Origin of the sequence: Aquabacterium sp., assembly GCF_016234775.1 — a bacterium.
Classification (GTDB): domain Bacteria; phylum Pseudomonadota; class Gammaproteobacteria; order Burkholderiales; family Burkholderiaceae_C; genus Aquabacterium.
Map to the genome: position 1 here is coordinate 114222 of NZ_JACRAH010000049.1, position 56586 is coordinate 170807.

The following is a 56586-nucleotide window of genomic DNA, read 5'->3' on the forward strand; positions in this document are numbered from 1 at the left end:
AGAGCTTGTCCAGCGGCGTCGACCGCGACCAGATCTGTCTGGCCATGGCCAAAGCCATCGAACGCTATGACCCGCGTCTGCGCAATGTCATGGTCAGGCTGCGGAATACGCAGTCTGAAGTGCATCGCCTGGCTTTTGATATCCACGCCATGTTGCGCGTGACGGGTTTTCAGGATGCCGTCAGTTTTGGCGCGCAGTTTGATTCTGCAGGCATGTATTACCAGGTGAGCCACTGACATGCGCGCCTTGCTGCCCTATTTCGAAAACGAGCTGACCTTCCTGCGACGTAGGGGGCAGTCGTTTGCACAGGCTTATCCGCGTATCGCCGGGCAATTGCAGCTGGGTTCGGACGAAGCGAAGGATCCGCACGTCGAGCGCATGATCGAGTCATTCGCCTTGCTGACGGCACGCGTCAACAAGCGGCTCGATGACGATTTCCCGCTGTTCACCGAGTCGCTGCTGGAGGTGCTGTATCCGCACTATCTGAGGCCATTTCCCAGCGCGTCGATCGCGCAGTTCGACCTGGGGGCGGCAGCTGGCCAGATGAGCAAGCCGGCAACGATCGAGCGCGGCACGATGATGTCCACGCGGCCTGTCAAAGGCGTGCCTTGCAAGTTCAGAACCACGCAGGCGGTGCATTTGCTGCCGCTGCGCGTGTCCGATGTGGGTTATCGCAATGCGGTGTCTGCGCCGGAGGGCACACGCCTGCCTGCAGGCGTGACGTCGGTCATCTCGGTCACGCTGGACCTGCTGTCGCCGCAAGCCAGTTGGGCCATGGTGGCCGATCAGCCTTTGCGCTTTTACCTGGATGGCGAGCCCTCACAGGTGAGTGCATTGCGCGAGGCCTTGTGCCACAAGGTACAGGGCATCATGGTGCAGACCCATGCGCATCAGCCCTGGCATGCGCCTGCCGCGTCCTTGTCTGGCGAGTTACCCAGGCCCACCTTGGCCGGCTTCGCGGACGATGAGGCGATGATCGATTTTGATGCGCGGTCTCATCCTGCCTATCGCCTGTTGACCGAGTACTTTGCCTTCCCGGAAAAATTCAATTTCGTGGATGTACCCGTGCCCGTTCCACTTGCCTTGCGCACGGGAGGCAGCGCGATGGGACAGGACCAGGAGAACGCAGGCGCCATGCGCCGCAGCTTGACAGTCCATCTGCTCTTGTCTGGCGTGCGGGCTGATTCCGATGAATCTCGCTTGCTGGAGTCCATGAATGTGCGCAACCTGCTGTTGGGGTGCGCGCCGGTCGTGAACCTGTTCAAGCAGCCAGCTGATCCCATTCGCGTCACGCATGCGGCCAGTTCGTATCCTGTGGTGGTGGACGGGCGTCGTGCCTACGGCTATGAGGTCTACTCGATCGACAGGGTATTTCGCGTCAGGCAGACGGCGCAAGGTGAATCGGTTCAGGAGTTCAAGCCCTTTTTCTCCTTGCAACACGATGATCTGCTGGGGGCTGAACTGGATGACGACGAGATCGACGCGGCTCCTACGATGGCGGCGCAACGATTGATCCGATCTGCTCAGGAACGAGGTGATGCAGCAAGGGCAGGGGGGCGCTACTGGTCCGCCCAGCGCGATGAGGATGTCGCCTCAGACAGCCCCGGCTATGAGCTGTCCATGTCCATCGTGGATGTGGATTTCAACCCCGCCTTGCCCCAGACCGAAACGCTGTCCCTGACGGTGACCGCGACCAACCGTGATCTCCCCACCTTGTTGCCCTTTGGTGTGGCGGGTGGCGATCTGTTCATGGAGGGCGGTGGTCTGGCCAAGGAGGTTCGCCTGCTGCGCAAACCGACGCCCAGCATGCGGTTCGAGCGTGGTCGTGGCGCGCTGTGGCGTTTGATCTCGCATCTGTCCTTGAACCACCTGTCGCTGTCGGGTGGCGGCATCGATGCACTCAAGGAGATGCTGCGCCTGTATGACCTGCCTCGCAGTGCATCGAACCGCCGGCAGATCGATGGCGTGCTACGCGTCGAGTTCAAGCCAGCCACGGCCTGGTTGCCAGGCGAGCCTTATGCCACCTTCGTGCGCGGCACGGAAGTGCGTCTGACGGTGGACGAAGACAGTTTTGTCGGTGCTGGGCTGGGGCTGTTCGCCTCCGTGCTGGACCGTTTCTTTGGGTTGTACGTTCATGCCAACAGCTTCACGCGATTGACGCTGGTGTCGGCCCGAACGCAGGAAGAGGTGCTCTCATGCCCCCCTCGCAACGGCGACATGACATTGGTGTGATCGATCAACTGCTGCAAGCTCCGCAGCAGTTTGATTTTTTCCAGGCCGTCCGCTTGCTGGACCGCTGGATGGGGCTGGCTTCGCCGGATGGCAAGGGGCTGTCGCGCCTGAACTTCCGCAACTCGCTGTCGCTGTCCTTTCCGCCCAGCCAGATCGAGTCCTTGAAGGTCCATCTGCGGCCCGAGGATCAGGCGAGCGAGGTGCCTGTATCGGCAGCTCTGGCCACGGTACCGCTGGCCCAACACATCGACAGCATCGACATGACCCCCGCCTTCATGGGCCTGCTGGGTGTCAATGGCACGTTGCCGTTGTTCTACACGGAGATGCTGTCCCAGCGTGAGCTGTACCAGAAGGACTATGCCGGGCGTGCCTTCATGGATATGTTCAGCCATCGGGCGGTGTCGCTGTTCTACGAGGCCTGGCGCAAGCACCGCATGCCCATCCAGTTCGAGGCAGATCGGCGCAGCCGTTTCCTGCCCCTGGCTCTGTCCCTGGCCGGGCTCGGGCAGAGGGGATTGCGCGATCGGTTGGGTGGCGAGCGGGGCGCGGTGGCTGACGAAGCGCTGGCTTATTACGCCGGCACGCTGCAGCAACGCACCTTGTCGGCCAGCCAGTTGCAGCAGGTCTTGCGCGACTACCTCAACGTGCCCGTGCGTCTGGAACAGTTCGTCGGGCGCTGGTACCAGATCCCTGCTTCGGGTCGTGCCTACCTGGGCTTGACTGGCTCAAACCGTGCGGGCGCTGCGCCACTCAACGGTGTGCTGGGCCGCTCGGCCATGCTGGGTGAGCGCGTATGGCAACGGGACCTTCGCATGCGCGTCGTATTGGGGCCTTTGCCGCACGCCAAGTTCAGGCGCTTCCTGCCTGGCGGCAAGGGGGCGCTGGCGCTCAAGGAGATGCTGACCATGTTGGGTGGCATCAGCCTGGAGTATGAAATCAACCTGCAGTTGCAACGGGACGATGTGCAGGGGTGTGCGCTGAATTCAACTCGCCCGGCCACGGCCTTCCGTCTGGGCTGGGACACTTTTCTGCAGACACGATCGGCCAACGAGGACCGGGTCGACGTGCGCTATGACATCCATGCCGCGGCCTGAGCGTCGCGCCTGATGCTGATCGGTCGGATCTATTAAACAAAAATACATTTCAAGCTGTCATCACCATGAGCCAGAACCTCAAGACCCTGATCTCCAAGCTCAACGACACCACACGTCGTGCCGCCGAGCGCGCCGCCAGTCTGTGCATGGCGCGTGGCCACTACGAGGTGGATCTGGAGCACTTCATGCTTGCCTTGCTGGAGCAACCCCAAAGCGACCTGACGGTGTTGTGCCAGCGTTTCGGCGTGTCGGCCACCGAACTGCAGCGTGATCTGGAAGCCGAATTGAGCCGCTTCAAGACCGGCAACAGCCGCACGCCGGTGTTCTCCAGCCATTTGCCAGTCCTGCTTGAACACGCCTGGCTGATCGCCTCGCTGGAATCACACACGGCGCGCATTCGTGGCGCTCACATCGTGCTGGCCCTGCTGACCGAGCCAACGCTGAGCCAACTGGCCTTGCGTTCGTCCAGCTTGTTTGCGCGCTTCAAGCTCGATGAGCTCAAGCTCAAGATGGCCGACGTGACGCGTGGTTCGCAAGAGGCCACGCAAGCGCTTCGTGACGCCGGTGCGCCTGCCGAAGGTGACGAGACGCAGGCCGATGAAGCCCGTGCCAGCGACAGTCTGAGCGGCAAGACGCCCGCACTGGACCAGTTCACCACCAACCTGACGCAGCGTGCGCTGGACGGCAAGGTGGACCCTGTGATTGGCCGTGACACCGAGATTCGCCAGGCCATCGACATCCTGATGCGTCGCCGCCAGAACAACCCCATCCTCACGGGCGAGGCCGGCGTGGGCAAGACTGCCGTGGTGGAGGGCCTGGCTCTGCGCGTGGCACAGGGCGATGTGCCCACGCCCTTGCAAGGTGTGGCCATTCACGTGCTGGACATGGGCTTGTTGCAAGCTGGCGCTTCGGTCAAGGGTGAGTTCGAAAACCGCCTGAAGAACGTGATCGATGAGGTCAAGAAGAGCCCGCATCCCATCATCCTGTTCATCGACGAGGCGCACACCATGATCGGTGCGGGCGGCCAGGCGGGTCAGAATGACGCGGCCAATCTGCTCAAGCCTGCGCTGGCGCGTGGCGAGCTGCGCACGATCGCGGCCACCACTTGGGGCGAGTACAAGAAATACTTCGAAAAGGATGCCGCGCTGGCTCGCCGCTTCCAGGTGATCAAGGTGGAGGAGCCTTCCGAAGAGCTGGCCTGCGCGATGCTGCGGGGCATGGCGCCCTTGATGGAAAAGCACTTCGGTGTGCGCCTGTTTGACGAAGCCATCGCCGAGGCGGTGCGCCTGTCTGCCCGCTACATCAGCGGCCGCCAGTTGCCTGACAAGGCCATCAGTGTGCTGGACACCGCTTGTGCCAAGGTCGCGTTGGGCCAGAGCGCCACGCCCGCGCGCATTGAAGACGCGCGCAAGCGCCTGGAGCGGCTGGATGCGGAAAGCGCGGCCTTGACACGCGAGGCGGCAGCCGGTGCGCGCCATGGTGATCGCCTGGATGCGCTGAAGGCAGAACGTGACGGCATCGTGGCCACCTTGAAGGCAGACGAAGAACGCTGGATTTTCGAACAGCAACTGGTCCAGGACATCCGCGAACTGCGCACGAAGTTGGAGCATCAGGCCGGCGGCCTGTCGAGCGCCGAAGCCGGTGTCGACCAGGCTGCAGGCGCTGGCGCCGACACCAAGTCGGGCACCAGCGCGGCCAGCAGCAAGGCCAAGGGCAAGAAGGCCACGATTACCCACGCCAGCCCCGATCACGAGTTGCTGGCCATGAAGCAGGCCGAACTGGCCGCATTGCAAGGTGAAGCGCCACTGGTGCCCATGCAGGTCGATGGCCATGTGGTGGCCGAGATCGTGGCCGCCTGGACGGGCATTCCGCTGGGCAAGATGGTCAAGGACGAGATCAAGACTGTGCGCAACCTGCAGGCCACGTTGCAGGAACGCGTGATCGGGCAGGACCACGCCCTGGCTGCCATCGCCCAACGTGTGCGCACGGCGCGTGCAGGCCTGGAAGATCCCAACAAGCCCAAGGGTGTGTTCCTGTTCGTAGGCCCCTCCGGCGTGGGCAAGACCGAGACGGCCCTGGCCCTGGCTGACATTCTTTATGGTGGCGAGCGCAACCTGATCACCATCAACATGAGCGAGTACCAGGAGGCGCACAGCGTGAGTGGCCTCAAAGGCTCGCCCCCCGGTTATGTGGGCTATGGGGAAGGTGGCGTGTTGACCGAGGCCGTTCGCCGCAAGCCTTACAGCGTGGTCTTGCTCGACGAGGTCGAAAAGGCCCACCCGGATGTGCTGGAGATGTTCTTCCAAGTGTTCGACAAGGGCCTGATGGACGACGCCGAAGGCCGCGAGATCGATTTCCGCAACACGGTCATCATCCTGACCTCGAACGCGGGCTCGCAAGGCATCATGCAGGCCTGCTTCAAGCACGATGAAGAAGCGGGTGGCACGGTGATGAAGGCTGCCGACGAACTGCCGGCCGCTGACGAGCTGGCCGAGGCCCTGCGCCCCACGCTGTACAAGACCTTCAAGCCGGCCTTCATTGGCCGCACGAAAGTGGTGCCTTACTACCCTCTGAGCGACGATGTGCTGGCCAGCGTGATCACGCTCAAGCTCGATCGCATCGCGGCGCGCGTGATGGCCAACCACCAGGCGGTGCTGGAGTACGACGACGCCCTGATCGACACGGTGCTGGCCCGTTGCACCGAGGTGGACACCGGCGCCCGCGCCGTGGACCACATCCTCAACGGCAGCCTGTTGCCCGAGGTGGCCGACAGCGTGCTGGCGCGCATGGCCGAAGGTCAGCCGATCAGCAAGATCAAGGTCAGCGCAGGCAAGAACGGCGAGTTCAAGTTCAAAGTGAGTTGATCGCCCCGGGGTGGGCAGGTGCCGTGCCGGATCCTCAATCGCCGAGGATCAGCAGCGCCTCGTCCCGCCAGTAGGTGGCTGCGGCGTAAAAACCCTCCCACACGCACCCGTTGCAGCCTCTGCCGCAGCAGGTGGTGGGCTCATCCGGGGGCTGCCGCAGGCTGATCCCTCGTGCGCTGGCCTGGCTTTGCAGGCTGTCGAACATCGCACGGACGGCGTTGAGATCGGTCAAAGGAAAGTCCATCTTGGGGCTGGCCGGGGGCGGAAAAGGCCTGTCGCGTCTTGAAAACCCTGCATCTTAGCGATGCTGGCCGTGGCATAGTCCCCGTGTGACACAAGCTGCACCTGATTCTCTTTTGCCTGAAGCGCCCTTGTCCGGCCCGATGCTGGCCATCTACGGCCGCACCGTGACCTGGAAGCACCTGATCCTCACGGCCGGCCTGTTGCTGATCCTGATGGGGGCGGCGGCGGCTGCGGCGGCCTGGTGGGCCTGGCACAACCTGGCCGCTCAGGTGGTGCTCAAGGAGCAGCAGGCCGATATCCTGTTGCCTCATGAGCTGGCTGTGAAAGCTGCCGTCACGCAGAAGGTCAAGATCAGCCTGGACAACCAGTCGCTGCCTGTGCGCGTGCCCATTCACCAGGATCTGAGCATTCCGCTCAATGAGGCCATTCCGATCAAGGTCAGCCTGGACACGGTGGTGCCTGTCAACATCGATGTGCCCATCAAGCATGTGCTCAAGGTGGACCAGGTGGTGGAGCTCGACACCCAGGTCAAGACGCGCATCCTGGGCATTCCACTGACCCTGCCCATTCAGGGCAAGATCCCGGTCAAGGCTGACGTGCCGGTGGACATGGTGATCCCGATTCACAAAGACCTGCCGCTGGTGCTCGTCACCCCCGTGACGGTGCGCTTCAGCGAGCCGCTGCACACCACGCTGGACACGGTGATCGAGACGCGCTTGCCGCTGCATGGCGCGATGTCGCTGCCCTTGACGGCACCAGTCAGTGCCAGCTTGACGTTTCCGCAGCAGAAGGTCAGGGCAGGTCTGTCCTTGCTGGACTTGACCGTGCCCTTCGAGGACGTGACGCTGGCGCCCAGGCGCAAAGCGCCTGCACCTTGAGCCAACAGGGCGCCGCATCGCCATGACCCGTCACCCGAGCCTGACCGCTGCTCAGCCCATCCCATGGGGCTGGAACCGTCCTATCAAGCCGGTGGCCTTGATCGTGGTCGGGGGCACCGTCCTGCTGATCTGGCTGGTGCTGATGAGTGTGTCGGTCTGGTATTTCTACGAAAATTGGGAAGCTCGCCTGACCCTGCTCAAGCAGCCGGTTCTCTTGCGTTTGCCCGAAGGCATGGTGGCCATGGCCGAGGTCAGCTCCCCGCTGCAGACGCGCATCGACATGCGCCCCCTGGTGCGGATTCCGATCAAGCAGACCATGTCGGTGCAGATGCCGGATCACCTCAAAGCCATGGCGCACATCAAGACGACCTTGCCGGTGGACACGTCGGTCACGGTGGAGCATGTGGTGCCCGTGAATACCACGTTGAACATGCAGGTGGCCCTGCGATCCTGGCTGCCCAGCATGCCCGTGTCGGTGCCGGTCACGCTCAATGTGCCCTTGAAGATGACCGTGCCCGTCAAGGTTGACGTGCCGGTGGACATGGATGTGGCCATCAGCGGCGAGTTGCCACCTACGCTCAACATCCCCATCGACACGGTGTTCTCGGTGCGGCCACACGTCAAAGGGGTGGTGACGGCCCACATGAGCAGTCAGACCGCGTTCCGCCTGCTGTCACCGATCGAGCCGTTCCCGCTCACCATTGATCGCGCCAGCCTGAGCGTGCCATTCAATCTGACCTTCCTCAAGCAGCGCGCGCCCTGATCGGCCAGCGCCTCAGGTCTTGCCGCAACAAGGCTTGCTTGGGCTGCAGTCTGCCGGGGTGAGCACCGGCCAGCCATAAGGCGGCGCCACCTGGGTGTTGATGCGCACCACGATCACCTGTGGGCGATGGTGCTGATCTGCATCGGCCAGCGCGTGCTTCAGGGCCTCACGCAATGCCTGCGTGCCTTGGTCGCGGGCAATGGTCACGGCATGCGCACCCAGTCCTTGCGCAAACTTCGCCAGATCAGGTCGCCCCAGCTGGTAGTAGTCATCCCATTGCGCGGCCGGGGGCAGCAGTTGCGCCATGCCCTGGCTGACCATGGCCAGGTCGTTGTCGTCCAGCACGATCCAGATGGCACCCACGCGGTGCTGCGCGGCCGTGGAGATCTCGGCGCCGTGCATCATGAAGGCGCCGTCGCCGACGATGGCCACATTGGGCAGATCAGGGGCCGCCATCTTGCCACCCACCACGGCGCCCACGGCAAAACCCATGGGGCCCATGGACAGGGCGCTGTGATAGCGCACCGGCGGGTTGATCACCAGGTTGTTGAGTGACCAGCCCACGCAGTTGCCTGCGTCAATGAAGATGTGGCCCTTGTGCACGAGTTCGTCGACCACACGCATCATCGCTGCGGGGTGAACAGGCGCGGCTTCACTGTCGCGGCCGGCCGGGTCGGCCCAGGGGGCATGGTCCAGCTTGATCTGTTTGATCACCGCCTTGCGTGCATCGACCTTGGCCTGGTCTGGCTGCAGGTGGCGTGCCTTGTCGAGCATCAGATCCAGGCTGGTCGCGATCTCGGCCACGACGCCGCGTGTGATGGGGAAGTCGCGACCGATGACGGCGGCGCTCAGGTCCACCTGGATGAAGTGCCGTGTGGGTTCGAGCGCCGGGCTGTAGAGCGCCGACGCAGTGACGGATGTGGACAGCTCGCCCAGACTGGAGCCCAGTACCAGCAAGGTGTCGAACTGATCGGCCTTGTTGGAAGGGTGCATGTACAGGCTGGGCCAGGCGCAACCGCAGATGCCGTAGTTGCGCAATGACAAGGCATGCGTTTCCGGGAAGATCCCCTTGGCATCCGGCGTGGTCATCACGGCGATGCCGAAACGGTCCACGAACTCGGTGAAGGCTTTGAGGCGCTCGGGGCAGGCCAGGGCGTCGCGGCTGCCGTTGCCCAGGAAGATCAACGGGCGCGTGGCGTGGACCAGCTCATGCAGGGTGTCGGTCACGGCCTTGGGGTCCGTGCAGGCCGTGACGGGCCGGTAGGTGGACGGCCTGATGTTGGCTGGATAGTTGGGTGCACATTCGCCCGCGATGTCATTGGGCAGGCTGATGTGAACGGCCTGCTTGGGCAGTGACAGGGCGTTGCGCAGGGCCTGCTGGAACAAGGTCTGGAAGTTCAGCGGGCTGGAGATGATGGCACTCGATGCCAGGGCGTTCTGGAAGATGTTGTGCACGTCCAGCTTGGCGTCCGTGCCTTCTTGCAGATAGCCCTTGCCGTAATAGGCCTCGGGCACTTCGCCGGTGATCACCAGCACGGGTGAATTGCTGGCCTGCGCGTTCATGGCACCTGTCAGGGCGTTGGTGGCACCAGGGCCCGAGGTGGTCAGCACCACGCCCAAGCCACCCTTGACGCGCGCGTAGCCATCGGCGATGTAGGCCGCACCTGTTTCGTGCCGGCAGATCACATAGTCGATGGGTTGTGATTGTTTCTTTAACTCGTTCATCAACCACACGGCTGCCCCACCGGGGATGCCGAAGATCTTGTCGACCCCTTCTGCGCTCAAGTAGTCAAGAAGCAGTTGGGCCACAGTGCCGCAGGGGACGGTGGAGGGCGCGGGGGCATTGGACGACATGTTCGACGAACTCCTGGATTGGGCTTGGGTTGGTGCCGGGCAAATAGGCCAGACATGGCGGGTACATCGCCCGATCGAGACGGGCGGCGGCTGTCAAAAATGTGCCCTCCACCACCACAGGGCTAAACAGTGAAAACAGATGCTTTGAACCCGGTTCTTGATGTCGCCATCGTCGGCGCGGGCGTGTCAGGGCTTTACAGCGGCTGGCGGTGGCTGACCAGCTCGCAAGGCAAGGGCTCTCGTGTCGAGGCCTTCGAGTTGAGTCACCGCGTCGGCGGGCGATTGATGTCGGCGCAGCCTCCGGGCATGCCCGAGGGACGTATCGAGCTGGGGGGTATGCGCTATACCAGTGCGCAGACCATGGTGTCGTCGCTGGTGTCCTATCTGAAGCTGGAGACCGTGCCCTTTGTGGTGGCACAGGATCCGAACATGGCCTATCTGCGTGGGCGCCATCTGCGCACCAGGGATTTGTCGGATCCGGCCAAAGTGCCTTACGACATCCCGAAGTCGGACTACGAGGGCTTCACCAAAGGCTTCACGGCCCTGGCCGCCGAGCGCTACCTGGAAGAAGTGCTCCACCGCAAGCACGTGGACCTCAAGACCGTGGATTGGGACAAGGTGGCCGAAACCGGCCGCTACGAGGGCCACAGCGTGCGTGATCTGACCATGCGCTATATCTACAACCGGTCGGTCAGCCACGAGTCCTTCCAGTTTGCCGAAGACACCAGCGGCTATGACTCCATCTTCTTCACCTGGAATGCGGCAGATGGCTTCCCCTGGAACATTGGCGACTATGGCGCCAGCATCCAGTACAGCCGTCTGAAAGAGGGCTATGAGATGTTGCCCAAGACCCTGCACCAGCGCTTCGAGTCGGTGGGGGGCAAAGTGCACTTCGAGCATCGCCTGCAGCGCTTTGACACCGTCCAGCTGGACGATGGCAGCGAAGGGGCGGAGCTGCATCTGGTGCACGCCGGGCATCACAAGGTGGTACGTGCACGCAAGCTGATTCTGGCCATGCCGCGTCGTTCGCTGGAGTTGCTGGATCAGACCGGGGCGGTGCTGGGCAAGGAACATCATGAGGTGCACAAGCTGATCCAGTCCGTGGTGCCGATTCCGCTGTTCAAGCTGGCCCTTTGCTACCGCACGCGTTGGTGGGAGGAGCTGGGCATCACGCAAGGCCAGTCCGTTACCGATCTGCCGATCCGCCAGTGCTACTACTGGCCCGTGGGCGATGACACCAAGGCGGGCGCCATCCTGATCTACAACGATGGGCTGGACCTGGCGTACTGGGCCGGCCTGCGCAACGACCCGGAAGGCTTCCCCAACGAGGATGGGACCGACAGCAACGACCCCGCCGTGGAGTGGAAGGAAAACCCCGCGCCCAAGCTCATGGTGCAGGAGGCACACCGCCAGTTGCTGGAGATGCATGGCCTTGAAGACACGCCGGAGCGCCGTCCCTATGCGGCGGCCTATCGCGATTGGGGTGATGACCCCTTCGGTGGCGGTGCCAACTTCTGGCCTCAGTATGTGGACAGCCAGCACGTGAGCAAGCGCATCGTGCAGCCTGTGAAGGGCAAGCCGGTCTACATCTGCGGCGAGGCTTATTCACATGCGCAAGGCTGGGTGGAAGGTGCGCTGGCCACGGCCGAAGACATGCTGCAAAACCACCTGGGTCTGCAGCCTCCGCCCTACATGGGTTGAAACGCGCGATGGCAACCGAGGCGCGCCATGGCGGGTGCCTCAGTTGCCAGCCCGGCCAGGCTAGCTGCGTTCCAGCAGCAAGGCCGTGGCGTGCATTTCCATGCCGATGCCCAGCAGGACCAGGTGCCTGGTGTGGATCTCGGCATGGCATTTGGCCAGGTTGACGGGCACGGATGAGGACACCATGTCGCCGAACTCTTCCAGCGTGCTGATGTAGTGCCGGGGCTGGATGGCCGCCTGCCAGGCATCCTGGACCATCTTCGATGTCTGGTGGGCGATCAGGGTGATGTCCTGACCGGTCAGGCCATGACGACTCAGCAGGCGTTGCACCAGCGGCCCGGGCACCTTCAGGCCGAATTGCTTGAAGGCCTCCTGGCCGGTTTTGTCGTCCAGCTTCATCAGGGGCGTGGTGAAGCGGTCCTTGTCGGGCGTGGGGCGCGCTGCCATGCGAAAGGCACCGTACCAGCGGCTCTGCGTTTCGTTTTCCCAATCGATCAGGCGGAAGTGGCGCGGGTTGCTGCTGTAGCCCAGCACCACGGCACCAGCGCCATCCGAGGCGGCCAGCGAGACGGGCTCGTGGTAATCCACATGGTGCGTCCAGTTGTTGCCGCAGACCACCAGGGCGTGACGCAGGGTGTTGCTGCGGACCAGGTCGGTGCCCAGGCGCACGCCATCTTGAAACGTGGAGTAATCGCTGTTGAGCGGCATCACGCGGCAGTGAGCGGACAGGCCCAACTGGTGGTGCACCACGGCGAGGTCGTTGGGGGCGATGTAGTCGCTCACCGAACCGGCTCCCAGGATCATGTCCACGTCCTCGGCCTTGATCCGGGCGCGGTCCATGGCCTGCTTGCAGGCCTCAGTCATGATGTCGATGACGCCGTCGGCCGTCGGCAGCACCCGCCGGTACTTGAGGCCGTTGAACAGGTCCGTGCCGGACGGCGAATGCTTTTTCAGCCAGTCGAAAATGGGATCGTCGTTGCCCCGGACGATGTCGGGTACGGCGTAGCCTTGGCCAAGGATGGCCACGTGATGATCTGCGCCCATGGGCCGCCTCCAGTGAAGTGCATTGATCTGGAGGTGGTTTTCGGCTGTTTCGGGCGCAGACTGAAGGATCGGCCTTTCGTCAGTTCGGGGTGGCTACGCGCCGCCAGGCGGCCCGACCGATCATGCGCAGCTTGTTGCCCATGTCCATGCGCATCAGGTTGGTGCGCAGGATGCCCTTGGTGAAGCGCGTCTGCTTGCTGTAGTCGATCAGCACATCCACGATCACCGGTACGCCTTGCGCAGACAAGGCCTGTGCCTGGTCGATCACGGCGGCGATGTCCGCATCGCCGGCCATGCGCAGGTAGTGGGCCCCCACCGCGTCGGCGATGCCCTTGAAGCGGACCTCCGGCAGCACGGTGCAGGCCTTGCGGTTGTAGGGCAGCTTCTGCGCTTGCGAGATCTGCGAGAGCTCGCCATCGTTGAACACATAGCAGACCACGCCCAGCTTGTTCTCGGTGGCTGTGAGCAGCTCCAGCCCGGTCATGAGGAAGGCACCATCGCCCACGATGCCCACCACCTGCTTGTCAGGATGGGTGAGCTTGATGCCGACGGCGGCGGGCACGCAGTAGCCCATGCAGTTGAAGTCGGTGGGTGTGATGAGGTGTCGGCTACCGCGAGTCTCGAACAGCTCGGCCACCAGGAAGGTGTGGTTGCCGTCATCGGTGACCAGGTAGCCGTCATCGGGTAGTTTGCTGCGCAGGGCCTGGAAGAAGCGCCCTGGGTTGACGCGCTGGCCACTGTCGTGGCGGAGCCATTCTTCCATGTAGGCGCGCTTGTCTTTGGCAATTTGCTGGCGCACGGCTTGCCCGCGAGACTGGATCTGCATCTCGTTGCCTGGACTCAGCTTGAGCTCCTCGATCAACGCGCTCACCACGGCCTTGGCATCGCCTTCAATACAGAGGCGTGCGTCGTAGTTCGCGTTGAAAACGGCAGGGTTGATGTCAACGTGAATGAGGTCCCAGGTGGGTTTGATACCGAAGCTGCCCGTGGCGATCTCGCCAAAGCGTGTGCCAATGGCCAGCAACACGTCACAGTCGGCGAAGGCGTTTTCGGCGGCAGGCACGGCGGCTGGCCCCATGCTCATGCCGGCGTGCAGCGGATGTTGTGCTGGAAAGGCGCTCAACCCTTGCAGGGTGGTACTGACGGGCGCTTGCAGCAGTTCAGCCAGCTCCTGGGTCAACATGCTGCCGTGTACGCCGCCCCAGCCCAGGAACAGGCCCGGTTTGCGGGCGTGCTTCAACAGCTGAGCGGCTTCCTTCACCTTGACTTTGGTGGCCTCGTCGAGCGCAGACGAATGGGGCTCGGGGCGCACGAAAACTGGCAGCTCGTCAATCTCGCCAGGAAACAGCTGCAGATTGACCGGGATTTCGATGAAGACGGGACCGGGCTCGCCGGAGTTGGCCAGGCGCCATGCTTCGTAGAAAGTGGGCACGATCTGCCGGTGCTCGGTGATGCGCCAGGCTCCCTTGGTAAAGGGTTTGACCAGTTCCAGTTGGTCCAGTTCGTGCAGTTGGTAGGTGTAGCCGGTGTCGGTGCGTGTGCCACCGGAAATGACCAGCATGGGGACCCCGTCCAGATAGGCCTCGCCGATGCCGGCCATGGCCAGCGCCGTACCTGCTGCGGGCACGATGAGCAAGGCACCATTGAAGTCGTTGGTGCGGCTGACCGCGTCGGCCATGAAGGCACCGCATCCTTCGTGGTTCACGCGGATCGGGGTGACCACCTCGGAGCTGGCCAACTGGTCGTAGATCTCCGTGTTGTGTACGCCGGGGATGCCGAAGGTGTGGCGGATGCCGAGTTGCTCGAGGGCATGGCGAACAAGTTCTGCGCCGGTCTTCTTCATGGTCGTCTCCGTTATCGGTATGGATGTCAGGCTGCGCTGTGGATGTGGCGGGCAGCGGCGTGGGCTGTCAGGATGCAACCCGACAGGAAGGTGCCTTCGAGGGACTTGCGGCCGTTGGCGCCGCCGCCACCAAAGCCGGCCGCTTCACCCACGGCATACAAGCCAGGGATGGGCTGGCCTTGTTGATCCAGCACGCGGCTTTGCAGATTGGTCTGGATGCCGCCTGTGGACTTGCGTGTCAGCAACTGGCAGCGGATGGCGATCAGCGGCCCGGCCGATGGATCCAGGATGGCCTGGTAGCGGCAGGTGCGGAAGCGGTCACCTGGCCAGCGGCGCAGCTGCTCGATGCGGCGCAATTGATCATCGTTGTGCAGGCGAGGGCCTCGTTGGATCTGGTCGTCGTAGGGCCGAATTTGCTCGTGCAGCGTGGCCGCGCTGATGCGGCCATCTCCGGCCACCATGTTCATGCGGCGGGCCAGGTCGGTCAGGTTGTCTGCCATGACAAAATCGGGGCATTGCTCAAGCAGTTCGTCCACCAGTTCGCGATTGCCGTTGAGCATCTGCATCAACAGGGCCACAGGCCTGCGATCCCGGATGTGCTGGTTGTGCTCGGCGCCTGAAGCCGCCAGTTCCTTGTCGGCAATGCGGCGGTTGAGCACTTGCCAGGTCCAGGGCCATTGCGAGCGGGCGATCTGGGCGACCATGTCGTAGGTATCGAAGCCCGTCACGAAGGGCACAGGACCGATGCGCTGGCCATCCGGATCCAGCCATAGGGCCGACTTGGCCGGTATCAGGCTGAGCCCGTGACCAGGGAAGTGTGGCCGCGGATGGCGCACGCCGGCTGCGTAGTTCCACATTTGATCCAGATGCGTGACCGCGCCGCCCATGTGGCCTATGGCGTCGTGCATGCGGCCATCAGCATGGGGATGCGAGCCGTTGAGCAAGGTGGCCGGGGCCTGCCCCCAGCCTCGTGGCCAGTGTTGCCGAACCCGTGCCAGATCGCCCGTGATGCCGCCCGTGGCCACCACCACCGCATCGGCGTGAAGTTCGAAGGGGCGTTCGTGCCGTTCGTCCATGCCGTGGCAGCCGTTGATGCCATTGCGGTTGCCGAGGAGGCCGTCCACACGGTGCCTGGGCAGAATCGTCAACAGGCTCAGCCTGGGATGCTGCTTCAGGGCTTCGATCAGCGTCAGCAGCATGTGGCGTGACGTGCCCCACAGCACGTGATAGCGGGGCAGGGTGTTGCCACGGGTCATCCAGCCTCGCTCCACCCATTGAACGGCGGGGATGAAGCGGATGCCGAAGCGGCGCAGCCATTCATAGACCTCGGGTACGCAGTGCTGCACATAGTGCTCGGCCCACCTTCTGGGCCAGACATCGCCGGGCTCGAATTCGGCAAAGGCCAGCCAGTCGGCCAGGGCGATCTCGGCGCTGTCGTGGATGCGGTTGAAGCGCTGCAAAGGCGTGTCCACCAGTGCCATGCCACCGAAGGCGTGTAGACCGAGGCCGCCCAGGCGATCTGCCTCGTCGCGATCCAGCAGGGTGACGCGGTGCCCGTGATCGAGCAGGTCCAACGTGGTGGTCAGGCCAGCGAGGCCTGCGCCGATCACGATGGTGTGGGATGGGGCGGAGGGGGAGCGCACGAAGTGGGTAAACGGGTCGAACTGATCAGGGAGTGTGCCGATCCGTTGAGGCGCTGTCTGTCTGCGACCCGACACGCTGGCCTAACCCGATTTGACGTGACGCAAGTTCAGGGAAATGACCTGACGCTGATGTCTTCGGTGTCTGCGTGAAAACCCGATCTGGCCAGTTTGGTGACCCCGCAGATGGGGTGGTAGCAGGCCGTGCATTTGCTGCATTTGGCTGGGACAGCGTGGCGCATGGACGCGTAAGTCCTGTGTCCAGACGTATCGCCAGATCGGCAGAATTCACTTACCGCATAACCCGCGATGGTTGCCCAAACGTGATCGATCGTGGAGCGAGCAGGAGTGGCAATTGGCAGGCGAATCGTCCAGCGCATCGGCAAGCACCGCAAGCGTCCCGCTGACGGATGCCCACGACGTGGCATCCGCTCAGGCCGCGCTGGTCAGCAAGACACTGGCCGATGGCTTTCCCTTGCTCACCTTCCCACGCGAACTGGAAGACCGCTTCCTGACAGAGGGCGAAGCCAATCGCTTCCACATGATGGTGGTGGCCGGCTTGGCAGCGGTTCTGTTGTTTGGCGCCATGATCGTTGGCGACTACCTTTTGAGCCCTGGTGTGGTGCCTTTTGCCGCCGTGCTCAGGGAGGGCATCTTTCCACCTGCCGTCATCATCGGCTTGCTTGTGTTGAGACACTTGCGCATGCCGTCGGTCAATGAGTGGATGATCGCATTGGCTGGCGTGCTGGCAGCCGTGCTGGAAGTCGCGATCGTGCTCAAGGGCCAGTCTGACTGGGCCGTTGCGCGTGTGGTCCAGTTGAACATCATCATGGTATTTACCTGCGTGATCGCACGGTTCTGGCCAGCCGTCTTGATGGCTGCGGCTGTGGCTGGCCTGCATGGCTATGTGGTGGCCATCATGCCGGATGTCACTGGCATGATGAGTTTCAACACCAGCTTGCTACTGGGTACGTCCATCGCGTTTGTTCTCTATGGCAACTACAAGCAAGAGCACGACGGGCGCATGAGTTTTTTGCTTGATGCGCGCGAGCAGGCACTTCACGCCAGCCTGACCGAAGCTCACGAGCGTCTGACCCGCCTGGCGACCACCGATGCGTTGACCCAGGTGGCCAATCGCCGCTATGTCGAGACCTACCTGAGCGAGTGCTGGCAACGTGCGCGGCAGGAGGGGCATTGCGTGTCGCTGATCCTGCTGGACGTGGATTACTTCAAGCCCTTTAACGATCGCTATGGTCACCAGGCGGGTGACCGTTGTCTGGCGGCCGTGGCCGAGGCTTTGAAGTCAGGCATACGCCGCCCTGGCGATCTGGTGGCGAGGTGGGGTGGCGAAGAGTTCGTCGTCGTGCTGCTGGACGCCGATGCAGAGGCGACCAAGGCTGCTTCGGAGCGTTTGCGTCTGGCGGTGTCGGCCTTGCGGATGTCTCATGAGGGATCCATGTGCGGGCACCATGTGACGGTCAGCGGAGGCTGGGCCTCGGCGATACCTGGTGCGCAGGATGAATGGCCGCAACTCGTTCAACTGGCAGACGATGCACTGTACGAGGCCAAGCGGGCCGGCCGTGATCGCATGCATGCGGCTCACGGCGTGACGGCTCACCTGGCGGCGGTTGGTGAGGTGTGGCGATGCTGAACCAGCAAGCTCTGGCTCTTGAGTTCGACTTGCGCCGATGGATGCGATGGCGCCCGCCTTCTTTGCGGATGAATGCGATCGACGAGGCGCGTTTTGAGGACGCCTGTGGGCCAGCACGCGTTCACCATTTTGTGGCGAGCGGCTTGCTGGCCTTGCTGGTCTACAACCTGTTCCTGCTGGTGGATGCACGGATGATCCCTGACGTGTATCCGCAGGCATTGACCATGCGGTTGTTCATTTTTTCGCCGGTGGCCTTGCTCATGTTGTTGATCGGCGTTCGCTTCAACGGGTTCATTGCGCGATTGCCTCGCCCCATACTGGAAGGCACCTTGATGATGACCGGGGTGGTGGCTGCCTTGCACATGGGGTGGCTGCTCCTGCATTCCAACAGCCCCTATGCCGGCATGTACACGGCAGGCCTGGTACCCATCACGATCTATGGCAACCTGGTGCAACGGTTTCGCTTTCGGTATGCACTGTTCTTTTCGACGGTGGTGATGGCCACCTGCCTGACCTGTGTGTGGGCGCGCGCGGATCGCGTCAATCCTTATGATGTTTTCGACGTCCCGCTGGCCTTGCTGGTGGGGATCATTGCTGTCTACACCCTGGCCATGAACTACCGGTTCGAGCTGGAGGAGCGCAGGAGGTTCGTGTGGCAACTGCGTGCGCAGGCGTTGCACCAGGAGTTGTCTGCCTCACAGGCCCGGTTGGATGACCTGTCTCGCCGTGATCCGCTGACGGGTGTGCCCAATCGCCGTCACGTCGACGCGTACTTGCGCCAGCAGTGGGGGCGCTTGGGAGCCGCCGATGAGCACCTGGCACTGCTGCTGATGGATGTGGATCATTTCAAAGCCTACAACGATCGTTATGGGCATCCTGCAGGTGATCAGTGTTTGAAGCACGTGGCGCAGGTTCTGCAGCAAAGCGTGCCTGAAGAACAGGGTTGTGTAGCCCGATGGGGTGGCGAGGAGTTCATCGTGGTCTTGCCTGGCGCTCGGTTGCCTGCTGCGATGAAAACGGCGCAGAGCTTGTGTGCTGCCGTGCGTGAACTGGGGCTGCGTCACGAAGGCTCGCCCACTTGCGGCAGTGTTTCGATCAGCGTGGGCGTGGCGGTGATTCGCCCGGCGCTGGCGTCGTCTTCTGATTCGATCGACAGCTTGATCGCGCAGGCCGATGCGGCGCTGTACCGTGCCAAGGCCGGTGGACGCAATCGTGCGGAGGCAGCGCTCAGTCCAGTGTCTTGCTGATGACCTGATGGCGGCCAGCCTGTTTGGCCTGGTAGAGCAGGGCGTCTGCTGCGCTGTAGAGTTCGGATGCGGCGCGTGGTGCACCTTGTGCTTTGAGGATCACCAGCCCCATGCTCACGCTGACGAAGCCAAACGGGCTGCCTTCATGCACGATGCTCAGACTTTGTACCGAGGTGAGCATCTGCGTGATGAAGCGCTCCACCTTGTCGGGCGGCTCATTGATGTCCAACAGGATGGCGAACTCTTCACCGCCCACTCGGTAGACGTGATCACTGGCGCGCTGCAACTGTTGGCGCAATGCCGTGGCGATCTGGCGCAGCACCTCATCACCTGCCGGGTGGCCATAGCGGTCGTTGTAGGCCTTGAAGTGGTCCACGTCCAGCAGGCAAAGGGCAGCAGGCGTTTGATGCCGAGTGTGCAGGGCCGCTGCGGCTGCCAGATCCTTGTTGAACTGGCGTCGGTTGTAAGCGCCGGTGAGCTCATCGGTGATGGCCAGGTTGGCGAGTCGTTCGTTGGCCATCTCCAGCTCGGCTGTTCTGCTGGACACGAGTGATTCCAGTTGCGTGTTCAAGGCGGTTTGCGCAGCCAGCGCCTGCCGCTCGGCGTGCAGCTTTTCGGTCTTGAGCGTGTTCATCTGGTCGGCCAGACCAAAGGCCAGCAAGAGGGCTTCTGCGGCAGAGCCGATCTGCAGCAGGTTGTCTGTCAGGGCGTTGGCAGGCACGAAGCCCAGTACACGCAGGTAGTAGAGCAGCGCGGCGACCGACAGCGTGGTAAAGGCACCTGCAGCGTATCGCCCGGCTTTCGACTTCTTCTTGACGACCAGCACGGTGATGATGGCGGTCAGCCCCATGATTTCCAGGCTGCCGATTGCGCTGTTGATGATGAAGGTGGCGGCATACAGGTTCAGGAAGGCCGGCAGGATGCACAGGCCCTGAGCCGCCGTGCTGATGGCCGCGAACCGATGCATCCTGCGAGACACCGAGTGCGCGGTGTCCAGGTACTTCATCAGGAAGAGCCCCAGCGACATGTAGAGCGCGCTCACGATGACGGCCAGGGCCTGGTTGTTGAAGTCCGGGGAGTCGGGCCACCAGTACTGGAAGGCATAGCCGCGGAACACCAGGCCCCACAGCAGGAAGCACCCGACATAGGCTGCGTAGATGCCGAAGATGGTCTGCCGCGTGGAGGCGTACAGGAACAGGTTGTAGAGCAGGACGGTGGCCAGCAGCCCGTAGTAAATGCCGAACGCCAGCGTTTCGAGCTGCACATGCGCCGTGAAGGCTTCGGGGGCGTACAGCCTGGGGGTGATGATTTCGTTGAGGCCGTCGTGCGACTGGAGTCGCATCAACACGGTGACCTGTTGCCCGGCCGGGATGTGCAGGCGCATGGCGATCGTGCGCACGTTCTCGCCGCGACTGGCAAAAGGCAGGCGATCGCCACTGCTCATGCCTTGAAGCTGTGTGCCATCCGAGCGCAGGACATGGATGTCGACGTGGTCCAGCAAGGAACTGCCCAGATCCAGGATGCGCTCCAGATCTTGGCCGGTGCCATTGCGCAAGGTCACCCGGGTCCACCACGCAGAAGTCGAGAAACCGAAGTTGATGGAGGCGTTGCGCTGGCGGTGCCAGTCCCCTGCAGGTGAGGCCCATGCCGCCATGGCGTCCAGTCGACTGCCGACATCTTCACGAGACTGCATGCTGGGGCCCAGCTGCAGCTCGGCTTGATCGTCGGTCAGTACGACCTCGATGGCCTGGCCTGGCGTGGCGGCCCGCGCGCTGAAGCCGGGCAGCAAGGCGCCGGCCAGCAACAGCACGCACATCAGTCTGATCAAACGGCCTGCAAAGGCCATTGGAAAATGCATAGGCACCAGGGTAGATCAGGCTACCCGCCGGACGCGGCTCAGCCTGCTTGTGAGGGTTGATCGGTTTCCTGCAAGACCTTCAGCGCTTCTTTGGACCAGTTCAACCAGCCCATCTCATACATGATCCCGGTCTTGAGGATCAGGTGCTGGATGCGGGCTTCGCGGGTCAATGTCTTATCGGCAGGAAAGTCGCGCGCTTCAATCAGGCGATAGGCCTCCAGCTTGACGGCGTGCTGGGCCATTCTGCGCTGGATCTCGGCTTCCAGGCCCAGCGGCCCGATCACGGCGTCGGCGCGCATGCGCACCATGAGTTCGTCACGCTGATCCTGGGGTTCGGCGGGTTCGCGCACCCAGCGCTCCAGTTCCTGGCGGCCGGCGTCCAGCACACGGTAGATGCGTTTGCGGGTGCGGCCTCCGTCTGGTGCGGCCTCGGACGTGATCCAGCCGGCCTTTTCCATGCGGGCCAGTTCACGGTAGATCTGCTGGTGGGTGGCGCGCCAGAAGAAGCCGATGGACTTGTCGAAACGGCGCGCGAGGTCGTAGCCTGACGACGACTTTTCCAGCAGGGACGTCATCAAGGCATGGGATAGAGACATGCGCCGAGTCTAAGGGTTGGCATTCAACTATGCAACCAGTTGCATAAACGAGAAAGTTCTCCTAATATCCGCTCCGTTCATGCAACTGGTTGCATAGTGGCCAGCTTGCCGATCCCATCGACTTCACCGAGAGAGACACCTATGAGCGCCTATCCCCACCTGCTGCAACCGCTGGACCTGGGCTTTACCACACTGCGCAATCGCGTCCTGATGGGCTCGATGCACGTGGGCCTGGAAGAAGCCAAGAATGGCTTCGAGCGCATGGCCGCTTTTTATGCCGAGCGTGCACGTGGTGGCGTGGCCCTGATGGTGACCGGTGGCATTGCCCCGAACGATGCCGGCCGCCCCTATCCCGGTGGCGCCCGCCTGGCCACGGAAGAAGAAGCCGCTCAGCACAAGGTCGTGACCGATGCCGTGCATGCAGCCGGCGGCAAGATCGCCATGCAGATCCTGCACTTCGGCCGCTATGCCTACCACCCCGGCCTGGTCGGCCCCAGCCCCATCAAGGCTCCGATCTCGCCCATGCCGCCGCGCGAGCTGACGACGGCCGAAGTCGAGCAGACCATTGAAGACTTCGCAAACTGCGCCGCCATGGCCCAGAAGGCCGGCTACGACGGCGTGGAAGTGATGGGCTCCGAGGGCTACCTGATCAACGAATTCATCGCCGCGCGCACCAACCAGCGTACCGACGAGTGGGGTGGTTCTTACGAGAACCGCATGCGCTTCCCCGTGGAGATCGTGCGCCGCGTGCGTGAACGCGTGGGCAGCAACTTCATCATCATCTACCGCCTGTCCATGCTGGACCTGGTGGAAGGTGGCTCCACGTTTGACGAAGTGGTGCAACTGGCCCAGGCAGTGGAAGCCGCTGGCGCCACGATCATTAACACGGGCATTGGCTGGCACGAAGCCCGCATCCCCACGATCGCCACCAGCGTGCCGCGCGGTGCCTTTGCCTGGGTGACCCAGAAGATGAAGGGCAAGGTCAAGATCCCGCTGATCACGACCAACCGCATCAACACGCCTGAAGTGGGCGAAAAGATCCTGGCCGATGGCTGCGCCGACATGGTTTCCATGGCGCGCCCCCTGCTGGCCGATCCTGACTTCGTCAACAAGGCGGCCGCGGGCAAGGCCGATCAGATCAACACCTGCATCGGCTGCAACCAGGCCTGCCTGGATCACACCTTCAGCGGCAAGATCACCTCCTGCCTGGTCAACCCCCGTGCCTGCCACGAGACCGAGCTGAAGATCGAACCCGCCACAGCCAGGAAGCGCATTGCCGTGGTGGGCGCAGGCCCTGCTGGCCTGGCTGCTGCCACCACCGCCGCACAACGTGGCCACGATGTGACCCTGTTCGAAGCGGCTGATGATGTGGGCGGCCAGTTCAACATCGCCAAGCAGATCCCTGGCAAGGAAGAGTTCTATGAAACCCTGCGCTACTTCCGCAACCAGATCAAGCTGACCGGCGTGAAGGCCCAGTTCAACACACGCGTGACCGCTGAAGACCTGGTCAAGGGCGAGTTCGACGAAGTGCTGCTGGCCACGGGCGTGACACCGCGTACTCCCGCCATCGATGGCGTGGACCACCCCAAGGTGCTGAGCTACCTCGACGTGCTGCGCGACAAGAAGCCCGTGGGCAAGAGCGTTGCCGTGATCGGTGCCGGTGGCATCGGCTTTGACGTGTCGGAGTTCCTGACGCACGAAGGCGACAGCCCCGCGCTGAACCTGGCCAAGTTCAATGCCGAATGGGGCATTGACTCGGAGTACAAGGACCGTGGTGGCATCAAGCAGCCGCACCTGGACAAGGCCCCTCGCCAGATCTACCTGCTGCAGCGCAAGACCAGCAAGGTGGGCGATGGCCTGGGCAAGACCACGGGCTGGATCCACCGCACCTCGCTGAAGAACCGCAACGTCGAGATGATCGCCGGGGCCAGCTACAACAAGATCGACGATGCCGGCCTGCACATCACGGTGGGCGGCAAGGACGTGGTGCTGCCGGTGGACAACGTGGTGTTGTGCGCTGGCCAGGAGCCTTTCCGTGCGCTGCAAGCAGGCCTGGAAGCCGCCGGCAAGAAGGTGACCCTGATTGGCGGTGCCGACGTGGCGGCCGAGCTGGATGCCAAGCGCGCCATCAAGCAAGGCACTGAAGTGGCCGCGGCCTTGTGATCTGGCGTTGATCAACCCTGGAGTGACACCATGAGTTCGACCTCTGTACTCAAGCCCGCTGCGGCGGCCTCGCTGGCTTTGTGGCACGAGATGGTGTCGCTGCAGGATCTGGGTAGGCTGCCCACCATCCTGCATGACGGCGCCGTGTTCCGCTCGCCCATGGCCTTCAAGCCGTATGTGAGCGCCGCTGCCGTCAACCTCATCCTCAATACCGTGTCGAAGGTCTTCACGCAGTTTGAATACCACCGCACGCTGGTGTCGGAGGATGGGCTCAACGTGGTGCTGGAGTTCAGTGCCAGCGTGGGCGACAAGTCGCTCAAGGGCATCGACATGATCCGCTTCGATGAAGAGGGCAAGATCGTGGACTTCGAAGTCATGGTCCGCCCCTTCAATGCGCTGCAGGCCCTGGGTGCCGAGATGGGTGCACGTCTGGCGGCCTATCTGCCCGCCTACAAGGCCAACCACAACCAATAAGAGAGACCGAGGAGACAAACCATGCAACTCGACACCGTCACCGTCAGCCTGGACAACCATGTCGCCGTGGTTCGCCTGAACCGCCCTGAGAAAGCCAATGCGATGAACGCCACCATGTGGCAGGACATCCGCAAGGCCTTCACGTGGATCGACGAAAACGTGGAAGCCCGCGTGGCCATCATCGAAGGCGAAGGCAAGCACTTCACCTCCGGCATCGACCTGCAGATGATGATGGGCCTGCTGCCCCAGATCAAGAACGACTGCGAAGGCCGCACCCGCGAGAACCTGCGCCGCGTCATCCTCGACATGCAGGACACGCTGACCAGCATGGAGCGTTGCCGCAAGCCTGTGCTGGCCGCCATCCACGGCGGTTGCGTGGGTGGTGGGGTGGACCTGGTCTGCTGCACCGACATGCGCTATTGCTCGGCCGATGCCTACTTCACGATCAAGGAAATCGACATCGGCATGACCGCAGACGTCGGCACCTTGCAGCGCCTGCCCAAGCTCATCGGCAACCAGGGCATCGTGCGTGAACTGGCCTACACCGGCCGCAAGGTGGATGCCGCCGAGGCGCTGTCGCTCGGCCTGGTCAACAAGGTGTACGACTCGCGTGAAGCCTTGCAGGCTGGTGTGCGCGAACTGGCCACGCAGATTGCCGCCAAGTCGCCGCTGTCCATCCGGGGCACCAAGGAAATGCTGAATTACAGCCGCGATCATTCCGTGGCCGATGGCCTGAACTACATCGCCACCTGGAACGCCGCCATGCTCATGTCCAATGACCTGACGGCCGCCATGATGGCCGGCATGAGCAAGCAAACGCCGTCGTTCAAGGACTGAGGCCGGCGCTGCGTGCGCTCAGCTCCGCGAGCGCGCGCTGTCTGATGTCTGTGGTCGATTCAGGACGCCACGCGCGTCCAGCGTCCATCGTCGCAGAGCCTTTCGATCACGCACTCCGAGGCGGGCACGGGGTCGATGGCGCCAAACCATTGCGCTACGTTGGCACCGCAGGCCTTGGCCTGTTTGTTCAGCTCGGCCCAGCGCGCCTTGCTGATGCGGGCTTCGCGTCGCAAGGCTTCGCCGCCCAGCAGGCTGCGGGGGCTGATGCCAAGTCGGTACACGCCGTTGCCCAACTGCTTCATCACCGCCAGGGTGGGCGGCTGCGCCACGCCATTGACGAGGATGGATTTGAGGGCGGATGGGTCGTGCTGCTGGTTCAGCGAGAACCAGGCTACGGGGCATTCCACGGCGGGCGTGTCAGGCGTGTCTTGCGGCAGGATGTAGCCGTTTTCCAGGATGCGAAGCAGGTGCACGCCCAGCGTGTAGTGCCAGGCGAGCAAGGTTTGGGAGGGCTGGTTCATGGGGTGTGAGGGTCACCGACCTGGCTTGACGAAGTCGGACGCGATCCAGGCTTCGGCGCTGCCGAGGTTCAACTTGAAATGGGGCGCCACGCGCACCTGGGCGATCTGATCGCCCGCCTGGTCCGTGGCGGACAGCAGCGCATACGGATCATCCTCATCGGGCACGATGTCCAGCGCGACGGTGATCGGCCCTGATGAGGTGCTGACCACCACGTTCTTGTGGAGCATGGCGTGCAGCTGCTGCTCGTGGCGGCGGATCACCTCGGAGGCGGTCTTGACCAGGGTGTTGAAGGCGCCCGTGTCCAGTGGCTTGGGGTTCTTCTTGTCGCGGCCCATGGTCCAGGGGCCCACCAGGGCGGGTTCGGGCTCGCCATCCCTGATCATCTCGACGGCCCAGCCGTCATCATCCTCGTTCTTGACGACCTTGGCCGTCCAGCCGTTGTCGCGCCACAGGCGTGCTTCGTACACGGGTTCGAATTCGGGGGCTTCAACCCTGAGTGTGTCGTTCAATCTCAACCTGCCAATCCGGCAAACACGTTCTGTACGTCTTCATTGGCGTCCATGGCCGCCAGGAAGGTTTCGACCTCTTCCAGCGCTTCGGCGCTGAGGCTGGCCGGGTCCACCGGGTTCTTGGGCTTGTAGCCCAGCTTGGCTGACAACACGGTGAAGCCTTGTGCGGGCAGGGCGCGGCTGACCAGATCCAGGTCGGTCGGGTCCGTCAGGAAGAGCGTGACACCCTCGTCACCAGGCTCCAGGTCTTGCGCACCGGCTTCGATGGCGGCCATCTCGGCATCGGCGTCAGCGCGAGCAGCTTCTGCCTCGATCATGCCGACGTGGTCGAAATCCCAGGATACCGAGCCGGATGTGCCTTGCTGCCCTTTGCGGAACAGCACGCGCATGTCCGAGGCCGTGCGGTTCACGTTGTCGGTCAGGCACTCGATCATGACGGGCACGCGGTGCGGCGCAAAACCCTCGTAGATCACGTGGTCAAAGTGCACCGCTTCGCCAGTCAGGCCGGCACCCTTCTTGATGGCGCGCTCCAGCGTGTCCTTGGGCATGGAGGCCTTGCGGGCCTGTTCTACCACCAGGCGCAGGCGCGCGTTGGCGGCCGGGTCGGCACCATTGCGCGCCGCGATCATGATTTCCTTGGCCAGCTTGCCGAACACCCTGCCTTTGATGTTGGCGGCCAGATCCTTGTGTTTTGCTTTCCACTGCGCGCCCATGGCGGGTGTCCTTTGAATGGCTGAAACGGGGTGACAGTTTAGTGGACGGCTCCAGGGGGCCCGTTCTGACACTGCGCGCACGGGTCAATCCATTGGTGTTTGCCGTCAATGACAGGGCGGCCAGAAGTGGCCACAGTTCGGCACATGAAGCTGTCATTTCTGCCTCACTCGCGTCAATCCGTGCCACCCGAACCCGGTGCGGCGCCTCGCGTTCGCCGCTTGCGCGATCTGCCGGGGCCACCACAGTGGCCGGTGGTGGGCAACGCCTTGCAGGTGCAATTGAACAAGGTGCACCAGAACGTCGAAGCGTGGGTCAAGCGCTATGGGCCGATGATCCATGTGCGCCTGGGGGGCTTTCCACTGCTGGTGGTGTCCGACCACGAGGTGATCGCCTCGCTGCTGCGTGACCGGCCGGAGGGTTTTCGCCGCCCCTCGCGCATGCAGGAGATCATGTCCGAGATGGGCATCCAGGACGGCGTGTTCGTGGCTGAAGGCGAGCACTGGGCCAAACAGCGCCGCATGGTCATGGCCAGCTTTGCGCCAGGGCAGGTGCGGGCCTACCTGCCGGCCTTGCTGAAGGTGGCGGCACGTTTGCGCCACCGTTTCGAGTTGGCTGCCGAACTGGGGCAGCCCATCGACCTGCAGGCCGATCTGATGCGCTTCACCGTGGATGCGATCTCGGGCCTGGCCTTTGGCATGGAGGTCAACACGATCGAGTCCAACGACGACGTCATCCAGCGGCATCTGGACCAGATCTTTCCGACCATCTGGCGCCGCTCGCACGCCATCGTGCGCTACTGGAAGTGGTTCAAGCTGCCTCGCGATCGGCGCCTGGACCGCAGCGTGAAAGCCGTGAACGTCGCCATACGTGGTTTCATGGCCGAGGCGCGGGTGCGATTGCAGGATCCATCCCGGCGGGCCGCTCCGCACAACCTGCTCGGAGCCATGATCGTGGCCGCCGACGAGCCTGGCAGTGGCATGAGCGACGACGATGTGGTGGGCAATGTGTTCACCATGCTGCTGGCGGGTGAGGACACCACGGCCACCAGCCTGTCGTGGATGATCTACCTGATGAGCCGCAACCCGCATACCCTGCAGCGTGCACGGCAGGAGGTGGACAGCTGCCTGGGCGATCTGAATGACTGGACGGCCGACGACCTGGGCAAGCTCGATTACCTCGAAGCCTGCATCCACGAAAGTATGCGCATCAAGCCGGTGGGCCCGTTCAACGTGGTGCAGGCGCTCAAGGACACGGTGGTCGGCGATGTGCAGATCCGCGCCGGCACATCCGTGGTCATGGTCATGCGGCATGACACCTTGAGCGATGGCACCTTCCCGCAGGCGAACCGCTTCATGCCGGAGCGCTGGCTGGATGAGGCCACACAGCTGGCGCCACACCATGCCAAGCGGGTCTCCATGCCATTTGGTGCCGGCCCGCGCATCTGCCCGGGGCGCTATCTGGCCCTGTTGGAGATCAAGCTGGTGGCGGCCATGCTGCTGCAACACTTTGACATCGTTGGTGTGGACACACCCGATGGCCAGGATGCTGATGAGCACATGGCGCTGACCATGGTGCCCGTCGGTTTGAAGATGCGCATCAGTCTGCGTACGGATTGATCAAGGGCTTGCCGACAGGCCTTCCACGCTGCGTAATCGGAAGTCCTCACCCTTGAGCCAGGTCTTCTTGAACGAGCCGCAATGGGGGCAGGGCTCGATGCGGTCGGGCGGTTGGAAGGTCTGGCCGCAATCCTGGCAGCGGGCCTGGGCTTCGACGGTGTGGATCTCGATATCGGCGCCTGCGGCCAGGGTGCCCGCCATGGCCGATGCCAGTGCCGTGCGCAAGGCCTGTTCGTCCACACAACTCAGGGTGCCGATGTCCAGCGTCAGTCGGGTGATGCGCTGGAGTTCAGTGGCGTGGCTTTCCAGCAGGCGAACGATCTCTACCGCAAGCGACAACTCATGCATGGTCGCGGCCTGTGATGGCTGGGACCACCTTGTTCAGCGCATCGTTCAGCCATTGGTGCAGCAGGGCGACGGCTTGAGGCAGGTGAGCGCGGGCCTGGGGTGACAAGGGCTCGCCCAGCTCGAAACTGTGGCCTTTCAGGCTCAGCAACTGGGCGGGTGGGGGGCGTTGCAGCAGCATGGCCTGATACAGGCCCAGCAATTGGGTGGGCGTGCAACTGTGGCTGTTCACCGCTTGCGCGGCTTGATCGGTGGGCAGTGCCTCCAGCCAGGTCAGCGACACGGCCTCATCACTTTGCATGGCCGCATCCACAAACAGGATCTGCTCGCGCTCTGACAGGTCCATCACATGCTCCACCATCAGTTGCTGGTCGGCAATCAGCTCGACGCAGGCTTGAACATCCTCAGACTGTGAGCCCAGCCATGACAAGAGCTGATCGGCCAGCATGGGGCCAAAGGCATCATCGCCCCGGCTCGGGTTGCCGACGGCCATGACCAGAATGGGCGCTTTGTTCATGGCCAGTTGCTCGCCTGGCCGGATGTGGGCAAAGCAGGGCGTTCGATCTGGCCGTCTTCGTGCTTGAGCAGCAGGTCCACGGCCTGGCCTTGTGCGTCCAGCAACTCCAGCCTCAAGGGCATCTTGCCCACCGCATGCGTGGCGCACGACAGGCAGGGATCGTACGCGCGGATCGCCACCTCGATGTGGTTGAGCAGGCCCTCGCTGAGTTCTCGCCCATCAAAGTACTGCGCGGCCACGCTGCGCACGGCCTCGTTCATGGCGGTGTTGTTGTGCGTGGTGGAGACGATCAGGTTGGCGTAGCTGATGAGGTCGTCGTCGATGCGGTAGTGGTGCATGAGCGTGCCGCGCGGGGCCTCGATCACGCCGATGCCTTCACGCAATGGCGTGCCCTTGGCCATGAGGTCGGTGCCGATGATGTCGGGGTCGTTCAGCAGGCGCTCGATGGTTTCGGCGCAGTGCAACATGTCGATCATGCGTGCCCAATGCTGTGCCAGCGAGGCGCTCACGGGCTTGCCGTGGTTCCAGGCCTTGAACTCCTCGCGCGCGGCTTCGGCGCGGGGTGTGTCCAGGTAGCTGGCATTGTTGATGCGCGCCAATGGGCCCACGCGGTACCAGCCCTGTTCCGGGCCGATGCTGCGCAGGAAGGGGAACTTCATATACGTCCAGGGCTTGACCTCTTCACCCAGCAGTTGCTGGTAGTCGCGCACGTCCACCTGGTCCTTCACGTGCACACCATGTTCATCGTTGATGCGCAGGGCGCCGTCGTACAGGTCGCCAGCACCATCCGGCCTCACCAGGGACATGAACATCGAGGGGAAGTTGGCGAAGGCACCTTGTTCAGGCTGACCCGCCAGAAACAGGTCGCGAGCGAGCACCAGTGCGCTGGCGCACCAGTCGGTGATCTGGCCGATGTCCTGCAGCATCAAGCTGCGGTCTGCGGCCGACAAGGCCTTGTTGAAGCCGCCGGGTACCGAGCCCGTGCCATGCACACGCTTGCCGGTGAGCAGCCGGATCACCTCCTGGCCGTACTTGCGAATGCGGATGCCTTGCAGGCCGAGTTCGCGCTGGTCCTGCAAGACGCCCACGATGTTGCGGTGCGCGACGGCATCGTCAAACCCGAACAGCAGATCGGGTGAGGCCAGGTGGAAGAAGTGCAGGGCGTTGGATTGCAGGACCTGGGCGTGGTGCAGCAGGCGGCGCAGCTTGTCGGCCGTGGGCGTGACCCGGCCGTTGCCGATGACGAAGGCGTCGCAGGCCTTGCTGGCCGCCAGCAGGTGGCTCACCGGGCAGATGCCGCACAGGCGTTGCACCAGGGTGGGCACCTCCCAATAGGGGCGGCCCTGGATGAAGCGCTCGAAGCCGCGAAATTCAACGATGTGCAGGCGGGCTTGTTTGACGCTTCGTTGTTCATCCAGCAGGAGCGTGACCTTGCCGTGGCCTTCCACGCGGCTCACGGGCTCGATCACCACGCGGCTCAGGCCGTTGGGGTCGGGGGCGGTTTCAAGAGGATGGGGCATGGTGGCTCGGCAATGCTGGGTGTGACGGCAAGGCAAGGCTCAATCGAAGCGGCGGATGTCGGCGGGCAGCACGGGCGGGCGGCCTTCCAGCATGGCCATGATGAGTTCACGAAAGGCCTCGGCGGGTGGCGGGCAACCTGCCAGGGTGTAGTCGATCGCCACCACTTCGTGCAAAGGCAGCACCTTCTTGAGCAAGGGGGGTAACTCGGGATCCTGCGGGACCTGCGGGTTGTGCAGATCGGCACCCAGATAGGCCTCGGCCACGAGTTCGCTCACGGGGATGCCATTGCGCAAGGCCGGTACACCACCATACATGGCGCAGGCGCCCACCGCCACCAATACCTTGCAGCGCTGGCGGAATTCATGCAGGGTCTCGACGTTCTCACGGTTGCACAGGCCACCTTCGATGAGGCCGATGTCCACGCCTTGTTCGCTCACGTGCTTGATGTCGGTGAGCGGGCTGCGGTCAAATTCGATGTGGTCGAGCAGATCAGCCAGGGCCTCGTCCACATCCAGAAAGGACATGTGGCAGCCAAAGCAGCCGGCCAGCGAACAGGTGGCGATGCGCAGCTTCTTGCTCGTCTCTTGCTGGTCGGCGCTCATCAGCTGTCCTCCGGCTTGCGGGCGATGTCGGCGTGGTCATACTGACGCTGGCCGATGGGGATGACAAAGCCGTGTCGCTTGGGCATCAAGGCGCCCACGGGGCAGATGGACACCGCACGGTCAGTGGCGGCGACCGCGCTGTCCTTGAGCATGCCGCTGGGGCTGTTGATCATCAGCTCGGTTTTGAGTCCGCGACCACCGATGGCGAACACATTCTTGCCATCCACCTCGCGGCTGGCGCGCACGCACAACTCGCACAGCACGCAGCGGCTGCGGTCCAGCAGCACATCGGGGTGGGATGCATCTACGGCGTGTTGCGGGTACTCGTGCACGAAGTGCGTGTCGTGCATGCCCAGGTGGTAACCGAGTGCCTGCAGGTGGCAGTTGCCGCTTTTTTCGCAGAAAGGGCAGTGGTGGTTGCCTTCCACGAACAGCATCTGGATCAGGCGCTGGCGATCGGCGTTGATGTCGGTGGCTTCGGATTCCACCTCCAGGCCCTCGCTGGCCGGCATGGTGCACGAGGTGACGGTGCGCCCCTTGATGCGCACGCTGCAGACCTTGCAACTGCCGATGGGGGCAAAGTCCCGGTGATGGCACAGGTGCGGGATGTAGGCGCCTGCGTCCTGCACGGCCTGCATGATGGTCTGCCCTGGCTGGAAAGGAATTTCGCGGCCATCAAGCTTGAAGGTGGGCGGCGCACTCATGTCGGGCTCGTGTGCAGGGTGAGGGCGTGCATGTCGACCACGGCGTCGTCCAGATCGAAGGCCTGTTCGTCGGGCACCAGTCTCCGGTTCACCTGGTCGGGGAAATGGGCGATCACGTCCATCAAGGGGTGGGCGGCGGTCTGGCCCAGGCCGCAGTGGCTCAGGTGGCGCATCAGCTCGGCCGTTTCCTTGAGGCGATCGATATCTCGCGCGCTGGCGTGACCGTGGACCAGGCGCTCGGCGGTCTCTACCAATTGGCCGCAGCCCACGCGGCAGGGCGTGCAGAAACCGCAGGATTCATGGGCGAAGAAACGGGTGTACTGGCGGGCCGTGTCCAGCATGTCGCGTGTCTGGTTGAACACCGTGAAGGCGCCGCCAGTGGGCAGGTCTTCAAAGCTGATCTGGCGCTGCAGTTGTGAGGCGTCAATCAGCTTGCCGGAGGGGCCGCCCACCAGCACGGCCTGCACGTCAAGCGCACCGCAGTCGCGCAAGACCTCGGCCACGGTCACGCCCCAGGGCACTTCATACAGGCCGGGCCGGGCGACGTCGCCCGCCACGCTGAGGATGCGGGTACCGCAGGAGGCGCTGGTGCCTTGCGCCTTGAACCAGTCCGCCCCGTGCAGGGCAATCTGGGCCACTTGCACGAAGGTCTCGACGTTGTTGTTCACGGTGGGCAAGCCCAGGTAGCCGCGGTCAACCGGGAAGGGCGGGCGGGTGCGAGGGATGCCGCGCTTGCCCTCTACCGATTCGATCAGGGCGGTCTCTTCGCCGCACACATAGGCGCCTGCACCCATGTGCAACTCGACATCGAAGCGCTGCCCGGTGCCCAGTACATCGGCCCCAAGCAGCCCTTGCACGCGCCGGGCTTGCAGCACCTCATGCAAATGGGGCTCGATGAATTCGTACTCGCCCCGCACATACAGAAAGCCCTGCTCCGCACCCACCGTCAAGGCGGCCAGCGTCATGCCTTCGATCACCTCATGGGCCCATTGCATCAGGAGCATCCGGTCCTTGAAGGTGCCGGGTTCGCCTTCATCGGCATTGCAGGTGATGGCGCGCGGGCCAGGTGCCTGGCGGCAGGCTGCCCACTTCTGCCAGGTGGCAAAACCCGCGCCGCCTCGGCCGCGCAGGCCTGCTTCGCGCAGCGTACCGAGCAAGGCATCCGGGCCGATGGCCTTCAGGCGCGCCAGGGCCTGCCCGGGGGCAATCGGGTGGCTGAGGGTGAGCTGGTGTCGCCAGACGGGGTTGTTGACTTCGAAGAAGTCGGCGGGCCATTGGTCCAGCGGTGAGCCGGCCAGGATCAGATCGGCGACCTCATCGGCGCGGCGCATGGTCAGGCGCGTCAAGGGGCGGCCATTGACGAGGCCGGCTGGGCCCTGGTCACACAGGCCGGTGCACGACGTACGGTGGAGCGAGACCAGACCGTCAGGTCGAGTTTCTTCCATGGTGACGCCAAGGCGCTGGCAGAGCTGAAGCAGCACGGCTTCGCTGCCCAGCATGCGGTCCGTGACGCTGTCGCTCAGGTAGAGCGTGTAGCGGCCACGGGGCTCGAAACTCAGGAAATGGTAGAAGCTCACCACGCTGCGCACGGCGGCGTAGCTCAGGCCCCATTGCTGCACCAGCGTGGTGATGGCACTGGCGGGCACGTGCTGAAACCGCGACTGAATCTGCCGCAGCACCTGCAGCAAGGCCCCAGGGCCTGCCTGGTAGCGTTGGAGGATGTCGCTGATGTCGTCGCGGGAGTCCATGCTTCAGAGTATCGAGTTCATGTGACGGTTGATGTGTTGCTTGAAGGTCGTTGGCTTGCGTGAATATGATGCAAGTCAACAAATCCGGGGCAGAGGGTCGCCCATCAGCCAATCGAGCATGCGTTGGCCACCAAAGCGGGTGCGCATCTGCACGAAGCCATGGCCGTCATCCGTCACCGTACCAATGCGGCTGGCCTGCCGACCAAGCGGATGGGCCTGCATGGCCTGCAACAGCGCTGGTGCATCGGCTGCGTCGCAGATGGCCATGAGCTTGCCTTCGTTGGCCAGGTAGAGCGGATCCAACCCCATGAATTCACAAGCCGCTGCCACTGCTGGCTGTATCGCAATGGCGTCTTCGTCGATCTGCATGCCCACCTGCGATGCCGAGGCGATCTCGTTGAGCGTGGTGGCCAGGCCGCCGCGCGTGGGGTCGCGCAGTACGCGCAGCCTGGCACCGGTGGCCAGCATGTCGGCCACCAGCCCATTGAGCGCCGCACAGTCGGACACGATGGGGGCTTCAAAGCGCAGACCTTCGCGCTGGCTGAGCACCGCCATGCCGTGCTCGCCGATGCTGCCTGACAGCAGGATGGCATCGCCTGGGCGGGCCAACTGGCCGGACAGGTGCAGGCCGGGCGGCGCCACACCCAGCCCAGCGGTGCTGATGTAGAGGCCATCGGCTTTGCCCCGCTCCACCACCTTGGTGTCACCGGTGACGATGGCCACGCGGGCCGCCATGGCCGCTTGCGTCATCGACTGCACCACCCGCACCAGGTCGGCCAGGGGCAAGCCTTCTTCCAGAATGAAGCTCACGCTCAGGTGCAGCGGTGTGGCGCCCATCATGGCCAGGTCGTTGACCGTGCCATGCACAGCCAGCGCGCCGATGTCACTGCCAGGAAAGAACAGGGGTGACACCACATGCGCATCGGTGGACATCACCAGTCTGCCCTCCGGCATGGCGGCCAAGGGGTTGGGCAGCACGGCGCCGTCATCGCTTGCTGCTGGTAGACCGGTTGGCAAGGTGCGTGCAAAGGCCGACTTGAACACGGCCTCGATCAACTGGTGGCTGGCGCGCCCGCCCGCGCCGTGGGTGAGGTCGACCCGGCCATGGCGCAGGTCGAGCGGGCGAATGTAGCCTGGCTTGATGCTGCTCATGCCGAGACTTTCGCTACGGCTTGCTGGTGTGGCATCTTGTGCCGCCCATATTGATAATGCGCCGCACAGGCACCTTCCGAGCTCACCATGCAGGCGCCCACGGGCTGATCCGGCGTGCACACGTTGCCGAATAGCACGCAGTCTTGTGGGCGCTTGTGCCCTCGCAAGATGGGGCCGCACTCGCACTTGGGGTGATCGGGCACCGACAAGGGTGTCAGCTCAAAGCGCCGTTCGGCATCCAGGCTGGCAAAGGCTTCACGCAGCGCCAGGGCACTGTGCGGTATGGCACCCAACCCGCGCCAGTCGAAGGCCTCGCGCACGGTGAACACCTCATTGACCAGGCGCATGGCTTTCAGATTGCCCTCGCGCCGCACGGCCCGGGTGAACTGGTTCTCAACCTGGGCGCGGCCCTCGTTGACCTGCCTGATCAGCATGAGGATGGCCTGCATCACGTCCAGCGGCTCGAAACCGGCGACGACCACGGGCAAATGATGACGTTCGGCAAAGACCTCGTAAGGCTGTGATCCGATGATGGTGGACACATGGGCCGGCCCCACCAGGCCATCAAGCGCCACCGGCTCTGGCTGATCGAGGATGGCGTGCATGGCCGCCGGTGTGAGCACATGGTTGCACAACACGCTGAAGTTGCGCAGGCCTTCCCGCTGGGCGATCTGTATCGCGACGGCCGTGGCAGGGGTCGTGGTCTCGAAACCGATGGCGAAGAACACCACTTCGCGCTCAGGGTGCTGGCGGGCCAGTTGCAGGGCATCGTCCACGGCGTAGACCACGCGAACATCTGCCCCCAGGGCGCGCGCCTTCATCAGGCTCAGGCCCTTGGATGCCGGCACGCGCAAGGTGTCCCCATAGCTGGCCAGGATGAGGCCCGGCCTTTGCGCCAGTGCGATGGCCATGTCGATGCGGCCAATGGGCAGCACACACACCGGGCAGCCAGGGCCATGGATCATCTGCACCTGTGGCGGCAGGAGGTCCAGCACGCCATAGCGTGCCAGCGCATGGGTGTGCCCGCCGCAGAACTCCATGAAGCGGTAGTGGCGGTCAGCTTGCGCGGCTTCGGCGATGGCTTGTGCAAGTGCCTGCGCCATGGCAGGGTCACGAAACTCGCTGACGTACTTCATGAGGCTGCCTGGTCCTGTTGCAATTGCTCGAACAAGGCCAGGGTGTGCCGGGCTTCAGCCTCATCCAGCAAGGTCAGGGCGTAGCCGGCATGCACGATCACGTAGTCGCCAGCCCGGACCTCATCGAGCAAGGCCATGGACACCAATTTGCGCACGCCGCCCATGTCCACGGTGCCATGGCCTTGGGCATCGATATCGATCACACGGGCGGGGAGGGCGAGGCACATGAGGTTTGCTTGATCAGTCTTTGTCGGGCGACCCAGGCCTGCCCGAGGCTCAGGCCGCCGTCACCACAGGGGTATTGTGCCGGGCGCCAGACGCGCAGGCCCTGGACGATCAAGCCGGCGTACAAGGTATCGTCCAGCAAGCGGTTGGCCAGGCAGCCACCGGAGAGCACCACCGTGTTCACACCGTGGCGTGCGCAGGCCTGTGCGGCCCAGTCGGCGAGGGCCGTGGCGATGGTGGCGTGAAAAACGGCGGCGGCCTGTGCCGCGTCACGTTGATCGGCCAGCCAGTTCATCAAGGGCCGCCAGTCGAGCTGCAGATCATCGGTGATGCGCCAGCCATCGTCCAGCGCAGTGGCTGGCCAGCAGGTGGTGGCCAGACTTTCCAGCCGCATGGCGGCCTCGGCCTCGTAACGCGATTGGGTATAGGGCGCCAGCAGGTTCAGCAGCCCTGCTGCGGCGTCAAACAGCCGACCCAGGCTGGTGGTCACCGGATGGCGCTGGCTGCCTTGAGACAACCATTGCTGCAGCATGGGGGCCTGTGGCATGGCACTGAAACGGCGGCTTACTTCATCGGTGCGGCCCAGCGCCTGCAGGACGGAGGCCGCCATGCGCCAGGGCTCGCGCGCCGCAGCATCGCCGCCGGCCATGGCCAGTGGCCACAGATGGCCGATGCGCTGTGCCTCGTCTTCCTGAACCAGCAGCAACTCGCCGCCCCAGACCATGCCGTCGCTGCCCAGGCCGTGGCCGTCCAGTGCCAGCCCGATCACGGGTTCATGCACGCCTTTTTCTTCAGCATGTTCGGCCAGCACGGCCGCCACGTGGGCATGGTGGTGCTGCACCTGGATCAAGGGCAGGGGCTGTACGCCCGATGCCGTGGAGGCGCGCGTGTGCGCCATGTGCGCCGCCAGGATGGTGCTGAAGAAGTCCGGATGCAGATCGCAGGCCAGGGCGTCGGGCTGGGTGCGCAGCCAGCCGGGCCAGATGTCGGCCGTGCGCGTGAAGGCCACGCGGGTATCCACGGCATCCAGATCACCGATGTGCGGCGAGACCATGGCGCGGTCACCTTGCGTGATGCACAAGGTGTTTTTCAGCAGCGCACCCATCGACAGCACGGAGGGCGGCAGGCTGCCTTCTTCCAGCCCTTTGCCGACCCTTGTAGGCAGGGCCACGGGCGTGGGGGCATAGCCACGGCTGCGCCGCATGAAACAGGCCGAGCCGTCAGGGCGCACGCGCAACACCGAGTCATCGTTGCGCGCGAGGATGTCTCGGTCATGCAGCAGCCAGCCGTCGGCGATCTCGGCGAGTTCCAGCGTGGCCGTTTCGTTGTCGATGACCAGAGGGGAGCCCCCGGCATTGCCACTGGTCACCACGAGCACCATGTCATGGGGGGCCGTCAGCCAGGCCGTGCCTGCGGGTTGGCCGATGGCTTCGTGGAAGAGCAGATAGTGCAGGGGCGTGTAGGGCAGCATCACGCCCAGCCAGGCCAGATCAGGGGCGATGCCGCTCAGCTCCTGGCGGGCGCGCTCGCTTTGCGATAACAGGACAATCGGGCGCTCGGGCGATTGCAGCCAGCGTTGTTCGTGCGGTGTCATGCTGGCCCAGGGGGGTATGGAGGCCGGATTGGCCAGCATCACGGCCAGCGGTTTGCCTTCCCGTCGCTTGCGTTGACGCAGTCGGGCCACCGCGGCGGCTTGCCGGGCATCGCACACCAGATGGAAGCCGCCCAGCCCCTTGACGGCCAGGATCCCGCCGTCCTGCAGCAGCTTGAGCGCCGAGGCAATGGGTTGGTCGTGGTCGGCACTGCCGTCGGTCTGGGTGAGCCACACCTTGGGGCCGCATTCCGGGCAGGTGTTGGTCTGGTGATGGAAGCGCCGGTCGGCACCGTTGGCATATTCGGCATCACAAGCCGGGCAAGGCAGAAAGCGGGCCAGGCTGGTGTGGACGCGGTCAAACGGCAGGCTGCGCGTGACGGTGTAGCGCGGGCCACATTGCGGGCAGTTGATGAACGGGTGGCGCCAGCGCCGGTTGCCCGGATCGAACATCTCGGCCAGGCATCGGGGGCACACGCCCAGGTCGGCACCGATGGTGGTGGCGTGCCCCAGCGCATTGATGACACTGGCCTGGATTTCGAATGGCTTGCCTGGTGCAGCGGTTGGTGCGTCGCTTGCATTCACGCTCAGCACATCCACCTGTTCGACCTTGGCGGGCGCAGGGGCTTGCCAGAGTCGCGCTTGCAAGGTGTCCAGCAGGTGCGCATCCCCATGCATGTCGATCTCGACGCCAAAGCTGGTGTTGCGCACCCAGCCGATCAGACCCAGCGAGGTGGCCTGCTGCCAGACCCAGGGGCGGAACCCCACGCCCTGGACCAGCCCGCGCACGGCTAGGCGGCGGTGCATTGCTGCTCCAGCCAGCCCATCCAGTCATCGAGCCCCTGGCCGGTGGTGGCCGAGAGCTGGATGACGGCGGCGCCGGGATTGACCTGACGGATGAAGCCCAGGGCCTTGTCCATGTCGAATCGCAGGTGCGGCAGCAGGTCGCACTTGTTGAGCAGGATCAGGCCAGCGGCCTGGAACATGTCGGGGTATTTGAGGGGCTTGTCTTCCCCCTCGGTGACGGAGAACACCAGCACCTTGGCTTTTTCACCCAGATCAAACGCAGCGGGGCACACCAGGTTGCCGACGTTCTCGATCATCAGCACGCCGTGGTCGAGCGGAGGAAGATCGTGCAGGGCGTCGTGCACCATGCGGGCATCCAGATGGCAGCCCTTGCCCGTGTTGATCTGAACGGCCTGCACGCCCGTGGCGCGGATGCGTTCGGCGTCGAAGCTGGTTTGCTGATCCCCCTCGATCACCGCCACGGGGCGCCGGCCCTTCAGGCGTTGAACGGTTTCGACCAGCAGGGTCGTTTTGCCCGACCCGGGGCTGGACACCAGGTTGAGCGCCAGGGTGTGGTGCGAGGCCAGGTGCTCACGTATGTGATCGGCTACATGCTTGTTGCCCGCCAGGATGTCCTGCTCCAGCTGCAGCACGCGGGTGTGCATGGAGGCAGGGCTGTGGGCATGGGTGTGCTCATGGCCGTGCGCAGTGTCGTGCAAATGGTGAGGCATATGGTCATGCGCCTCGCCAGGAGGTGGCGCATGGTGTTGCGCAGATTCACAGCCGCAGATGGTGCACATGGGGTGATCCTGATCCTTGCCGGTGTCAGATGCAAGCGTATCTCAGTTCGCCCTGAGGTCGATGACAGACAGGTGACTTGTTTTGTCGCCATTCACGCTAAATTGTTGGGATCGGATCGTCGTCAACAAGGAGCAGGCATGAGCGATTTTCCTCAGGATATCTACACGGAACCCAGTAACGTCGATGTCGATACCCTGAAAAACCTGGGGCCGCTGCGTGGCATGGCGGGCATCTGGCAGGGCACACGCGGGCTGGACGTCAAGCCCAAGGCGGACGGCGCCAGGAAGCAGGCCTATGTCGAGCGCATCGAACTGCAGCCGATCGACCCCCAGACCAATGGCCCCCAACTGTTCTACGGCCTGCGGTATCACACCCATGTGACCAAGCCGGATCAGGTCAAGACCTATCACGATCAGGTTGGGTACTGGCTGTGGGAGCCCGCCACGGGCACCGTGATCCACACCTTGACCATTCCCCGCGCCCAGACCGTGATGGCCGTGGGCAAGGCGACGGCCGATGCGAGCACCTTCGAGCTGGTGGCCACGCGTGGGCAACTGGACTACGGCATCTGCTCGACCCCGTTTCTGGAGCATGCGTTCAAGACGGTCGAGTTCCGCATCCAGGTCACGATCAATGCGGACGGCACCTGGTCATACGACGAGGACACCGTGCTGGAGATCCGCGGCCAGGCCGAGCCTTTCCACCACCGCGATCGCAATACGCTGAGCAAGCTCGCCGAGCCCACGCCCAATCCATTGGCTCTGGCGCTTTATAGCCAGGCTGGCTGACCGCCTTGAGCGAAGCAGGTCAGTCCCGCACGGGTATGACCGGCAGGGGCTCGTAGCCAAACAGATAGGGCACCACGCGGTAGCCCTTGACGAGCCCGCCTTGGGCTGGCCTCAAGCCCAGGCGCTGGAAGTCTTGAGGGCCAAGTGGCTGTATTTTGGCTGCGTCACGTGAACGGCTGAACACGCCGTGTCGCCATTGATAGACCTCGTTCAGCTTTTCTTCGTAGCTGTAGGCGTGGTCATGGTCGTCGTAGAAGTCGTCAAACCGGTTGCGCCCCAGGTAGAGCGCGTTGGAGCCCTCGTAGCCGGTTTTGTGATGCGTGTTGGCATCCGTGTTGACGATGTAGGCCCAGTCACCGGGGACGAAGTTCCTGGGGGCCACGTTGTACTGGATCTTCATCAGCTTGCCCGGGCGCCCTTGCTCACGCGGGTCGAAATCCTCTTCGAAGAACCACATGTCGCCCGGTTCGATGTTGACCAGCGGATCTCCGTCTAGCCAGATCCGCTGCATCACCATCGCAGACAAATGGTCTGTCGCACGTACCCGCCGGTAGTAGTCGGTGACACCTTGCAGCAACACCAGTTTGGCGGCGGTGTAGCAGCCTATGGCGTATTGACGCTGGTTGGTGAACGCGTCGAGCAAGGCCAGGTGCAGTGGCTTGTTTCGGCTGGGTGTGCCGTCACGCCAATAGCGCTGGTTCCATCGGGCGGCCCCACCATCAGGCCAGACCCAGTGCAGGTGCTCGGTCCAGGCGACGATGGTCTGGCGCAGCCCGATCTGGTCTTTCAAGGCTTGTACATCGCAGGCGGCGCCAGTGAATACCGTCAGCCGACCGTGTTGCATCAGGGCCAGCGCGATCTCCTTGCGCGATACCGTTCGAACCTGGATGGCGGGGCGATTCAGTTGCGGGAGCGACAAGGTTTCCTCACCTACGTCATAACCGGGGCGCTCGTGAAGGTCCAGCGTGCTGTGGTCACCTTCGGGCGTGGCCAGCGTGTAGGTGATCGTGCCCGTCGCGGCGTCTGGGGTGACACGGTAAAGCCTGTCGGGGATGGCCAGTTCGCGCAGGAAGCGCGTCATGCCCGCCAGGATGGCCGGATGCATGCCAGGTTCGCATGCGAACTGAATGCCCTGTGGTGCGGCCTTGGTGTTGCACGACATGAAGGCCAAGGCCAGTGCCAGGCATGCGGCCCCTAGCTTGCTGGCCAGCGGTCTGAACGGTGTGGGCGAATTGAGATGGTGGTGCAACAAACTTCCTGCTCTTCAACGGGGCGACAGACCTGGTTCAATGTCGGCGATTGTGCCCCGATAAGGCGTACTCAATCCTGCTGCGGCCGCCTCATTCGCTCATAGCTGAAAACCGATGATGCGAACCAGGCCTTCCATAAGCTCCCTGGCGGCAGACGGGGGTTGAGGCAGCGCAGGGTGGCTTTCGTTGGCCAGCCGCAAGGCCCATTGCGTCAGCCAGGCGATGCTTCGGGCGTCATAAAAGGCAGTGTTCAACTCAAAATTCAGAAAGAGGCTGCGCGCATCCAGGTTGCCGGAGCCGCACCAGGCGATGTCGTCGTCCACGATGACAGCCTTGGCATGCAGCATGCGCGGGTACAGCTTGACCTCTGCGCCCGCCGCCATCAAGGCGCGCAAGGACGGCGCGCGGGCAACATCTGCCAGCTTGTGATTGGAGCGGGCCGGCAACACCAGCGTGAGTTGAACGCCTCGGCGGCAGGCCATGCACCAGGCCGAGAGCAGCGCGTCATCCGGCACGAAGTAGGGCGAGACCAGCACGATGCGACGTTCGGCGCGGTAGGCCGCCGCCAGCAACAGCGCGTGGATGGTGTCGTCGGCGTGATCCGGGCCACTGGGTATCCACTGCATCAGGCCGCCCGTTGCTGGACCTGAAGGCAGGCAGACAGGTACATCGACGAAGCTGACTTCACCGCTGGCAACCTGCCAGTCTTGTTGGTAGATATCGTGTGCCTGCTGTGCCATCGGGCCGCTGATGACGAAGCTGATGTCATTCCAGGCCGGGGAATGGTCCTGCCTGAGGAAGTATTCGCTGGCCAGGTTGCGGCCACCGCTCCAGACGTGCTGGCCATCGATCACCACGAGTTTGCGATGGTTGCGCAGGTTGACCCGCCCTCTTCGGATATTGGGCAGCAGCGGCATGAAGAACTGCACGGCCACGCCGTGTTGCTTCAGTGTGCGTACAAGTGCGCGAGGTATCGACCAGGACCCCAGCTCATCCAGCAGCACGCGCACCTTGACACCACGGCCCGCAGCCAATGTCAGCTCCTTGGTCAGCGCGGTGGCCACCTCGTCGTGGCCCAGGATGAAAGTGCAGATGTCGATTTGTTCCCGGGCGTGGCGGATCAGGTCGAGCAAGACGTTCAGGGCTGCCTGCCCATCGGCCTGAAAACTCACCGTCGCGTTACGCGTGGCCGCAGGCAGTGCCAGGGCCTGCCCCAGTTCGATGGCCCAGTGGGCCTCATCGCGGCCCTGGTGCGTTGGCACTTGTCGCAATCGAGCATGAGGCCGAGGCACCTTGCGAACGCCAAAAAGCAGGTAAAGCGGTATGCCGATATAGGGCAGCAGGGTCATCGTCAGCACCCAGGCCAGGGCAGCGGAGGGGTGTCGATGCTCCCGGCTCAATCTCGTGGAGGCCAGGTAGATCAGCAGGCCTGCCAGCACGAAGGCGCCATGTTCCAGTCCTGACAAGGGCCAGTGAACATGGGCGGGCAGAAGGTGCATGCCGTAGGTGCTTTCCGTGCTCAAAGAACCTGGACTTGAACGTCACCCAGGAGGCGCTGGATATCAGCCGTTTGGCACAGCGAGGTGCCTGATGTCAGCAAGGCAGCGGCTCCTGCTGCCATGGCGTAGCGCAGCGCCTGGGCCATGTCATGCTGCTGATCCAGGGCCCATACCAGGCCGGCCAGAAAGCTGTCGCCGGCGCCAATGGTGCTGGCGACCTCGACCTTCAGAGCGTGGGCGCGCCAGGCTTGTTCGGCTGTTACCAGCAGTGCGCCGTCTTCTCCCAGGGAGAGCGCCACGATGTGAGCCCGCCCTTGGTGAATCAGGCCGCGAGCTGCCTCACACCAATCTGACTCGGCTGCCAGGGGGCGCCCGGTGAGGTCTCGCAACTCCCTCAGGCTGGGTTTGACCAGGTGGACACCTGCCTGAAGCGCCGCACGCAGGGCTGCACCTGAGGTGTCCAGCACGAACAGGTTGCCTTGGGTGCGCGCCTGGCTGGCCATCTGCGCATAGAAGTCACTCGGCACGCCTGGCGGCAGGCTGCCACTGGCGATCACGTACCTGGCTGCCTGCGCCTGGCTTGTGGCGTCCAGGCAGGTTCGCCATTCGACCTCGCTCAACAAAGGGCCGGGCAATACAAAACGGAAATCCTGCCCGCTGCAGCCTTCGTGAACGGTGAAGCTCTCGCGGGTCTCATTGGTAATCTCGATCGCTTGCGCGGGGATCTGCTCTTGCGCAAGCAGTTCGCGCAGAACGCGGCCCGTGACACCGCCAGATGTGTAAAGCGCCCGCACATCGGCGCCCAGTCGGTGCAGCACCCGAGCGACATTGATGCCGCCGCCGCCGGGGTGTGTCTGCGCCGGTTCACAACGCAGCTTGTGGCCTGGGGTGACGCGATCAATCGATGTGAAGACATCGACCGCCGGGTTCATGGTCAAGGTCAGGATGTGGCTCATGAGGCCACAGTTTAGGCACCGTTGGCCTGTTCCTGAGCCTTGAGCCTCAAGCTTATTTGTTGACTTGTGGTTTGGTGTTGAGGTCCGGGCGCGTCGCCATCAACAATTCGTTGGTCACTGTGCCGCGCAGGGTGCAGGCCATGCGCGTCATGGTGACGTCTTTTTCGTAGGCCTCGATCTGCAGCACGCGCTCGACCGTGCCGGGCCTGGATTCGGCGCCACCTGGCATGTCGATTTTTTGCCAGCCGGCCTCAGGATGACTCAGGTCCCACTGCTCGGAGCGCGCATGGACGTCGCCCTCTTGTTGCAGGCGTGCGTTGTCCCACAGTTGGGATTGCGTGGATTTGAGCACCTTGTCCAACGGCGAGCGCAGGATGAAGCCCCATGAGATGACGGCTTCGTCGCCACCCAGGTTCAGGTGTTCATCGAAGTAACCGAAGGCCTCCAGCCCGCTGACCCTCACGGTGGGCGTGAATCGGCGCAGGCTGCGGTCAACATCGGTGCGATCAGCCACCTTGAACGTGGCCACGTTGCCGGTCTTGACGAGGTAAGGGGTGGCCGAGAACGCGCTGGCCTGGCGGTTCAGCACTTCGAAGAAGCTGCTGTCGCAGCGCGACAGTTCAGCCAGGATGTTGTCGGGTGCGGACGCTGCCGCAGCCATGGCCGAGCTGGCAAACACCAGCGGCAACAGAAATACGAATCTCATCGGGGGCCTGTTTGACTTGTTGGTAAGTCCACCTTGGTGAACCAGCAAGGAGTGTGCCCAAGCCCCTGTGAGCCATCAACCCGCGTTCCGGGTGGATGTGTCGATTTCTGCAAACAGTTCCTTGGCCACCAACAGGGCATTCACTGCAGCCGGGAAGCCCGCATATACCGCCATCTGCATGATCACCTCGACCACTTCCTGACGGGTGCACCCCACGTTCAGCGCGCCCTGGATATGGGCCTTGAGCTCCTTGGGCGCGTGGCCCAGGGTGGTCAAGGAGGCCAGCGTGGCGATCTGGCGCTCCTTGGGCGTCAAGCCCGGGCGCGCGTAGATGTCGCCATAGGGAAACTCGATGATGAGCCTGGCAAAGTCAGGGGCGATATCCTGCAAGGCGGCCATGACGCCTTCGCCTACATGGCCATGGATGCGGGACAGGGCTGCCTGCCCGCGCTCGAATCGATCGGATGTCATGTCACTGACCTTGACGTCGCTCCAGCTCGCGATACAGCCCCGATTGATCGAGGTCGGCATAGCCGTGCTGTGCCGCGTCTTCATAGAGCGCGGCCAGGTGTTGTGTGATGGGCGCGTCAAACGCCAGGCTGGCCGAGGTATGCAGCGCGTTGCGCAAGTCCTTGAGCTGAATGGCCAGCGAGCCGCGCTTGGCGAAGTCGCCATCGACCATGCGTTGCCCGTGTACCTCCAGGATGCGGCTTTCGGCAAAGCCGCCGCGCAGGGCTTCGCGAACCTTGGCGGGGTCGGCGCCACCACGTTGGGCCAGCAGCAGCGCTTCGGCCACGGCGCCGATCGTGATGCCCACGATCATCTGATTGGCCAGTTTGGTGAGTTGGCCGGAGCCCGTCGGGCCGACGTGCACAGGGCGGCCCAGCACATTCAGCACCGGTTGAGCGCGCTCGAATTCGGCTGCATCGCCGCCCACCATGATGGCCAGCGTGCCGGCTTCCGCGCCTACGGTGCCACCCGAGACTGGGGCGTCCAGCACGGTCACGCCCAGGTGGTCGAGCTGGTCGGCGTGGCTGCGGGCCTGCTCGGGCAGGATGGAGCTCATGTCGATGACCAGGGTGCCAGGGCGCAGGCCGGCGGCGGCACCAGGCAAGGCCGAGTTGAACAGCACGTTTTCCACCACGTCGCCGTTCTCCAGCATGGTGATGACGATGTCGGCCTTGGCCACGGCGCGTGAGGGGGAGGGCGCCACACGGGCACCGTCAGGAATCAAGGCCTCCGCCTTGCTGCGGGTGCGGTTCCAGACCGTCACGGGGTAGCCGGCGGCCAGCAGGCGGCGGGCCATGGGGGTCCCCATCAAGCCGCATCCCAGCAGCGCAATCTGTTTTTTCTCTTCGTTCATGATGTGGTTTGCTTGCAAAACCAGCCGAATATGCACCAGACCGTGTGTGAAAAGCCGCATAAGCAGCGGAAACTCTGTGCACATCCCTTGTTTGAAGGACAGTCAGGCAAGCTATTTTCGGCGAACATTGATTCGTTGACATCCAATCAGCCGGGTAAGGCTGGCTGTCGGTCGTTTCCTCAAAACTACATCGATTCATATGGCCGAATCCACTGAAGCTGCGGCGCTCCAAGGCGGAGCGCTGAACCAGAAGGTCTTGCATGCGCTGGATCAATTGGGCCTGGCAGTACTGGTCAAGGACGTGGCAAGCGGTCGGTACGACGTGGCCAACGATGTCGCGGCGCACGTGTTGGGGTTGGAACAACGCCACATCGTCGGTGCCGTGGATGCTGATTTGTTTGACGCGGCTCAGGCCGTGGCCTTGCGGGCAGCCGATCAGCAAGCGCAGGCCGTACCAGAAGGCGTGCGCGCCGAGCACAAGCTGGAGTTGAGCACCGGGCGACACGAGTTCGTCACCTGGCGGCAAACCTACACGGACGAGGCCACGGGCGCAGGCAAGCTGTTGTCCGTCTGGCAGGATGTGACCGATGCGCGTCGCCGTGATGCCCAGTTGCAGTCGGCGCTGGCACAGCTCGAAAAAGAGCAGAAAGCCAACGATTCGTTGCGCCGAGACGTGGAAGACAACCAGGTACGCGATACCGTGTCCGGCCTGTACCACCGCGCTCATTTCGAAGAGCAGTTGCGTCGCGAGGCAGACCTGTCCAGCCGCGAGCAGCGTGAATTCGCGCTGGTGTCGGTGTCGATCGACAACCTCGATGAGATTCGCCGCATGCACGGTGTCGAAGGCTGCGAGCGTGTCGTCGAGGCCCTTGGGCGTTTGCTGAGGGCCAACACCCGCGCGATGGACTCCCCATGCCGACTGGGTGGTGACCGTTTCGTCGTGCTGCTGTCAGGCATCGGCCTGGCGATTGCGCACTCCAGGATGGAGCAACTGCGCCGCCAATGCACCCAGCACATCGTGCCCTTCAATGGCCAGCAGATCCCGTTCACGGTGGCCATGGGTGTGGCCAGCTTCCCGCACACGGCCGGTGGCATCGACGAGTTGATGCGTGCCGCTGACCGCGCCATGGCTTCTGCCCGCGAAAAGGGCGGCAACCGCATTGCCCTGGCCAGCATCCAGTTCGTGCCGGCAGCCTGATCTGCATCTACCGTTTCAAGCGCCCAAGAAAAAGGCCAGCATCCTGAGGGCGCTGGCCTTTTTGCATGAATGAAGTGTCCGCCGAGAACTGATTGCCGCATTCCTGAACCCAGGGGATTCAGGTGGGCGAGGTCAGCGGTACGTCGGGTTCATCTGACGCGAGACGATCACACCTGCACCGCAATATTCCAAGCCCTGGCTCGAAGAGCATCGGTTCAAGGAAATAAAAACAACCACGAACGCGACGGACGATTTCATTCTACTTTCTCTCGCCGCTTTTGACCGTGCAAATACAGCGACTTGCAGGGGTTCTTGACAAGATCAAACCCTCAGATCAGGTGGCCGTCGCTGTCCAGTGCCTGGTCCAGACGCGAGATCAGGTTGTCGATGTATTCGGGTGAGGGCAAGTCGGGCTCGATCGCTGTTGCTGGCGTGCTTGATTTGGTGGGCGCGGCAGGGCGCTCTGTCAGCATGTAGGCCAGGTTCAGGGCGGACAGCACGGCGATGCGCTCGCGCGCCTTGAGCTTGCCGCTGTCACGGATGGCGCACATTTCGCGGTCCACCTGGTGCACGGCTTCTTTGAGGCGCTCTTCGCCACCTTCCGGGCAACCCAGGAGGTAGCTTTGGCCCATGATGGAAACTTCAATCTGCTTCATGCGTGTAGGGCCTCGTCTCAAGCTTCAGGGTGGGGCGGTTCATCGTGCCCGTCAGCGGCCTCGCCAGGGTGGGAGGGCAGCTTGTCGATCAGGGCATCGATGCGGGAACGGGCGGCCGACAGCCGCGCGCGCAGCGAATCACGCTCCTGGGCGGTCACGGCCAGTTGTTGCTGCAACAACGCGTTGGTGCGGTGCAGCTCCTCGTGGCGTAACAGCAGGCGCTCGATGCGGTCCGTGAGTTCGTCGATTCTGGACATGGGCGGATCGTGTTGCCCACCCGGTTCGGTGGGGCCTTGTGGCTCTACAGCAGAACAATCATTGTAGGCGCCTTACAATGCGCCCCGTTGGTGCTCGCACTGGGGTTCGCCCGGTGCAGTTAAACGGGAAGCAAGAGGGCTTGGGCGTCCATGATGACGCCAGCCTCACTTGCGCTGCCCCCGCAACGGTCGGCGGTCGAGTCTTTCAAGACTCAGCTTGCGTTCACAACCACTGGTCACCTGAAAACGACTGGGAAGGTTTCGCGAGTTGCACCGCCTAGCCCGGATACCGGCCGACAGGGGGTGAGGCGTGGCCATAGCTGGCTCGCCTTGCCATATCGCTCGTGGTCTGCGGGGACGCTGACCGGGGCACTTGATCTGTCTGTTTTCATCATGTTGTTTTTGAACTCGGTGCGTGTGGCACCTGGGGCGCGTTCGGCTTTGGCCGTGGCGTGTGGTTTGGCTTTGCTGTCGGGTTCTGCAGCCTGGGCTGAGGACGATGGGTTGCCCACGGTGGTGGTGACGCCCACCAGGGTGCCAACGCGTGTCAGTGCCTTGGTGGCAGATGTGACGGTGATTGACCGCACTCAGATCGAGCAGGCCCGCGGCAAGTCGGTGGCCAGCCTGCTGTCCTTCGCACCTGGTGTCCAAATCTCTTCTACAGGTGGCGAGGGGCAATCCAGCAGCGTGTATGTCCGTGGCGGCTCATCCGTTCAGGCCTTGCTCGTGATCGATGGGGTGCCCTACAACTCTGGTACGTCGGGTGCTCCCTCGCTGGAGTCCATTCCTTTGGACGAAGTTGATCGCATCGAAGTCGTGCGCGGCCCGATGGCAGCCCTGTATGGATCGGGCGCTGCGACGGGCGTCGTTCAAATCTTCACGCGCAAGGGGCGCACTGGCTTCTCGCCCACGGCGTCCGTGGCGGTGGGGTCGGATCGGTACTTCAGCGTCGCATCCGGTGTCAGCGGCGGCGATGATCGCGTGACCTACAGCGTGCATGCTTCAACCGCGGGTGCCAGTGGCTTCAGTGCGACCAATGAGCGCAACTACTACTACAACGCAGACCGCGACGGCTACACACAACGCGCGGTGACAGCCAGGCTGGGCCTCAAGCTTAACAAAGACTGGCGCGCCGATGGCAATTTCATGAGCAGCAAGGGCGTGGTCCACTTTGACGATGGCCATGCATTCAGTGGCCCGACCGTGGACGCCAATTCGGACCAGTCTGCTTCCGTGGCTGGTCTGGCCTTGACAGGGCAAATCGGTTCCGAGTGGCGCACGACATTGCGGGTCGCCCGGACGGAAGACGTGAGTGATACCACCGTGTTCAACGACCCGGATTTCGGCGGACGCTTTGCCACCAATCAGGTGCTGTTGGCCTGGGAAAACCAGTTCAGCCTGCCCATGGCCCAGGCGTTGGTCGCTGTTGAACAGTTGCAGCAGGACGTAGGCGGCACCTCCGCAGCATTTGCGGTGACATCGCGTTCGATCCGATCCCTGATCCTGGGGCTTAACGGCAGCGTTGGTGACAGCGATTGGCAAGTCAGTGCCCGGCAGGACAACAACTCCCAGTTCGGCAACGAGGCGACGGGTGCGCTCGGTTATGGCTACAAGTTCTTGCCGCAGTGGAAGGCCACCGCATCCATCGGGTCCAGCTTCATTGCACCTTCGTTCAATGACCTGTACTACCCGCAATACGACTATGGCAACCCCAACCTCCGGCCGCAGCAAGGTGTGAACAAGGAACTCAGCCTCGGGTGGGCCGATCAAGGTGACGAGCTCAAGCTGGTTCGCTACGACAACCGCATTCGTGACTACATCCAGGCAACGCAGGTTTCCGAGACGGTTTGGCGTGCCGGCAACGTCAATGGTGTGAGGCTGTCGGGCTGGACCTTGTCTGGAGCGTGGTCCGAAGTTGTGGATGCCAAGCGGTTTTATGCCAGCGGTTCATTGGATTGGCTGGACGCGCATGATGTGGACACAGACCTGAAGCTGGCTCGACGCGCGACCAGGAGTGCCGCATTGCGGGGCGGCGTAGAGATGGGCGCCGTGAGCTACGAGGTATCGGTCAGGTCCAACAACGGGTCTAACGATGGCAGCAGCAAGCATCTGGCAGGCTATTCCTTGTGGGGTGCGTCTGTTGGATGGTCTGTGTCCAGAGACTGGAAGCTGGCCTTGCGTGCGGACAACATCGGCAACCACGCTTATCAATCGGCCTGGAACTTCAATCAGCCGCTCAGCCGGTACTTCCTGACCTTGTCTTACTCGCCCAAGGCAAATTGACCGTGACGAGCGCCCACCACCTCATCCTCGGCGGCCAGCGCAGTGGCAAGTCGCGCCATGCCGAGCGGCTGGCGATGCGGTGGTTGGCGCAATCGCCATTGCACAGTGTCACGGTGGTGGCCACGGCCACGCCGTCTGATGCAGAGATGCACGAGCGTATCGCGCGGCATCGTGCGGATCGGCCTTCCGGTTTCGAAACGCTTGAGGCGCCGGTTGAACTAGGTAGCGTGCTGCGTGAAGCGGCCGATGCCCATCGCCTGCTCATCGTGGATTGCCTGACGCTGTGGCTGGCCAATGTGCTCATGCCCGCCTTGCCTGCACACGGTGATGGCGCCGGTGCATTGGCGCCAGGCTGGCCCGACTTGAAGGCAGACTTGCTGTCGGCATTGCGTGCGGCACCTGGCCCGGTGCTGCTGGTCTCCAATGAAATCGGTTTGGGCGTGATCCCCATGGGCGCCGAGGTGCGGCACTTTGTCGATGAACTGGGCCGGCTCAATCAGGATGTGGCGCAGGCTTGTAGGCACATCACCTTGATGGCCGCAGGGCAGGCCTTCACGCGAGAGGTAGAGGTCTGGGCATGACGATCGCCTTGCGTGGTGTGGGCCTGGGCGTGGCCTTGTTGGCCTTGGTGCTGCTGTGTCTGTGGGGCCCGCCCGCGCATGCGCAGGGCATCAGCGTGGTGGATGACCGGGGTGTGACCGTGCGCTTGCCGCGTGCGCCGCAGCGCATCGTCACGTTGTTGCCGTCGATCACGGAGTCCGTGTGCGCACTGGGCGCCTGCAAGCAGGTGGTGGCCACGGATAGGTGGTCCAACTGGCCGGCATCGGTGCAAGCCTTGCCCAAGCTGGGCGGGCTGGACGATGCCAATGTGGAGCTGATCGTGGCGCAAAAGCCCGATCTGGTGCTGGTGGCACCCTCATCCCGTGTGGCGCCTCGCCTACGAGCCTTGGGCCTGACCGTGGCCGAACTGGACGCGCAGGACCTGTCTCAGGTGCAAAAGCTGTTTGGCAAGATAGCCGCCTTGATCGGGCAGCCTCAGGCAGCTGACCTTCGCTGGAAGGCCCTGCAGGCCGAGATCGATGCGGCCCGTGATCAGGTGCCCTTGAAGGCGCGTGGCACGCGTGTCTATTTCGAGGTGGGCGCTACCCCTTATGCTGCCGGTGCGGCGTCGTTCATCGGGCAGTTGCTGACCCGACTGGGCGCCGTCAATGTGGTCCCGGCTGAACTGGGGCCATTTCCCAAACTCAATCCCGAATTTGTTGTGCGCGCCAACCCGGATCTCATCATGATCGCTGCGGAAGAGGCCGATGGCCTCGCTGCTCGGCCGGGGTGGGCGCGCTTGAAGGCGGTGGCAGGGCACCATGTGTGTGCCATCGCTCATGCCGATTACGATCTGCTGGCGCGGCCTGGCCCGCGTCTTGGCCTGGGGGCGGCTGTGCTGGCACGTTGTTTGAACGCCTATGCCGCTTCTGGCACGCTGGCTGCCAAAGGAGCGCTCAGGTGAGTGGTCAACGTGCGCTGCCTGGTGTGCTGGTATTGACTGGCTTGATGTTGCTGCTGGTCTTGGCTGGACTGGGCATGGGCAGCACGGGCTGGCAGGATCCCATGGCTGCCTGGTCGGATGAGAGCCTGCGCGAGATCGTGTGGGAGATCCGCGCGCCACGCACCGTGGGCGCCTTGCTGGTGGGGGCGCTGTTGGGCCTGGGTGGCGCCGTGGCGCAGGGCTTGTTTCGCAATCCTCTGGCCGAGCCCTATTTGCTGGGCAGCTCATCAGGAGCGTGTCTGAGCATGGTCTTGATGTTGACGCTGGGCCAATCCTGGGCAGCATCGTCGGGCTGGTTGGCTGGCATGGGGCTGACGGGCGCAGCCTTTGTGGGTGCCGTGGCCGGTGTGTCCCTGACCTTGCTGCTGTCACGCGGTGCCACGCAGACCATGCGCCTGCTGCTGGCTGGCGTGGTGGTGGGCGTCGTGCTGGGCGCGCTGACTGAACTGGTCTTGCTGTGGTCGGCTGAAGCCTGGCGCACCATGCGGGCCTTCATGCTGGGCAACACGTCGATGCTGAGTTGGTCAGCTTGCGGCCTCATGGGCTTGGTGTTGGCGCTGACCTTGCCCGTGGCATGGTTGCTGGCACGTGTGCTGGATGCGCTCAGCCTGGGTGAAGACACGGCCCGCACGCTGGGCATCCCGCTGGGTCTGGCGCGTGGCGTGCTGGTGGGCGTGCTGGCTTTGAGTACCGCTGCGGCGGTGGCACAGGCTGGTCTGGTCGCTTTTGTGGGCCTGGTGGCACCGCATCTGGCGCGGCCTTGGGCAGGCGCGCGCCACGCCACCATGTTGTGGGCATCCAGTCTGCTGGGCGCCACCTTGTTGCTGGCCGCCGATGTGCTGGCACGCAGCCTGATCGCGCCGCAGGAGTTGCCGGTCGGTGTGCTCACCGCGGTCATGGGCGGCGTCTACCTGCTGGTGCTGCTGCACAGGAGGGTCGCGTGAACGCCGCGCATCGTCATCATCCATTGGCCGTGGAGGCCAGACGTGTGAGCGCCAGCCATGGCCACACACAGGTGCTGTTTGAGGTGAATATGCCGGCGCGTGCCGGTGAGTGGCTGGCCATCGTCGGGCCCAATGGCGCAGGCAAGTCCACCTTGTTGCGCTGCCTGTCCGGCCTGATGCCCACAGTTTCGGGCGAGGTGATCTTGCAAGGCCAGCCGCTGCATCAATGGCCGGGCCGGGCCCGTGCGCAGCATCTGGCCTGGTTGGGGCAGGATGTCTCGGGTGACCCCGCAATGGCCGTGCGCGATGTGGTCGCCCTGGGCCGCCTGCCGCATCAAGGCTGGTTGGGGCTGGCGGGCATGCGGGCGGCGGATCTGGGTGCGGTGTCGCAGGCCATGCAGGATACCGATACCGCCTGGGCGGCCGACAGGCGCATGGCGGCACTCTCGGGTGGCGAGCGCCAACGTGTGCTGCTGGCGCGAGCCTTGGCTGTGCAGGCACCGGTGATGCTGCTCGATGAGCCCGTCTCCCACCTGGATGCACCGCATCAGCGCTTGCTGGCCCGTGTGCTGCGCCGCGAGGCCGACAAGGGCCGATGCGTCATCAGCGTGCTGCATGAGCTGCCGCTGGCGCTGGCGGCCGACCGGATCGCCGTCATGCAGGCCGGTCGCATGGTGGCGCATGGCTATCGCGATGACCCGCAGGTCCACCGCGCCATTGAACACGTTTTTGAACAGGCCGTCACCATCGTGCGTGCCGATACGCGCTGGGTCGTGCTGCCCAGTTTTGGATGACACCGTCGCGCCAAGGAAAGCCCCTCATCATGGATATTCAGAATCCCCCCACCGAAGCCCCCCAACAGCGCGAACGTGTTGAACGACGTGGCCTGTTGATCGTCAACACGGGCGATGGCAAAGGCAAGAGCACGGCCGCATTTGGCCTGGCACTGCGTGCCCATGGCCGCGGCAAGCCTGTGAAGATCTACCAATTCATGAAGGTGCCCAGCGCGCGTTTTGGCGAGCACCGTGCTTTCGAGCAACTGGGTGTGCCCATTGAAGGCCTGGGCGACGGCTTCAGCTGGAAGAGCAAGGACCTGGAGCACTCGGCCGAGCTGGCCCGCCAGGGTTGGGCGCGTGCCGCCGAGGCCATCCGCAGTGGTGACCACTTCCTGGTCGTGCTCGATGAGATGACCTACCCATTGATCTACGGCTGGCTGCCCTTGCAAGAGGTGGTGGACACCTTGCGCAATCGGCCCAGCGAGGTGCATGTGGTCATCACGGGCCGTGACTGCCCCCAAGAGATCATCGACATCGCGGATACCGTCAGTGAAGTCCGCAAGATCAAGCACGCTTATGAAGCCGGCATCCCTGCGCAACGCGGCATTGAAGACTGAGCTGGCTTGACCATGCGCCATGCGCCTACACCTGCACGCGCCGTGATGGTGCTGGGCACCAGCAGTGGGGCGGGCAAAAGCTGGCTGACCACGGCGCTGTGCCGCTGGTACGCCCGCCAGGGCCTGAAGGTGGCGCCCTTCAAGGCGCAGAACATGAGCAACAACGCGCGTGTGGTGCCGGGGCCGGGTAGTGGGCTGGAAGGTGGGCTCGGCGAGATCGGCTCGGCACAGTACTTCCAGGCGCTGGCTGCCAGGGCCATGCCGGATGTGCGCATGAACCCCGTGCTGCTCAAGCCCGAGCATGACACCGCCAGCCAGGTGGTGGTGATGGGCCAGGTGCGCCGCGATTACTCGACCATGCCCTGGCGCTCGCGCAGCGAGTTGTTGTGGCCGCATGCCCAACAGGCGCTGGCCTCGCTGATGAGCGAACACGATGTGGTGGTGATCGAAGGTGCCGGTTCGCCCGCCGAGATCAACCTGCACGACAACGACTTCGTCAACATGCGCACGGCCCTGGCCGCCAAGGCTGCCTGCCTGCTGGTGACAGACATCGACCGCGGTGGCGCCTTTGCCCATCTGTATGGCACCCACCAGTTGCTGCCCCAGGCCGAGCGCGCCTTGATCCGCGGCTTCGTGCTCAACCGCTTCAGGGGTGATGCCGCCTTGCTGGCCCCCGGGCCAGATCAGTTGCAGGCCTTGACGGGCGTGCCCACGATGGCCGTCATCCCCATGCAGCGTGGGCATGGCTTGCCCGAAGAAGACGGGCTGTATGAAGACGGCGGTGGTCTGGGTTCAGCCACCTCTGGTACGGTCACCCGCCGCATCGCCATCGTGGCCTACCCGCGTATCAGCAACCTCGACGAGTTCCAACCGCTACGCAACCTGCCAGATGTCAAGCTGGTGTGGTCACGCCAAGCGCGTGACCTCGATGGCGCTGACTGGATCATCCTGCCCGGCTCCAAACACACCCGCGCTGATTTGCAGTGGTTGCACGATCAAGGTCTGGCTGCTGCGATTCAAGCCCATGCCGCACAAGGCCGCCCCGTGCTGGGCATTTGTGGCGGCCTGCAGATGCTGGGTGACGAGGTGCGGGACGTCGATGGTGTGGAAGGCGCTGGTGCCGCATCACCCATGCCCACCAGCGTGGCGGGCTTGAAGCTCTTGCCCCTGCACACCCGCTTCGATGCGACCAAGGCCCTGCGCGCCACCCGCGCAACCTGGCGTGCCAGCCACGAGCCCAGCGGCAGTTGTGGCCGTCAAGATGTCTGGGCTGCCTTGCATGGCCACGCCATCGACGGCTATGAAATCCACCATGGCCGCACCAGCTGGACAGACGCCGCCCTGGCGCCCGATGCCATCCTGGTGGATGACGCCGGGCAGGCCATGGGCTGGCAGCGTGGCGCCGTGCTGGGCGTCTACCTGCATGGGCTGTTCGAGTCCAGCGCGGTCATGCAGGCCTTGTTCGGCCAGCAGGCACGCACGCTCGACAGCGTCTTTGATGGGCTGGCCGATGTGCTGGACCAGTCTTTCTCATCCGGCTCGCTGATGCAGTTGCTGCAGCCCTGAAGTCGTCTCCATCCCATTGCCCCTTTTCAAGTCTGTTCATGTCCTTTGCCATTCCAACGATCGCTGACCTCTCACAAGCCGAACTGGCAGCCCGCCTTCAGCATGTGATCGACCACAAGACCAAGCCGCTGGGGGCGTTGGGGCAGATCGAAACACTGGCGCGCCAGATCGGGCTGGTGCTGGGCAACGAGCAGCCGGTCTTGCAATCGCCCCAGATGATCGTGTTTGCGGGTGACCATGGCTTGGCCGCGCGTGGCGTTTCCGCCTACCCCAGTGACGTGACCTGGCAGATGGTCGAGAACTTCCTGGCCGGCGGTGCTGCGGTCAGCGTGCTGGCGCGCCAGCATGGCCTGGCCCTGAATGTGGTGGACGCTGGTGTGGCCCATGACTTTGCCCCGCGTGCCGGTTTGCAGATCCGCAAGATCGCACATGGCACGGCCGACTGCACGGCTCAGCAAGCCATGAGCGCGGCGCAATGCGAGCAGGCCTTGCGAGCCGGCCAGGACGTGGTGTGTGGCTTGCCCGGCAACGCGATCCTGATCGGCGAAATGGGCATTGGCAATACATCCAGCGCGGCCTTGCTCATGGCCCGCTTGGCTGGTGAGCCCATTGAGGCCTGCACCGGCCGTGGCACCGGACTGGACGATGCCGCCCTGGCGCGCAAGCTGGACGTGCTGCGGGCGGCCCTGGCCCGCCACGTTGATGCCGTGGCG

Annotated in this window: 52 protein-coding genes and 1 riboswitch (2 of these 53 running past the window's edge); of the genes, 23 read left to right on the forward strand and 29 right to left on the reverse strand. The window is 63.6% G+C overall.

What is annotated here, in order from left to right:
• The 4 genes from tssE to tssH all read left to right on the forward strand — a co-directional run.
• Nucleotides 1-236: the 3' portion of a type VI secretion system baseplate subunit TssE gene (gene tssE, locus HY836_RS15230; RefSeq protein WP_290677520.1), read on the forward strand. Its footprint begins 220 nt before the window's first position; only the last 236 of its 456 coding nucleotides appear in the window; its start codon lies off the left edge, out of view; its stop codon occupies nt 234-236.
• A gap of 1 nt (nt 237) precedes the next feature.
• A complete protein-coding gene (gene tssF, locus HY836_RS15235; protein WP_290677523.1) occupies nt 238-2232 on the forward strand; it encodes a type VI secretion system baseplate subunit TssF in 1995 nt (664 codons plus the stop codon).
• A complete protein-coding gene (gene tssG / locus HY836_RS15240) occupies nt 2196-3326 on the forward strand; it encodes a type VI secretion system baseplate subunit TssG (protein WP_290677526.1) in 1131 nt (376 codons plus the stop codon). Before tssF ends, tssG begins: the two co-directional genes overlap by 37 nt.
• A gap of 65 nt (nt 3327-3391) precedes the next feature.
• A complete protein-coding gene (tssH, locus tag HY836_RS15245) occupies nt 3392-6190 on the forward strand; it encodes a type VI secretion system ATPase TssH (protein WP_290677529.1) in 2799 nt (932 codons plus the stop codon).
• Between the two features lie 34 nt (nt 6191-6224).
• Here tssH and HY836_RS15250 read toward each other — a convergent pair whose 3' ends face one another.
• Nucleotides 6225-6434, reverse strand: coding sequence for an oxidoreductase-like domain-containing protein (locus tag HY836_RS15250; protein ID WP_290677532.1), 210 nt, complete (start codon nt 6432-6434; stop codon nt 6225-6227).
• An 85-nt stretch (nt 6435-6519) separates the two neighbouring features.
• Here HY836_RS15250 and HY836_RS15255 point away from each other — a divergent pair, with 85 nt between their 5' ends.
• Together HY836_RS15255 and HY836_RS15260 are read left to right on the forward strand one after the other, a co-directional pair.
• Nucleotides 6520-7311: a hypothetical protein gene (locus HY836_RS15255; RefSeq protein WP_290677535.1), complete on the forward strand. Its 792-nt coding sequence runs from the start codon at nt 6520-6522 to the stop codon at nt 7309-7311.
• A 22-nt stretch (nt 7312-7333) separates the two neighbouring features.
• The gene (locus HY836_RS15260) at nt 7334-8074 is read left to right on the forward strand and encodes a hypothetical protein (protein ID WP_290677538.1); all 741 of its coding nucleotides are present in this window, start codon (nt 7334-7336) and stop codon (nt 8072-8074) included.
• Nucleotides 8075-8086: 12 nt separating this feature from the next.
• Here the strand turns inward: HY836_RS15260 and HY836_RS15265 are convergent, their stop codons facing one another.
• Entirely contained in the window at nt 8087-9928 is a 1842-nt protein-coding gene (locus HY836_RS15265) for a thiamine pyrophosphate-binding protein (RefSeq protein ID WP_290677540.1), read from the reverse strand.
• 129 nt (nt 9929-10057) lie between these two features.
• Here HY836_RS15265 and HY836_RS15270 point away from each other — a divergent pair, with 129 nt between their 5' ends.
• Nucleotides 10058-11629 (forward strand): FAD-dependent oxidoreductase, encoded by a 1572-nt coding sequence (locus HY836_RS15270; RefSeq protein WP_290677543.1) that lies wholly within the window; start codon nt 10058-10060, stop codon nt 11627-11629.
• Nucleotides 11630-11689: 60 nt separating this feature from the next.
• Here HY836_RS15270 and HY836_RS15275 read toward each other — a convergent pair whose 3' ends face one another.
• The 3 genes from HY836_RS15275 to HY836_RS15285 form a co-directional block, all read right to left on the reverse strand.
• Complete coding sequence (locus HY836_RS15275; RefSeq protein ID WP_290677546.1) at nt 11690-12673, reverse strand: hypothetical protein; 984 nt, start codon at nt 12671-12673, stop codon at nt 11690-11692.
• Nucleotides 12674-12752: 79 nt separating this feature from the next.
• Nucleotides 12753-14516: a thiamine pyrophosphate-binding protein gene (locus tag HY836_RS15280; protein ID WP_290677549.1), complete on the reverse strand. Its 1764-nt coding sequence runs from the start codon at nt 14514-14516 to the stop codon at nt 12753-12755.
• A 26-nt stretch (nt 14517-14542) separates the two neighbouring features.
• Nucleotides 14543-16159, reverse strand: a complete 1617-nt coding sequence (locus HY836_RS15285) for an FAD-binding dehydrogenase (protein ID WP_290677551.1) — start codon at nt 16157-16159, stop codon at nt 14543-14545.
• Nucleotides 16160-16469: 310 nt separating this feature from the next.
• On the opposite strand from HY836_RS15285, the gene HY836_RS15290 reads away from it, so the two are divergent.
• Entirely contained in the window at nt 16470-17807 is a 1338-nt protein-coding gene (locus HY836_RS15290; RefSeq protein ID WP_290677554.1) for a diguanylate cyclase, read from the forward strand.
• Between the two features lie 68 nt (nt 17808-17875).
• Nucleotides 17876-19054: a GGDEF domain-containing protein gene (locus HY836_RS15295; RefSeq protein ID WP_290677557.1), complete on the forward strand. Its 1179-nt coding sequence runs from the start codon at nt 17876-17878 to the stop codon at nt 19052-19054.
• Here HY836_RS15295 and HY836_RS15300 read toward each other — a convergent pair.
• Nucleotides 19035-20870 (reverse strand): diguanylate cyclase, encoded by a 1836-nt coding sequence (locus tag HY836_RS15300; RefSeq protein ID WP_290677560.1) that lies wholly within the window; start codon nt 20868-20870, stop codon nt 19035-19037. The genes HY836_RS15295 and HY836_RS15300 overlap by 20 nt on opposite strands.
• Before the next feature lie 80 nt (nt 20871-20950).
• Complete coding sequence (locus HY836_RS15305; protein ID WP_290677562.1) at nt 20951-21508, reverse strand: PadR family transcriptional regulator; 558 nt, start codon at nt 21506-21508, stop codon at nt 20951-20953.
• Nucleotides 21509-21649: 141 nt separating this feature from the next.
• Between HY836_RS15305 and HY836_RS15310 the strand changes: the two genes are divergently transcribed.
• Genes HY836_RS15310 through HY836_RS15320 form a run of 3 tightly spaced genes read left to right on the forward strand, consistent with a single transcriptional unit; the run spans nt 21650 to nt 24982 of the window.
• Entirely contained in the window at nt 21650-23671 is a 2022-nt protein-coding gene (locus HY836_RS15310; protein ID WP_290677564.1) for an FAD-dependent oxidoreductase, read from the forward strand.
• A 30-nt stretch (nt 23672-23701) separates the two neighbouring features.
• A complete protein-coding gene (locus HY836_RS15315; RefSeq protein ID WP_290677566.1) occupies nt 23702-24145 on the forward strand; it encodes a nuclear transport factor 2 family protein in 444 nt (147 codons plus the stop codon).
• Between the two features lie 21 nt (nt 24146-24166).
• Nucleotides 24167-24982 (forward strand): crotonase/enoyl-CoA hydratase family protein, encoded by an 816-nt coding sequence (locus HY836_RS15320; RefSeq protein WP_290677568.1) that lies wholly within the window; start codon nt 24167-24169, stop codon nt 24980-24982.
• A 59-nt stretch (nt 24983-25041) separates the two neighbouring features.
• Here the strand turns inward: HY836_RS15320 and HY836_RS15325 are convergent, their stop codons facing one another.
• From HY836_RS15325 to HY836_RS15335, 3 genes are read right to left on the reverse strand one after another with little or no spacing between them, the layout of a single operon-like run.
• Nucleotides 25042-25503, reverse strand: coding sequence for a hypothetical protein (locus HY836_RS15325; RefSeq protein WP_290677570.1), 462 nt, complete (start codon nt 25501-25503; stop codon nt 25042-25044).
• A 12-nt stretch (nt 25504-25515) separates the two neighbouring features.
• Nucleotides 25516-26013 carry a hypothetical protein gene (locus HY836_RS15330; RefSeq protein WP_290677572.1) on the reverse strand — a complete coding sequence of 166 codons (498 nt, stop codon included), beginning with the start codon at nt 26011-26013 and terminating at the stop codon, nt 25516-25518.
• Between the two features lie 2 nt (nt 26014-26015).
• Entirely contained in the window at nt 26016-26726 is a 711-nt protein-coding gene (locus HY836_RS15335; protein WP_290677575.1) for a YebC/PmpR family DNA-binding transcriptional regulator, read from the reverse strand.
• Between the two features lie 144 nt (nt 26727-26870).
• On the opposite strand from HY836_RS15335, the gene HY836_RS15340 reads away from it, so the two are divergent.
• The gene (locus tag HY836_RS15340) at nt 26871-28343 is read left to right on the forward strand and encodes a cytochrome P450 (protein ID WP_290677578.1); all 1473 of its coding nucleotides are present in this window, start codon (nt 26871-26873) and stop codon (nt 28341-28343) included.
• Here the strand turns inward: HY836_RS15340 and hypA are convergent, their stop codons facing one another.
• The 11 genes from hypA to hypB all read right to left on the reverse strand — a co-directional run bounded on the left by hypA (nt 28344) and on the right by hypB (nt 39470).
• Entirely contained in the window at nt 28344-28691 is a 348-nt protein-coding gene (gene hypA, locus HY836_RS15345; RefSeq protein WP_290677581.1) for a hydrogenase maturation nickel metallochaperone HypA, read from the reverse strand.
• Entirely contained in the window at nt 28684-29205 is a 522-nt protein-coding gene (locus HY836_RS15350) for a hydrogenase maturation protease (RefSeq protein WP_290677584.1), read from the reverse strand. Before HY836_RS15350 ends, hypA begins: the two co-directional genes overlap by 8 nt.
• Complete coding sequence (locus HY836_RS15355) at nt 29202-30725, reverse strand: Ni/Fe hydrogenase subunit alpha (RefSeq protein WP_290677587.1); 1524 nt, start codon at nt 30723-30725, stop codon at nt 29202-29204. The genes HY836_RS15350 and HY836_RS15355 overlap by 4 nt, the downstream gene beginning before the upstream one ends.
• 39 nt (nt 30726-30764) lie before the next feature.
• Nucleotides 30765-31328 carry an NADP oxidoreductase gene (locus HY836_RS15360; RefSeq protein ID WP_290677590.1) on the reverse strand — a complete coding sequence of 188 codons (564 nt, stop codon included), beginning with the start codon at nt 31326-31328 and terminating at the stop codon, nt 30765-30767.
• Nucleotides 31328-32032, reverse strand: a complete 705-nt coding sequence (locus tag HY836_RS15365) for a 2Fe-2S iron-sulfur cluster-binding protein (protein ID WP_290677593.1) — start codon at nt 32030-32032, stop codon at nt 31328-31330. Before HY836_RS15365 ends, HY836_RS15360 begins: the two co-directional genes overlap by 1 nt.
• Nucleotides 32029-33780 (reverse strand): NAD(P)H-dependent oxidoreductase subunit E, encoded by a 1752-nt coding sequence (locus tag HY836_RS15370; protein ID WP_290677596.1) that lies wholly within the window; start codon nt 33778-33780, stop codon nt 32029-32031. Before HY836_RS15370 ends, HY836_RS15365 begins: the two co-directional genes overlap by 4 nt.
• Before the next feature lie 75 nt (nt 33781-33855).
• A complete protein-coding gene (gene hypE, locus HY836_RS15375) occupies nt 33856-34932 on the reverse strand; it encodes a hydrogenase expression/formation protein HypE (protein ID WP_290677599.1) in 1077 nt (358 codons plus the stop codon).
• Nucleotides 34929-36068 (reverse strand): hydrogenase formation protein HypD, encoded by a 1140-nt coding sequence (gene hypD, locus HY836_RS15380; RefSeq protein ID WP_290677602.1) that lies wholly within the window; start codon nt 36066-36068, stop codon nt 34929-34931. The genes hypE and hypD overlap by 4 nt, the downstream gene beginning before the upstream one ends.
• A complete protein-coding gene (locus HY836_RS15385; RefSeq protein WP_290677605.1) occupies nt 36065-36295 on the reverse strand; it encodes a HypC/HybG/HupF family hydrogenase formation chaperone in 231 nt (76 codons plus the stop codon). Before HY836_RS15385 ends, hypD begins: the two co-directional genes overlap by 4 nt.
• Complete coding sequence (gene hypF / locus HY836_RS15390; protein WP_290677608.1) at nt 36268-38691, reverse strand: carbamoyltransferase HypF; 2424 nt, start codon at nt 38689-38691, stop codon at nt 36268-36270. Before hypF ends, HY836_RS15385 begins: the two co-directional genes overlap by 28 nt.
• Complete coding sequence (gene hypB / locus HY836_RS15395; RefSeq protein WP_290677611.1) at nt 38676-39470, reverse strand: hydrogenase nickel incorporation protein HypB; 795 nt, start codon at nt 39468-39470, stop codon at nt 38676-38678. Before hypB ends, hypF begins: the two co-directional genes overlap by 16 nt.
• A 138-nt stretch (nt 39471-39608) precedes the next feature.
• Between hypB and HY836_RS15400 the strand changes: the two genes are divergently transcribed.
• Nucleotides 39609-40259 carry a heme-binding beta-barrel domain-containing protein gene (locus tag HY836_RS15400; protein WP_290677614.1) on the forward strand — a complete coding sequence of 217 codons (651 nt, stop codon included), beginning with the start codon at nt 39609-39611 and terminating at the stop codon, nt 40257-40259.
• Between the two features lie 19 nt (nt 40260-40278).
• Here HY836_RS15400 and HY836_RS15405 read toward each other — a convergent pair whose 3' ends face one another.
• The 6 genes from HY836_RS15405 to HY836_RS15430 all read right to left on the reverse strand — a co-directional run bounded on the left by HY836_RS15405 (nt 40279) and on the right by HY836_RS15430 (nt 46033).
• Nucleotides 40279-41421 (reverse strand): hypothetical protein, encoded by a 1143-nt coding sequence (locus HY836_RS15405; RefSeq protein ID WP_290677617.1) that lies wholly within the window; start codon nt 41419-41421, stop codon nt 40279-40281.
• A gap of 186 nt (nt 41422-41607) precedes the next feature.
• Complete coding sequence (locus HY836_RS15410; RefSeq protein WP_290677620.1) at nt 41608-43008, reverse strand: phospholipase D-like domain-containing protein; 1401 nt, start codon at nt 43006-43008, stop codon at nt 41608-41610.
• Nucleotides 43009-43028: 20 nt separating this feature from the next.
• Nucleotides 43029-43964, reverse strand: coding sequence for a 1-phosphofructokinase family hexose kinase (locus tag HY836_RS15415; RefSeq protein WP_290677623.1), 936 nt, complete (start codon nt 43962-43964; stop codon nt 43029-43031).
• Between the two features lie 52 nt (nt 43965-44016).
• Nucleotides 44017-44670, reverse strand: coding sequence for a hypothetical protein (locus tag HY836_RS15420; protein ID WP_290677626.1), 654 nt, complete (start codon nt 44668-44670; stop codon nt 44017-44019).
• Nucleotides 44671-44745: 75 nt separating this feature from the next.
• A complete protein-coding gene (locus HY836_RS15425) occupies nt 44746-45141 on the reverse strand; it encodes a carboxymuconolactone decarboxylase family protein (RefSeq protein ID WP_290677629.1) in 396 nt (131 codons plus the stop codon).
• 1 nt (nt 45142) lies between these two features.
• Nucleotides 45143-46033, reverse strand: a complete 891-nt coding sequence (locus HY836_RS15430) for an NAD(P)-dependent oxidoreductase (protein ID WP_290677632.1) — start codon at nt 46031-46033, stop codon at nt 45143-45145.
• A 199-nt stretch (nt 46034-46232) separates the two neighbouring features.
• On the opposite strand from HY836_RS15430, the gene HY836_RS15435 reads away from it, so the two are divergent.
• Nucleotides 46233-47231: a sensor domain-containing diguanylate cyclase gene (locus tag HY836_RS15435; RefSeq protein ID WP_290677635.1), complete on the forward strand. Its 999-nt coding sequence runs from the start codon at nt 46233-46235 to the stop codon at nt 47229-47231.
• A gap of 329 nt (nt 47232-47560) precedes the next feature.
• Here the strand turns inward: HY836_RS15435 and HY836_RS15440 are convergent, their stop codons facing one another.
• Both HY836_RS15440 and HY836_RS15445 read right to left on the reverse strand, forming a co-directional pair.
• Entirely contained in the window at nt 47561-47887 is a 327-nt protein-coding gene (locus tag HY836_RS15440) for a cell division protein ZapA (protein WP_290677638.1), read from the reverse strand.
• Nucleotides 47888-47904: 17 nt separating this feature from the next.
• Entirely contained in the window at nt 47905-48144 is a 240-nt protein-coding gene (locus HY836_RS15445) for a cell division protein ZapB (protein WP_290677640.1), read from the reverse strand.
• A gap of 71 nt (nt 48145-48215) precedes the next feature.
• A riboswitch (cobalamin riboswitch) is annotated at nt 48216-48457 on the forward strand.
• An 80-nt stretch (nt 48458-48537) separates the two neighbouring features.
• Between HY836_RS15445 and HY836_RS15450 the strand changes: the two genes are divergently transcribed.
• The 8 genes in view from HY836_RS15450 to cobT are tightly spaced (at most 44 nt apart) and all read left to right on the forward strand, a layout consistent with a single transcriptional unit that may run on beyond the window.
• Nucleotides 48538-50427, forward strand: coding sequence for a TonB-dependent receptor (locus HY836_RS15450; RefSeq protein WP_290677643.1), 1890 nt, complete (start codon nt 48538-48540; stop codon nt 50425-50427).
• 2 nt (nt 50428-50429) lie between these two features.
• Nucleotides 50430-51008 (forward strand): bifunctional adenosylcobinamide kinase/adenosylcobinamide-phosphate guanylyltransferase, encoded by a 579-nt coding sequence (gene cobU / locus HY836_RS15455; protein ID WP_290677646.1) that lies wholly within the window; start codon nt 50430-50432, stop codon nt 51006-51008.
• Entirely contained in the window at nt 51005-51931 is a 927-nt protein-coding gene (locus HY836_RS15460; protein WP_290677649.1) for an ABC transporter substrate-binding protein, read from the forward strand. Before cobU ends, HY836_RS15460 begins: the two co-directional genes overlap by 4 nt.
• A 44-nt stretch (nt 51932-51975) precedes the next feature.
• Entirely contained in the window at nt 51976-52914 is a 939-nt protein-coding gene (locus tag HY836_RS15465; protein WP_290677695.1) for an iron ABC transporter permease, read from the forward strand.
• Entirely contained in the window at nt 52911-53708 is a 798-nt protein-coding gene (locus HY836_RS15470) for an ABC transporter ATP-binding protein (RefSeq protein ID WP_290677652.1), read from the forward strand. The genes HY836_RS15465 and HY836_RS15470 overlap by 4 nt, the downstream gene beginning before the upstream one ends.
• A gap of 29 nt (nt 53709-53737) precedes the next feature.
• Nucleotides 53738-54307 carry a cob(I)yrinic acid a,c-diamide adenosyltransferase gene (gene cobO / locus HY836_RS15475; RefSeq protein ID WP_290677655.1) on the forward strand — a complete coding sequence of 190 codons (570 nt, stop codon included), beginning with the start codon at nt 53738-53740 and terminating at the stop codon, nt 54305-54307.
• Between the two features lie 12 nt (nt 54308-54319).
• Complete coding sequence (locus HY836_RS15480) at nt 54320-55873, forward strand: cobyric acid synthase (protein WP_290677658.1); 1554 nt, start codon at nt 54320-54322, stop codon at nt 55871-55873.
• A gap of 38 nt (nt 55874-55911) precedes the next feature.
• On the forward strand, nt 55912-56586 hold the 5' portion of the coding sequence (gene cobT / locus HY836_RS15485; protein WP_290677661.1) for a nicotinate-nucleotide--dimethylbenzimidazole phosphoribosyltransferase. 396 nt of this gene lie beyond the right edge of the window; the window shows 675 of its 1071 coding nt (coding positions 1-675); it begins with the start codon at nt 55912-55914; the stop codon falls past the right edge of the window.

Coding starts and splice junctions, on each gene's coding strand:
- tssF (WP_290677523.1), top strand. CDS start 238: ATGCGCGCCTTGCTGCCCTATTTCGAAAACGAGCTGACCTTCCTGCGA.
- tssG (WP_290677526.1), top strand. CDS start 2,196: ATGCCCCCCTCGCAACGGCGACATGACATTGGTGTGATCGATCAACTG.
- tssH (WP_290677529.1), top strand. CDS start 3,392: ATGAGCCAGAACCTCAAGACCCTGATCTCCAAGCTCAACGACACCACA.
- HY836_RS15250 (WP_290677532.1), bottom strand. CDS start 6,434: ATGGACTTTCCTTTGACCGATCTCAACGCCGTCCGTGCGATGTTCGAC.
- HY836_RS15260 (WP_290677538.1), top strand. CDS start 7,334: ATGACCCGTCACCCGAGCCTGACCGCTGCTCAGCCCATCCCATGGGGC.
- HY836_RS15265 (WP_290677540.1), bottom strand. CDS start 9,928: ATGTCGTCCAATGCCCCCGCGCCCTCCACCGTCCCCTGCGGCACTGTG.
- HY836_RS15275 (WP_290677546.1), bottom strand. CDS start 12,673: ATGGGCGCAGATCATCACGTGGCCATCCTTGGCCAAGGCTACGCCGTA.
- HY836_RS15280 (WP_290677549.1), bottom strand. CDS start 14,516: ATGAAGAAGACCGGCGCAGAACTTGTTCGCCATGCCCTCGAGCAACTC.
- HY836_RS15295 (WP_290677557.1), top strand. CDS start 17,876: ATGAATGCGATCGACGAGGCGCGTTTTGAGGACGCCTGTGGGCCAGCA.
- HY836_RS15300 (WP_290677560.1), bottom strand. CDS start 20,870: ATGTGCGTGCTGTTGCTGGCCGGCGCCTTGCTGCCCGGCTTCAGCGCG.
- HY836_RS15305 (WP_290677562.1), bottom strand. CDS start 21,508: ATGTCTCTATCCCATGCCTTGATGACGTCCCTGCTGGAAAAGTCGTCG.
- HY836_RS15310 (WP_290677564.1), top strand. CDS start 21,650: ATGAGCGCCTATCCCCACCTGCTGCAACCGCTGGACCTGGGCTTTACC.
- HY836_RS15315 (WP_290677566.1), top strand. CDS start 23,702: ATGAGTTCGACCTCTGTACTCAAGCCCGCTGCGGCGGCCTCGCTGGCT.
- HY836_RS15320 (WP_290677568.1), top strand. CDS start 24,167: ATGCAACTCGACACCGTCACCGTCAGCCTGGACAACCATGTCGCCGTG.
- HY836_RS15325 (WP_290677570.1), bottom strand. CDS start 25,503: ATGAACCAGCCCTCCCAAACCTTGCTCGCCTGGCACTACACGCTGGGC.
- HY836_RS15335 (WP_290677575.1), bottom strand. CDS start 26,726: ATGGGCGCGCAGTGGAAAGCAAAACACAAGGATCTGGCCGCCAACATC.
- HY836_RS15340 (WP_290677578.1), top strand. CDS start 26,871: ATGAAGCTGTCATTTCTGCCTCACTCGCGTCAATCCGTGCCACCCGAA.
- hypA (WP_290677581.1), bottom strand. CDS start 28,691: ATGCATGAGTTGTCGCTTGCGGTAGAGATCGTTCGCCTGCTGGAAAGC.
- HY836_RS15350 (WP_290677584.1), bottom strand. CDS start 29,205: ATGAACAAAGCGCCCATTCTGGTCATGGCCGTCGGCAACCCGAGCCGG.
- HY836_RS15355 (WP_290677587.1), bottom strand. CDS start 30,725: ATGCCCCATCCTCTTGAAACCGCCCCCGACCCCAACGGCCTGAGCCGC.
- HY836_RS15360 (WP_290677590.1), bottom strand. CDS start 31,328: ATGAGCGCCGACCAGCAAGAGACGAGCAAGAAGCTGCGCATCGCCACC.
- HY836_RS15365 (WP_290677593.1), bottom strand. CDS start 32,032: ATGAGTGCGCCGCCCACCTTCAAGCTTGATGGCCGCGAAATTCCTTTC.
- HY836_RS15370 (WP_290677596.1), bottom strand. CDS start 33,780: ATGGACTCCCGCGACGACATCAGCGACATCCTCCAACGCTACCAGGCA.
- hypE (WP_290677599.1), bottom strand. CDS start 34,932: ATGAGCAGCATCAAGCCAGGCTACATTCGCCCGCTCGACCTGCGCCAT.
- hypD (WP_290677602.1), bottom strand. CDS start 36,068: ATGAAGTACGTCAGCGAGTTTCGTGACCCTGCCATGGCGCAGGCACTT.
- HY836_RS15385 (WP_290677605.1), bottom strand. CDS start 36,295: ATGTGCCTCGCCCTCCCCGCCCGTGTGATCGATATCGATGCCCAAGGC.
- hypF (WP_290677608.1), bottom strand. CDS start 38,691: ATGCACCGCCGCCTAGCCGTGCGCGGGCTGGTCCAGGGCGTGGGGTTC.
- hypB (WP_290677611.1), bottom strand. CDS start 39,470: ATGTGCACCATCTGCGGCTGTGAATCTGCGCAACACCATGCGCCACCT.
- HY836_RS15400 (WP_290677614.1), top strand. CDS start 39,609: ATGAGCGATTTTCCTCAGGATATCTACACGGAACCCAGTAACGTCGAT.
- HY836_RS15405 (WP_290677617.1), bottom strand. CDS start 41,421: ATGTCGTGCAACACCAAGGCCGCACCACAGGGCATTCAGTTCGCATGC.
- HY836_RS15410 (WP_290677620.1), bottom strand. CDS start 43,008: ATGCACCTTCTGCCCGCCCATGTTCACTGGCCCTTGTCAGGACTGGAA.
- HY836_RS15415 (WP_290677623.1), bottom strand. CDS start 43,964: ATGAGCCACATCCTGACCTTGACCATGAACCCGGCGGTCGATGTCTTC.
- HY836_RS15420 (WP_290677626.1), bottom strand. CDS start 44,670: ATGAGATTCGTATTTCTGTTGCCGCTGGTGTTTGCCAGCTCGGCCATG.
- HY836_RS15425 (WP_290677629.1), bottom strand. CDS start 45,141: ATGACATCCGATCGATTCGAGCGCGGGCAGGCAGCCCTGTCCCGCATC.
- HY836_RS15430 (WP_290677632.1), bottom strand. CDS start 46,033: ATGAACGAAGAGAAAAAACAGATTGCGCTGCTGGGATGCGGCTTGATG.
- HY836_RS15435 (WP_290677635.1), top strand. CDS start 46,233: ATGGCCGAATCCACTGAAGCTGCGGCGCTCCAAGGCGGAGCGCTGAAC.
- HY836_RS15440 (WP_290677638.1), bottom strand. CDS start 47,887: ATGAAGCAGATTGAAGTTTCCATCATGGGCCAAAGCTACCTCCTGGGT.
- HY836_RS15445 (WP_290677640.1), bottom strand. CDS start 48,144: ATGTCCAGAATCGACGAACTCACGGACCGCATCGAGCGCCTGCTGTTA.
- HY836_RS15450 (WP_290677643.1), top strand. CDS start 48,538: ATGTTGTTTTTGAACTCGGTGCGTGTGGCACCTGGGGCGCGTTCGGCT.
- HY836_RS15460 (WP_290677649.1), top strand. CDS start 51,005: ATGACGATCGCCTTGCGTGGTGTGGGCCTGGGCGTGGCCTTGTTGGCC.
- HY836_RS15465 (WP_290677695.1), top strand. CDS start 51,976: ATGTTGCTGCTGGTCTTGGCTGGACTGGGCATGGGCAGCACGGGCTGG.
- cobO (WP_290677655.1), top strand. CDS start 53,738: ATGGATATTCAGAATCCCCCCACCGAAGCCCCCCAACAGCGCGAACGT.
- HY836_RS15480 (WP_290677658.1), top strand. CDS start 54,320: ATGCGCCATGCGCCTACACCTGCACGCGCCGTGATGGTGCTGGGCACC.